Source organism: bacterium, assembly GCA_039961635.1.
Lineage (GTDB): Bacteria > 4484-113 > 4484-113 > JAGGVC01 > JAGGVC01 > JABRWB01.
The window spans coordinates 1-57,671 of sequence record JABRWB010000063.1; the positions used below are offsets into that span (position 1 = coordinate 1).

At 57.0% G+C, this 57,671-nt stretch carries 48 protein-coding genes (1 of these 48 running past the window's edge); 15 read left to right on the forward strand and 33 right to left on the reverse strand.

Features of this window, described 5'->3' with window-relative positions:
- Nucleotides 1-101: 101 nt before the first annotated feature.
- Complete coding sequence (gene der, locus HRF49_09850) at nt 102-1,736, reverse strand: ribosome biogenesis GTPase Der (protein MEP0814952.1); 1,635 nt, start codon at nt 1,734-1,736, stop codon at nt 102-104.
- 91 nt (nt 1,737-1,827) lie between these two features.
- Between der and HRF49_09855 the strand changes: the two genes are divergently transcribed.
- Nucleotides 1,828-3,906, forward strand: coding sequence for a DUF2012 domain-containing protein (locus HRF49_09855; protein MEP0814953.1), 2,079 nt, complete (start codon nt 1,828-1,830; stop codon nt 3,904-3,906).
- Between the two features lie 35 nt (nt 3,907-3,941).
- On the opposite strand, the gene HRF49_09860 is transcribed toward HRF49_09855, so the two are convergent.
- The 7 genes from HRF49_09860 to HRF49_09890 all read right to left on the reverse strand — a co-directional run bounded on the left by HRF49_09860 (nt 3,942) and on the right by HRF49_09890 (nt 10,664).
- Entirely contained in the window at nt 3,942-4,733 is a 792-nt protein-coding gene (locus HRF49_09860; protein MEP0814954.1) for a thiazole synthase, read from the reverse strand.
- 101 nt (nt 4,734-4,834) lie between these two features.
- Nucleotides 4,835-5,854 (reverse strand): hypothetical protein, encoded by a 1,020-nt coding sequence (locus tag HRF49_09865; protein ID MEP0814955.1) that lies wholly within the window; start codon nt 5,852-5,854, stop codon nt 4,835-4,837.
- Complete coding sequence (gene rbfA / locus HRF49_09870; GenBank protein ID MEP0814956.1) at nt 5,838-6,206, reverse strand: 30S ribosome-binding factor RbfA; 369 nt, start codon at nt 6,204-6,206, stop codon at nt 5,838-5,840. Before rbfA ends, HRF49_09865 begins: the two co-directional genes overlap by 17 nt.
- A gap of 1 nt (nt 6,207) precedes the next feature.
- Nucleotides 6,208-8,733: a translation initiation factor IF-2 gene (gene infB, locus HRF49_09875; protein MEP0814957.1), complete on the reverse strand. Its 2,526-nt coding sequence runs from the start codon at nt 8,731-8,733 to the stop codon at nt 6,208-6,210.
- Nucleotides 8,734-8,756: 23 nt separating this feature from the next.
- The gene (locus tag HRF49_09880) at nt 8,757-9,086 is read right to left on the reverse strand and encodes a YlxR family protein (protein MEP0814958.1); all 330 of its coding nucleotides are present in this window, start codon (nt 9,084-9,086) and stop codon (nt 8,757-8,759) included.
- A gap of 1 nt (nt 9,087) precedes the next feature.
- A complete protein-coding gene (gene nusA, locus HRF49_09885; GenBank protein ID MEP0814959.1) occupies nt 9,088-10,206 on the reverse strand; it encodes a transcription termination/antitermination protein NusA in 1,119 nt (372 codons plus the stop codon).
- Nucleotides 10,203-10,664 carry a ribosome maturation factor RimP gene (locus HRF49_09890; GenBank protein MEP0814960.1) on the reverse strand — a complete coding sequence of 154 codons (462 nt, stop codon included), beginning with the start codon at nt 10,662-10,664 and terminating at the stop codon, nt 10,203-10,205. The genes nusA and HRF49_09890 overlap by 4 nt, the downstream gene beginning before the upstream one ends.
- A gap of 398 nt (nt 10,665-11,062) precedes the next feature.
- Here HRF49_09890 and HRF49_09895 point away from each other — a divergent pair, with 398 nt between their 5' ends.
- The gene (locus tag HRF49_09895) at nt 11,063-11,650 is read left to right on the forward strand and encodes a YbjN domain-containing protein (protein MEP0814961.1); all 588 of its coding nucleotides are present in this window, start codon (nt 11,063-11,065) and stop codon (nt 11,648-11,650) included.
- 42 nt (nt 11,651-11,692) lie between these two features.
- On the opposite strand, the gene rpsT is transcribed toward HRF49_09895, so the two are convergent.
- Nucleotides 11,693-12,136 (reverse strand): 30S ribosomal protein S20, encoded by a 444-nt coding sequence (rpsT, locus tag HRF49_09900; protein MEP0814962.1) that lies wholly within the window; start codon nt 12,134-12,136, stop codon nt 11,693-11,695.
- A 265-nt stretch (nt 12,137-12,401) separates the two neighbouring features.
- Here rpsT and mce point away from each other — a divergent pair, with 265 nt between their 5' ends.
- The 8 genes from mce to HRF49_09940 all read left to right on the forward strand — a co-directional run bounded on the left by mce (nt 12,402) and on the right by HRF49_09940 (nt 23,676).
- On the forward strand, nt 12,402-12,800 hold the full coding sequence (gene mce, locus HRF49_09905) for a methylmalonyl-CoA epimerase (protein MEP0814963.1): 399 nt from the start codon (nt 12,402-12,404) through the stop codon (nt 12,798-12,800).
- Nucleotides 12,801-14,342 (forward strand): acyl-CoA carboxylase subunit beta, encoded by a 1,542-nt coding sequence (locus HRF49_09910; GenBank protein ID MEP0814964.1) that lies wholly within the window; start codon nt 12,801-12,803, stop codon nt 14,340-14,342.
- A 4-nt stretch (nt 14,343-14,346) separates the two neighbouring features.
- A complete protein-coding gene (locus tag HRF49_09915) occupies nt 14,347-15,024 on the forward strand; it encodes a hypothetical protein (GenBank protein MEP0814965.1) in 678 nt (225 codons plus the stop codon).
- Between the two features lie 2 nt (nt 15,025-15,026).
- Complete coding sequence (gene accC / locus HRF49_09920; GenBank protein MEP0814966.1) at nt 15,027-16,565, forward strand: acetyl-CoA carboxylase biotin carboxylase subunit; 1,539 nt, start codon at nt 15,027-15,029, stop codon at nt 16,563-16,565.
- A 147-nt stretch (nt 16,566-16,712) separates the two neighbouring features.
- The gene (locus tag HRF49_09925; protein MEP0814967.1) at nt 16,713-17,096 is read left to right on the forward strand and encodes an acetyl-CoA carboxylase biotin carboxyl carrier protein subunit; all 384 of its coding nucleotides are present in this window, start codon (nt 16,713-16,715) and stop codon (nt 17,094-17,096) included.
- Nucleotides 17,097-17,783: 687 nt separating this feature from the next.
- Nucleotides 17,784-19,916 (forward strand): PKD domain-containing protein, encoded by a 2,133-nt coding sequence (locus HRF49_09930; GenBank protein ID MEP0814968.1) that lies wholly within the window; start codon nt 17,784-17,786, stop codon nt 19,914-19,916.
- A 114-nt stretch (nt 19,917-20,030) separates the two neighbouring features.
- Entirely contained in the window at nt 20,031-22,703 is a 2,673-nt protein-coding gene (locus HRF49_09935; GenBank protein ID MEP0814969.1) for a hypothetical protein, read from the forward strand.
- The gene (locus tag HRF49_09940) at nt 22,696-23,676 is read left to right on the forward strand and encodes a ketopantoate reductase family protein (protein ID MEP0814970.1); all 981 of its coding nucleotides are present in this window, start codon (nt 22,696-22,698) and stop codon (nt 23,674-23,676) included. The genes HRF49_09935 and HRF49_09940 overlap by 8 nt, the downstream gene beginning before the upstream one ends.
- Nucleotides 23,677-23,682: 6 nt before the next feature.
- Here HRF49_09940 and HRF49_09945 read toward each other — a convergent pair whose 3' ends face one another.
- The 12 genes from HRF49_09945 to HRF49_10000 form a co-directional block, all read right to left on the reverse strand.
- Nucleotides 23,683-25,632 carry a hypothetical protein gene (locus tag HRF49_09945; protein MEP0814971.1) on the reverse strand — a complete coding sequence of 650 codons (1,950 nt, stop codon included), beginning with the start codon at nt 25,630-25,632 and terminating at the stop codon, nt 23,683-23,685.
- A gap of 107 nt (nt 25,633-25,739) precedes the next feature.
- Nucleotides 25,740-27,362, reverse strand: coding sequence for an adenine deaminase (gene ade, locus HRF49_09950; protein MEP0814972.1), 1,623 nt, complete (start codon nt 27,360-27,362; stop codon nt 25,740-25,742).
- An 84-nt stretch (nt 27,363-27,446) separates the two neighbouring features.
- On the reverse strand, nt 27,447-28,283 hold the full coding sequence (locus HRF49_09955; protein ID MEP0814973.1) for a purine-nucleoside phosphorylase: 837 nt from the start codon (nt 28,281-28,283) through the stop codon (nt 27,447-27,449).
- 81 nt (nt 28,284-28,364) lie between these two features.
- Nucleotides 28,365-29,588, reverse strand: a complete 1,224-nt coding sequence (locus tag HRF49_09960) for a methionine adenosyltransferase (GenBank protein ID MEP0814974.1) — start codon at nt 29,586-29,588, stop codon at nt 28,365-28,367.
- 38 nt (nt 29,589-29,626) lie between these two features.
- The gene (gene rpe / locus HRF49_09965) at nt 29,627-30,280 is read right to left on the reverse strand and encodes a ribulose-phosphate 3-epimerase (protein ID MEP0814975.1); all 654 of its coding nucleotides are present in this window, start codon (nt 30,278-30,280) and stop codon (nt 29,627-29,629) included.
- 21 nt (nt 30,281-30,301) lie between these two features.
- The gene (locus HRF49_09970; GenBank protein ID MEP0814976.1) at nt 30,302-31,291 is read right to left on the reverse strand and encodes a PASTA domain-containing protein; all 990 of its coding nucleotides are present in this window, start codon (nt 31,289-31,291) and stop codon (nt 30,302-30,304) included.
- 46 nt (nt 31,292-31,337) lie between these two features.
- Entirely contained in the window at nt 31,338-32,666 is a 1,329-nt protein-coding gene (locus tag HRF49_09975) for an RsmB/NOP family class I SAM-dependent RNA methyltransferase (protein MEP0814977.1), read from the reverse strand.
- Nucleotides 32,663-33,754 carry a hypothetical protein gene (locus tag HRF49_09980; GenBank protein MEP0814978.1) on the reverse strand — a complete coding sequence of 364 codons (1,092 nt, stop codon included), beginning with the start codon at nt 33,752-33,754 and terminating at the stop codon, nt 32,663-32,665. Before HRF49_09980 ends, HRF49_09975 begins: the two co-directional genes overlap by 4 nt.
- A gap of 71 nt (nt 33,755-33,825) precedes the next feature.
- Nucleotides 33,826-34,377: a DUF1232 domain-containing protein gene (locus HRF49_09985; protein ID MEP0814979.1), complete on the reverse strand. Its 552-nt coding sequence runs from the start codon at nt 34,375-34,377 to the stop codon at nt 33,826-33,828.
- A 53-nt stretch (nt 34,378-34,430) separates the two neighbouring features.
- Entirely contained in the window at nt 34,431-36,011 is a 1,581-nt protein-coding gene (gene purH, locus HRF49_09990) for a bifunctional phosphoribosylaminoimidazolecarboxamide formyltransferase/IMP cyclohydrolase (GenBank protein ID MEP0814980.1), read from the reverse strand.
- Between the two features lie 66 nt (nt 36,012-36,077).
- On the reverse strand, nt 36,078-36,326 hold the full coding sequence (locus HRF49_09995; protein ID MEP0814981.1) for a hypothetical protein: 249 nt from the start codon (nt 36,324-36,326) through the stop codon (nt 36,078-36,080).
- Nucleotides 36,323-37,420 (reverse strand): hypothetical protein, encoded by a 1,098-nt coding sequence (locus HRF49_10000; protein ID MEP0814982.1) that lies wholly within the window; start codon nt 37,418-37,420, stop codon nt 36,323-36,325. The genes HRF49_09995 and HRF49_10000 overlap by 4 nt, the downstream gene beginning before the upstream one ends.
- A 293-nt stretch (nt 37,421-37,713) precedes the next feature.
- Here HRF49_10000 and HRF49_10005 point away from each other — a divergent pair, with 293 nt between their 5' ends.
- A complete protein-coding gene (locus tag HRF49_10005) occupies nt 37,714-38,922 on the forward strand; it encodes a hypothetical protein (protein MEP0814983.1) in 1,209 nt (402 codons plus the stop codon).
- Nucleotides 38,919-39,221 carry an EscU/YscU/HrcU family type III secretion system export apparatus switch protein gene (locus HRF49_10010; GenBank protein MEP0814984.1) on the forward strand — a complete coding sequence of 101 codons (303 nt, stop codon included), beginning with the start codon at nt 38,919-38,921 and terminating at the stop codon, nt 39,219-39,221. Before HRF49_10005 ends, HRF49_10010 begins: the two co-directional genes overlap by 4 nt.
- Nucleotides 39,222-39,223: 2 nt before the next feature.
- Here HRF49_10010 and HRF49_10015 read toward each other — a convergent pair whose 3' ends face one another.
- From HRF49_10015 to HRF49_10030, 4 genes are all read right to left on the reverse strand, one after another.
- The gene (locus tag HRF49_10015; protein ID MEP0814985.1) at nt 39,224-40,852 is read right to left on the reverse strand and encodes a hypothetical protein; all 1,629 of its coding nucleotides are present in this window, start codon (nt 40,850-40,852) and stop codon (nt 39,224-39,226) included.
- 62 nt (nt 40,853-40,914) lie between these two features.
- Entirely contained in the window at nt 40,915-42,012 is a 1,098-nt protein-coding gene (locus tag HRF49_10020) for a DUF3187 family protein (protein MEP0814986.1), read from the reverse strand.
- 43 nt (nt 42,013-42,055) lie between these two features.
- Entirely contained in the window at nt 42,056-42,934 is an 879-nt protein-coding gene (locus tag HRF49_10025; GenBank protein MEP0814987.1) for a hypothetical protein, read from the reverse strand.
- Nucleotides 42,935-43,420: 486 nt separating this feature from the next.
- A complete protein-coding gene (locus HRF49_10030; protein MEP0814988.1) occupies nt 43,421-45,748 on the reverse strand; it encodes a DEAD/DEAH box helicase in 2,328 nt (775 codons plus the stop codon).
- A gap of 113 nt (nt 45,749-45,861) precedes the next feature.
- Between HRF49_10030 and HRF49_10035 the strand changes: the two genes are divergently transcribed.
- Complete coding sequence (locus HRF49_10035; GenBank protein ID MEP0814989.1) at nt 45,862-46,899, forward strand: hypothetical protein; 1,038 nt, start codon at nt 45,862-45,864, stop codon at nt 46,897-46,899.
- Here HRF49_10035 and carA read toward each other — a convergent pair.
- From carA to HRF49_10055, 4 genes are all read right to left on the reverse strand, one after another.
- Nucleotides 46,896-47,993, reverse strand: a complete 1,098-nt coding sequence (carA, locus tag HRF49_10040) for a glutamine-hydrolyzing carbamoyl-phosphate synthase small subunit (protein ID MEP0814990.1) — start codon at nt 47,991-47,993, stop codon at nt 46,896-46,898. The two genes, HRF49_10035 and carA, sit on opposite strands and share 4 nt — an antisense overlap.
- Nucleotides 47,994-47,997: 4 nt before the next feature.
- Nucleotides 47,998-48,315, reverse strand: a complete 318-nt coding sequence (locus HRF49_10045) for a hypothetical protein (protein MEP0814991.1) — start codon at nt 48,313-48,315, stop codon at nt 47,998-48,000.
- A 73-nt stretch (nt 48,316-48,388) separates the two neighbouring features.
- Nucleotides 48,389-49,114 (reverse strand): hypothetical protein, encoded by a 726-nt coding sequence (locus tag HRF49_10050; protein MEP0814992.1) that lies wholly within the window; start codon nt 49,112-49,114, stop codon nt 48,389-48,391.
- A 37-nt stretch (nt 49,115-49,151) separates the two neighbouring features.
- The gene (locus tag HRF49_10055; protein MEP0814993.1) at nt 49,152-51,854 is read right to left on the reverse strand and encodes a TIGR03790 family protein; all 2,703 of its coding nucleotides are present in this window, start codon (nt 51,852-51,854) and stop codon (nt 49,152-49,154) included.
- 121 nt (nt 51,855-51,975) lie between these two features.
- Here HRF49_10055 and HRF49_10060 point away from each other — a divergent pair, with 121 nt between their 5' ends.
- Nucleotides 51,976-52,344, forward strand: coding sequence for a BON domain-containing protein (locus HRF49_10060; protein ID MEP0814994.1), 369 nt, complete (start codon nt 51,976-51,978; stop codon nt 52,342-52,344).
- A gap of 58 nt (nt 52,345-52,402) precedes the next feature.
- Here HRF49_10060 and HRF49_10065 read toward each other — a convergent pair whose 3' ends face one another.
- Complete coding sequence (locus HRF49_10065) at nt 52,403-53,248, reverse strand: hypothetical protein (GenBank protein MEP0814995.1); 846 nt, start codon at nt 53,246-53,248, stop codon at nt 52,403-52,405.
- 261 nt (nt 53,249-53,509) lie between these two features.
- A complete protein-coding gene (locus HRF49_10070; GenBank protein ID MEP0814996.1) occupies nt 53,510-55,561 on the reverse strand; it encodes a hypothetical protein in 2,052 nt (683 codons plus the stop codon).
- A gap of 157 nt (nt 55,562-55,718) precedes the next feature.
- On the opposite strand from HRF49_10070, the gene HRF49_10075 reads away from it, so the two are divergent.
- Nucleotides 55,719-56,762 (forward strand): polysaccharide biosynthesis protein, encoded by a 1,044-nt coding sequence (locus HRF49_10075; GenBank protein ID MEP0814997.1) that lies wholly within the window; start codon nt 55,719-55,721, stop codon nt 56,760-56,762.
- 3 nt (nt 56,763-56,765) lie between these two features.
- Here the strand turns inward: HRF49_10075 and HRF49_10080 are convergent, their stop codons facing one another.
- Nucleotides 56,766-57,383 carry a hypothetical protein gene (locus HRF49_10080; GenBank protein ID MEP0814998.1) on the reverse strand — a complete coding sequence of 206 codons (618 nt, stop codon included), beginning with the start codon at nt 57,381-57,383 and terminating at the stop codon, nt 56,766-56,768.
- Nucleotides 57,384-57,392: 9 nt separating this feature from the next.
- Nucleotides 57,393-57,671, reverse strand: partial view of a hypothetical protein gene (locus tag HRF49_10085; GenBank protein MEP0814999.1) — the 3' portion only. Its footprint extends 1,044 nt past the window's final position; only the last 279 of its 1,323 coding nucleotides appear in the window; the start codon falls outside the window, past its right edge; the stop codon is at nt 57,393-57,395.

Genomic DNA, 57,671 nt, shown 5'->3' on the forward strand with positions numbered 1-57,671 from the left:
AAGCTGCTCCGCTGGAACTCCCCGGCAGAGGCCATTTACGAGGAACTGCTACACTTCCCTAACCCCGAAAGTGTTGCACTTCATTTTTGAATCCGGGCGCCTTATCTGCGCATGGCGCGCTTCTTTTTTTCCTGGAAAATCAGTTTGATAAAAGTCCCGCGCAGGCCAAAATGCTCGCGAATGGCGTTCTCCAGAAATCCGCGGTAGCTGAAATGAACGCTCTTCTTCAAATTCACCCAGAATTTGAATGTCGGAGGGCAAATGGCGACCTGCCGCACATCGTAAATTCGGAGCGGATTGTTCTTCATCACCGGCGCGGGATGGAGTGTGATTTCCTCTGTCAGCACTTCCAGCAGAGTGGCATTGTCCACTTTCCGGTGATACTCGTCCCAGGCCGAAACAATCGCGTTCATCAACTCGTCGAGTCCGAAGCGTTTCAAGGCGGACATAAATACGATTTCAGCCCATGTAATCTTTTTCAAATGCGTGTTGACGTATTTCATATACTCCGCCCGGACTTCGGGATGATCTTCGGCGAGATCCCATTTGTTCACCGCAACCACGACGGCCTTTCCTTCTTCGCCTATTTTCTTGGCCACCAACTTGTCCATCTCGTAGATGCCTTCGACCGCGTCGATGACAAGCACAGTCACATCCACCTGCGGGAGCTTCTTTTCCGTGCGGACCATGGAATAAAAATCCACCGATTCCTTTATGCGGGAGTGCTTTTTAAGTCCCGCGGTATCGAGCAGCGAAAACCGCCTGCCGTTCCATTCGAGTTCGACTTCGATAGGATCGCGCGTCGTACCGGGAAGGTCGCTCACTATAATCCTATTCTCGTCAATGAGCGCGTTGGCAATGCTGGACTTGCCCACATTCTGGCGCCCCAGAAACGCGACGCGGATCGTTTCCTTCGACCAGTCCCGGCCGTCGAAGAAACCATCGTCGCCAGCCCCGTCCTCGTCGTTTTCGGAATCCTCCTCGTCTTCGCCGGAATCGTCCGATTCGGGCGGTTCGACTTCTTCAAGATCCAACAGGCTGAATTTCGACTTTTCCGCTTTCATATGCTCGAAAATGCTCACATCGCCGTCGAGCGCGACATCGGAAGATTCTTCTTCGTCCTGCGCCTCTTCCTTCGATTCGAGCGGCCCGCCCTGCCCCGCCAGTTCTTTTCGAAGCTTGCGCTCGGCCCTCGAAAGCTTCTCTTTCGCGGGCGGCTCATAGCCCAGCTTGTCGTTGATCAAATCCAGCAGCATGTGGAAATACCGCCCGCTTATCGCGCTGACTGCAACCATGTCCTCGAATCCGAGAGAGTAAACCTCGGCCGAGTCCGCCTCGTCCTTTTTCGAGTCGACCTTGTTGGCGACCGCGATTACCGGCTTTCCGGCTTTCCAGATTTCATGTCGCACCATTTCGTCCGCGGCGGTAATTCCAAGCTTCGCGTCCACCACGAACAGCACCAGGTCGGCCTCTCGCAGCGCTGCAAGCGCGTTTTCGCTGACGATTTCATGGAGCGGGTCAGCGCTTTCGCGCGCGATTCCCCCGCAGTCCACGACGCGGAAGCGGTTGCCTTCCCACTCGCTTTCGCCGTAGATGCGGTCGCGGGTCACGCCCTCCATCTCGTCCACTATCGCAACCCTTCCGCCTACAAGCCTGTTGAAAATGGTTGACTTGCCGACGTTCGGCCGCCCGATAATCGCGACTAAGGGGAGTTCGGATGTCTTTTTGCCTGCCACCGGGGCGATTATACAATGGGGCTTGTCAGCGCGGTCACAAGCGGCGATGGATGCGGCCTGGTATAGGCGCCTTCGTATAATTAAATTGCCTATGAAACTAATTTCATTGTATTTGGTCGTTGCGATTTTGGTCGTCACGGCATCTGCACTGGCCGGTTGCAGGGGCAATCCCCCGCGGGGCGATTATGCAAATCCCGTGCTTGACGCGGCGCTTTTGGATTTGCGCGCGATGGATGCCCCTGCAGGGGCAGATCCCGTAATATTCGCCCGGCTCAAGGCTGCGCTGGAGATCGCGCTGCTCGAAAACACGATGGCGGGGTTCAAGCAATCAAGCGGCGTTCCGGCAGGACAATCCGGCAAGGTGATGAACCTTGCTTACAATGAATCTACTGGCATGCTGACCTGGACATACCGCAACAATGGGGATTACGACGTTTCCGGCGAAGTCGGAGTATCCGACATCACGCCGATTGCGTTGTCTTACCTTGCAATCACAAATGACGGCCTGGGGGACGACGCCAAAGAGGCCTGGATCGACGGCGACGGAAGCGGCGAAGTAGCCGTGTCCGACATCACGGCGATAGCAATCAACTTCCTTTCGCAAGTGTCCGCTTACAAAGTTATAACCGCGGAAAGCGATGCGGGGCCTTTCGCAGAAATCGCGCGAGTCCCATTTTCATCCGTAACCAAGACTTTTCCGCCCCGGTTCTCGGTCGCACTTCCCGAAGGGATACAGCGATTTATTTGGGTTGCCCCGGTCGATTCGAACGATGTTCAAGGCCAGCTTAGCAATCCGCTCGATTTCGCGTTTCCGGAAATTGAATCAATCTCACCCGCGGGAGGTGTGGAGGAAGAGCAGGTTACGTTTACAGCCGTGGTTTCCGGAGAGCCTCCCTTCACTTACGAGTGGGATTTCGGAGGCGGCGCAACACCGAACACATCCTTCGAGGAATCTCCGACGGTCGCACTCTCCGCGAAAGGGAATTATGTCGGCAGCCTGACCGTCACGAATTCCGCGGGCAGCGACACGCAGTCCTTCGCGATTTCGATTGCGGGGCGCAAATTTCCCGTTTCCGGCACCGTCCTTCATTTGGGAACCGGACTGGAGGGCGCGACGCTAACGCTCGACAGCTCGCAATCCGTTCAATCCGCGGCGGACGGAACTTATTCTTTTTCCGAAGTCGAAAACGGCGACCACGCCATCGTCGCCACTCTTGAGGGCTACACATTTCAGCCGGCTACGGCGCTGATAACGGTTTCCGGCGCTCCGCTTACAGGAATCGATTTCACGGCCACATCAGATTACTTCGATGTTTCCGGAACGGTGGCATCCGATGCAGGCTCGCCATTCCCCGATGTGAATCTCACATTGACCGGCGGCGCGGTTCCGTTCCAGACGACATCGCTGCAGGACGGCACATTTGCGTTTTCAAATATCCCCAACGGCATATACACGTTGACCGCCGAAAAAATCGACATTACATTCGACCCGGCAAGCCTGGAAGTAACTGGTTCGGGAGAGCCGGTCGGCGGGCTGGATTTCGTCGGCCACTTTGCCTGCGATTTGCAGCATTATCCTTATTGGTCAAACGGACTCGTCGTGCATCCTCAAATCGGCACGAATATAGACATTTTCGTGCAGTCGGGAGAAGGGGTGCCGGGCTGGACGCCGGAACTCGAAACCGCGGCGCGCGCCGGGGTTGTCAAGTGGAACTATATCGGCAACCTGTGGGGATTGTTCAATGTGCGGTTCACCGACGACCTGCAAAAGGCCGAAATATTGCTTTCGTGGGTTTCGTCGCTCGGGGGCGACACCGCGGGACTCGCAACTTGGAGCGGCTCCGGCGGCCAGATCGAGCTGCCGATGACTATAGACCTGGCGGTGTACGTGCAAGGCAATCCGGTTGACGCCGCCCTCGAAGAAATGGTCGCGGCGCATGAATGCGGCCACACGCTTGGGATATGGGATCACTCATCCTATATGGAAGACGTAATGTATCCATACGCGATGACGGGAAATCCTTCCCGGCGCGACAACTGGACGATGTTTACATGCTGGCACGATCCGCCGCAATATACAACCGGCGGCAGAGGCCCGTCGGCCGCGGGCAAGGAGCGGGTGACCTTCAGCATAGCGTGCGGATTGGATGATATTCACAACAACAACTAAGGCGGCAAACGCAAGTTTGCATGCGATGCAACCAACTACTCCGTAACGCGCCCTTCCGTAGGCGACGATGCCGTCGCATATTCCTTTTTCGGAATTCTGCCGGCAAGATAGCCCAGCCTGCCCGCTTCGCAAGCCAATCTGAATCCTTCCGCCATTCTGACCGGATCTTCGGCTTTCGCGATTGCGGTGTTGACTAGAACCGCGTCCGCGCCGATTTCAAACGCCTGTGCTGCGTCGCTCGGCACTCCAAGCCCAGCGTCCACGACTACCGGCACGTTGATCGCGGGATCTTCGAGGATGAACTTGAGCCGGGTGAAATCCACGAAGCCCTGGCCGCTGCCTATAGGTGAAGCCAGCGGCATAACCGTGTCCGCGCCCGCCTCGACAAGCCTTCGCGCCGCAATGTGGTCGTCCGTCGTGTATGGCAGCACGACGAAGCCTTCCTTTTTCAGGATTTTCGTCGCCTCAATGGTCGCGCCGACATCGGGGAGCAGCGTTTTTTCGTCGCCGATGACTTCGAGTTTTATCCAATTGGTGATGCCCAAGCCGCGCGCGAGCCGCGCAACGCGCAGCGCGTCCTCCATCGTGTAGCAGCCCGCGGTGTTGGGTAAAAGCTGTATCCTAGACAAGTCGAGGTAGTCGATAATGTTCTTGTCCTTGCGATCAGGGGAAATGTCGATGCGGCGGATCGCCACCGTCACGATTTCGGTTCCGGATGCTTCAATCGCGTCCCGCATTATTTCCGGAGAGTCGTACTTGCCCGTGCCCAGCATCAACCGGGACGAGAACTGCCGCCCGCCGATAACAAGTGGCCTGTCTTCCCGCATAGATTTCCTCGCTTGCGCCATGCCGGCGATGTTTCTATACCAGGCAAGCCTGCAATCTTGGCCGATTTGGGCCAAACGATATCAATTTCCCAACCTGCGAATCAAGCCAGTCGCTCGCCCAGCCTTTGCAAAACCTGCCCGATTGCATCCTCAAGATTCCCCTCCACTTTAAAGCCAGCGGCCGCGGGATGCCCGCCGCCGCCGAAACTCACCGCGAACGAGGCGAGGTCGAAACCGTTCTTGCTTCGCATGCTTACCTTTATGCCGGTACCGTTTTCCTTGAAGAAGATGGACAACGGATATTCGCCGATCGTCCTGATCAGGTCAACCATGCCTTCGGTATCCGACTGGGAAGTGCCGGTCTCCTTGAGCATTTGCTGGGTCTGCCAGGCGTAAAGCGCTCCCAGCTCGGGCACCGCAGTCAGAGTGGAGAGTATCCGACCGAAGAGCTGCATCTGGTTGACGGTTCGCGTGTAATAAACATCTTCAATCACTTTGGATGGATTCGCGCCAAGCTCAACAAGCTCGCCCGCCACTTCCAGCGCGCGGCGGTTCGTGTTGCTGAAACTGAACCGTCCCGTATCGGTGATCAACGCAACATAAAGGTTAACAGCGATTTCCTTTGAATATTTGCATCCAAGCGCTTTCACGATGTCGTGGACCAGCACGCCCGCCGCGGCGCAATCCGGACATACCAGATTTACATCGCCGTAAAAAGTATTGCTGATATGGTGATCGATGTTTACGATTCGGCAAGCTCCGCCGCCGCCGGGTTTCACGCCGAGAGCAATCAATTTGCTCGCATACTGCTCGCCTAGCCTGCCAAAATCTCCGTTGTCGAGTATCGCAATCGTATCCGGAAGCTCATCAGGCAGCGTATCCGGGTGTTCAAGTTCGGAAACGCCAGGCAGCTTCGAGTACATCCGCTGCAAGGGATCGCGCGAAAACGCGCGTGCGTGTTTGTCAAGCGAGCGCAATGCATGAAGCAAACCCAGCGTGGAACCGTACGCATCGCCGTCCGGTTCTTCATGTGTCAAAACCCAGACGCTATTCGCCCTCAACAACTCGGCCGCGACTTCCGCGACTTTGGACGGGTAATCTTTATCAGTTGTTTTGTTCATCTTTCCTTGGGTATCCAAGTTCGCTTAGAAGTTTGTCAATCCGCATTCCGTGCTCAATCGAGTTGTCAAGAATAAATCTCAGCTCCGGCACTTTGCGGATATCGTGAAGCCCCGCAAGCTCGGTGCGAAAGTACCCGCTTGCAGCCTTGAGAACGGCCATGGCCTGTTTCTTGGCTTCATCGTCTCCGATTATCGAGACGTATACTTTCGCGTACTCCAAATCCTTTGAAACCTCGACGCCAAGCACGGTAACATCTTTAATCCGCGGGTCGCGTGCCTTTTCAAGCACGAGCACCCCAAGGTCGCGTTTGAATTGCTCCTCAAGCCGCGTAATTCGAAGCGATTTTTCCATTCTAAAACCTCGGCACTTCCTTCACGTCGTAAAGGTGAAGGATGTCCCCCGGCTCCACATCGGAAGTCCCCTCGATTACGAACCCGCACTCGTAGCCGCTTGCGACCTCTCGCACGTCGTCTTTGAATCGCCTAAGTGAGCGAAGCGAACCTTCGAACAAAACGTCCGTTCCGCGGCGCAGCCTGAACTTCTTGCCGCGTTCGGCCTTGCCGTCAAGTACGTATCCTCCGCAGATGACGTTGTCTTTTGTCGTGCGGAATATCTCGCGAATCTCCACCTTGCCGAATTCAAATTCCTCGAAAATCGGCTCAAGCAGGCCAAGCATCGCCTTTTGAATGTCCTCGGACATCTGGTAGATGATGTCGTACATCCTGACGTCCACTTTTTCCTGCTCGACGAGCCGCTTCGCACCTGACGTGAGCGTAGTCCTGAAGCCGAGCACGATCGCCTCCGATGCGGATGCGAGCATTATGTCGTTTTCGTTTATCTGGCCCACTCCATGCGACAGGACATGCACCTTCGTGCCTTCAACATTTATGCGGCCAAGCTCCGACAAAATCGCTTCTTCGCTTCCGCCGACATCGCATTTCAGCACGACATTGAGATCCTTGACTTCGCCTTTTTCAAGGCGGGAGTAAAAATCCTCCAAACTCGCCTTGATCATGGGAGTGCGCTGCAGCTCCAAACGCTCGCGATCCTTGCGCGTTTCGATTATCTCTCCGGCCTGGCGCTTGTTGATGAAAGCGAAAATTTTGTCGCCGTTCGACGGCAGGAAATCGAGCCCGATTAGCCTGACAGGGCGGGAAGGGAGCGCCTCGTCGACCGATTTCGCCCACTCGTCCTCCATGCGTTTGATCCGCCCGCCGGACGTGCCGCATACAAGGTACTGCCCACGCCGGAAAGTACCCTGCATCACCAGGACCGTGGCGATTACGCCTTGGCCGGTGGTAATCTGGGATTCGATTACTACCCCATACGCTGGAGCCTTGGGATCCGCTTTTAGATCAAGAAGCTCCGCTTGGAGCAAAATCATGTCCAAAAGCTCTTCAATGTTTTCACCGGTGAGCGCGGAAATCTTGACGAAAATCGTGTCGCCGCCCCATTCTTCGGGCACCAATCCAAGCTCTGCGACCTGCGACATCGTTCGCTCGGCGTTGGCGGACGGAAGATCGTTTTTGTTAAGGGCGACGATAATCGGGACATTGGCGGCCTTGGCATGTTCGACAGCTTCCTTGGTTTGCGGCTTGACGCCGTCGTCGCAAGCCACCACCAACACCACGACATCCGTCACTTGAGAACCGCGCGCGCGCATTTGAGTGAACGCGGCATGGCCGGGCGTATCCAGGAATGTGATTTGCTTGTTCTTATAAACGATTTGATAAGCGCCGATGTGCTGCGTTATTCCGCCGCTTTCCTGCGCGACGACGTTAGTGTGCCTGATGCGATCGAGCAGTTTCGTCTTTCCATGGTCGACGTGGCCCATCACCGTAACAACCGGCGGGCGCGGGACCAGATTGCCCGCGGAAACGCGGTCGAACATTTCAAGAACATCTTCCGGAGCTTCTTCGTGCTTCACTTCATAAGGTATTCCGAAATGGTCGGCGACCAGCTGAACCTCGTCTTCGCTTACGACGTGGTTGATGTTGGCAAGAACGTTCAAGTCCTTCAACAGGAAGCTGATAATGTCGCCGACCTTTACTCCGGTTTTCATACTGATGTCCCGCACCGACATATCACCTGTGATTTTCAGCGTCGGAATCGTTTTCGCCGCGGCGGGAAGGTGCTGCTGAAGCCCGCCTTTGATTTTGAAAACCCGCTTTCGGCTTCTGACGGGCTCCGCCTCATCCGGCAGCTTGACGATCTCCTTGATTTTCTTTTTTACCGGAACCGGCGCCTTGGGCGGCGGGCCTGCCACGACCGCGCCGCGCTTTTTCTTTAGAGCCTTGGATTCCTCTTCCGCCTTTTCCTTTTCATCGGCTTGAACGGCCGGCTTTTCGGCCGCGGGTTTTTTGGCTGCGGGTGTAACAGGCTGGGGCTGCTTCAACTTCGGCTTCTTCTCCGGAGCAGCTTCAGGGGCTTCCGCGGGCGCAACCGGCAGAGCGGGAGCGGCTTCCGCCGCTTCGGCTGCTTTTTTCGCCAGTTTTTTGACTTCCAAATCTTCCTTTTTAAAAAAGGTTTTGGGAGCGGCCCTTCTTTGCGGCGCGGCTTTTTCTTTGGGAAGTGCGCCAAGATCCTGAACGCCGGCGTCAGCCCTCACTCTCGCCGGACCGATTCTCCGGGTTTTCGGCGCTTGCTCGGCGGACGGGACTTTGGCTGCCTCTTGGATTTCGGCGCGCTCAGGCAATCCGCCTCCCTGAACCCTGGCGAGCAGCTTCTCGTAAGTGGCCTGGTCAATTACAGCCAACAGGCCGCGGTTGTCCTTGTCCTCCCATCCGATTTCCTCCAGCAGCTTTTTTACGCGGGAAACGGTGAAGCCCGGGCCAAGCTTCTTGGGCAAGGACGCTATCTTGTATGTATCAGCCGCCATAAACCTCCAGTAGGTGGAAACTTTTAGTCACAGGCATTCAGCCGCCTTTTGACCGCAACCAAAAACCGTCTTTTAAGGATGAACCATTCTGTTTCGTCCAAATGAATGTGAACGCGGTCGTGCTTGCTTCGTTTGAAATCCACTCGCCCGCGCCCGACAAGCAAATCGAAACATCCTTCTCTCGGGCAAAGGTAGATGCTCCGACCGAAGGACTGTCGCGCAGCACTCAACAGAACAATCTTGCCATTTCTCAGATTAAATCTTAGCAAGTAATTCTGTGGATGGCGTTCCCCGCATCCAAGACAAGTGCGGATCGGCTCACGACGATCGACTGAAGGAATCGGAATACTCAAGCTATTCGTCAGCCCCCTCATAGCCTTGCGCTTCCCCCGCTCCCTCTTCCGCGGCGGAATCCGTGCCTTCCACTTCCTCGATTTCTTTCACGCTTTTTACATCGAGGTAGTACTTTGTGAGCTTGGATGCAAGCCTTACATTACGCCAGCCCTTGCCGATCGCAAGGCTAATCTGGTCATTCGGAACGATCACGATCGCCCTCTTTTCATCTTCGAATATCTCCACGCTGGCGACCTTCGCAGGCGAAAGCGCTTCGGCAATATATTCGAAGGGATCTTCGCAGTACGGAATAAGGTCTATTTTTTCGTCGTGAAGCTCGTGGCTTATTGCGAGGATTCGGATTCCCTTGCTGCCAATGCAGGTTCCAACCGCGTCGAGTTCGGGCATCAAGCTTTTAACGGCGACCTTTGCTCGATAACCGGGTTCGCGCGCAATTCCAACGATTTCAATCGCACCTTCGCGGACTTCCGGAATTTCGTTTTCCATAAGCTTCCTGATTAGGTCGGGATGGCTACGGGAAAGCACCAGCATCGGAGTCTTACGAGAGGTGCGCACATCAATCAGCAACGCCTTGATTCGCTGTCCGGCGTGGTAACGCTCGGTGGGTATCTGCTCCCGATAAGGAAGAATGGCCTCCACATCGCCTTCCACGTCAACGAAAACGTCCTGCCGGTCCACATAACGGACGCTGCCATTGATAATTTCAAACATTCGGTGCTTAAATTGATTCAGGACGCGATCCTTCCTGGCATCCTTGATTGCGGTAACGATTTTCTGCCGTGCGTAGTGAATAGCCAGAAGTCCTAGATTGTCCAGCGATACCTCGGACAAAATGATATCGCCTTCCTCTGCATCCTCGCTGATCGCGCGCGCTTCTTCCAGTGACATCTGGTAAACCGGATCCTCGACCTTGGCGACAACCGTTTTCCTTAGGTAGGCTTCTATTTCGTTCTTCTCGCCCAATTCGACGTCTACAACAAGGTTTTCCACCGGACCGTTGCTTTTGTAGTAGGCTGTGCGGATCGCTTCGCGAAGCGATTCGAAAATCACTTCGCGGCCAACACCTTGGGAAGACTCTATCTCCTGTAAGGCCGAAACGATTTCGGCATTAAGTTTCATACATCGGCCACCAGCCTTACTTCGATTACATCCGATCTCGCAATTCCAATCGCGGAAATTCCTGTCCCGCCGTCAAACGCCAGGTTGATGCGCTCCGCATCGAATGAATCGAGCTTGCCCACGACGGTTTTCTTTTTTCCGTTGTCCTTGAAGCTGACTCGAATGTTGGAGCCCGTGAATCTGGAAAGATCCTTGTCACGCTTCAAAACACGATCCAATCCGGGACTTGACACTTCCAATTTGGAATTGTCGTCGAACACTCCGAGCGAAGCAAGAAACATCTTCAGCGGCAAAGACACGGACACGCAATCGTCAATAGTTATTTTCGTGGTGTCAAGCTTGTCCAAAAAAACGCGGTATGACCTCCCTCGCGGGCTAACCGAGCTGACCTGGAAGTCCACAAGGTCAAATCCATACCTTGATACGAACTTCCCGATCTCATCTTCCAGTTTAGGCAAAGACAGGTACAACCAAACCACCTTTACTCAACAAAGCAGAAAAGCCACAAACGTGGCCTTTCTTTGGACCATGCGGCCCATTAAAAACACGCTTGTTTAGGTCGGAAAAATTATAGCGTATTCGCGCGGCTTTCACAAGACAAAAACGCAACATAACTGCGATTGGACTTTCGGACATCGCGGACTCACGAACAGCACAAACAACAGCTCAAGCTGCCACCGCGGTTTCCCGGGTCAAAACACGCAAAACCCTTAACCAATTTGTAACAAGTTGTTAAAAGCTGATTTGCAATGGGCTAGTTTGCACTGCTAAGGGTAGAAATAAATGAGGATTGAAACAAGTAAGCGCTTTCTGCGTCTTACTGGATGTTACTCCTTGTAATCTGGGGGTTACCGCCATGACGGAGGAAAGAAAAGCTGGACTTCTCTCGAAGGAAAGGGACGAGCGCATCCACCGGATGATCGAATCCTTCTTCGAAGAGAAGAAATGGCGCTACGAAATGCTCGAGAATTGCGTTTGGCGAACCTCTCTCGGAACAAATCTGAAGCGCTTCGATATTCTTGTGTATAAGGCCAGCGATAATGTTCTTTTCATTAACCTGCTTTTCCTGAAATTGCCCGAGAGGTGTCCTTCGGTCGTTTTCAGGGAGCTGCTGGAAGCGAACAACAGAAACTTGCAGGCCTTTTTTTCGGTGGATCCCGAGGACGATTTTGTTTATGTGCTAGCCTCGGTTTTCATCGACGGTCTCACTTACGAGCAGTTCAACTTTGCGCTGGACGATGTTTGCGTCGTAGCCGACCGCGAGTTTCCGCGGATAGTAAAGCTGTTGTACGAGCTTGGTGATTCCGGACCGAAGCCCGGCGGCGGTGAAGGCGGAGGACTGCTTGACGAGGACATCGCGGAAATCCTGATCGAAGAGGGCGGCGGCGCGCTTGCAGTTCCTCGCAAGCTTTCCAACTTCAGAAACGACGCGGGCTTCGCTTGAGCAATACCGAAACCGAGAAAATCAACTTGTAGTGTTCGCAGTTTAAGCTTGTTCCGGTTCGGTAACCGATGCCGACGAGTCGCTGCCGGCACCGGCGGTGTCCGCAGCAGGAGCCTCGGCGCCGGCGTCAACCGGCCGGTCCAACGTCTCCGGAGCTATTGCAGCCGCTTCAACCGGACCGGGCTTCGCCGCTTCGACGAGTTGCTCGGTTTTTTCCACGCGAGCGCGACGGAACAATTGAACAAGGCGCGAAATCTTTCGGGAGGCGGTGTTCTTGTGGATAACGCCTCTAGATGCTGTCGAAAGCAGCGTGCTTTGCGCGCTGCGCAGGGCTGACTTCGCATCGTCGTCGCTTACTTCCGCATTTACAATAGCGGCGCGCGCGCTTTTGAGGACGTTTTTCATCCTCGTTTTGTAGTGCTGATTCCTCAACCGGTTGCGCCGGTTGATTTCAATATGCTTTTTTGCCGATTTTGTGTTTGCCACTCGGTGCTCCTGAAAAAACCCGCGTCCGAAGGAACGAGTCCGGCGGAAGCGGAAGAGGGATTATAGTCCACTGGCGCTTTTTGTCAATCTCGCCGGCTTCGGGCGCTTGAAACACCCCTGCCGACTGGCTGCAAGCGCGCTCTCCAAGCGCTTTAACAAGGCAATGTAGACTAAATAATCACTAAGGAATTACCTTGTCACGCGTGTGTCCTGTCTGTGCTACCATTTATGCCCGCCGGGATTTTGGGCGGCGGAAGAGGCCTAATTGCTTACAATCGACCATATCGGCATTGCTGTGACCGATTTGGATGCCGCGCTGGAACGCTGGCTCGCGTTGCTCGGTTTGAACGCGGATCAAGTGGAGCGGCACGACGTTGCTCACGCGAGGATGACTATGGCTGTTTTGCCGGCGGGCGGCGCAAAGATTGAGCTGATGGCTCCCTGGGACGCTGAAAGCGTAATTTACAATTTCATCGAAAAGCGCGGGCCGGGAATCCATCATATCTGCTTTGCAACGTCGGACATCGGAACAGCTTGGACCAAAGTTAAGGCCTCGGGACTCAAGGTTTTGGACGAAGAGCCCCGCGAGTCGCTTGGAGAACTCATCGCGTTTTTGCATCCAAAATCAATGGAAGGCGTTCTAATCGAATTCAAGGAGAGCTAGATGGCCAAAAAGCTCACTACCGAAAGCAGAATCAAGGATCTCGAAATCCGGCGGCAAAAGGCGCTTCACATATCTACCGCCGAAGCGATCGAAAAACAGCACGCCAAGGGAAAGCTGACTGCTCGCGAACGTCTTGACATTCTGCTCGATGAAAACACATTTCAGGAATTCGATCTTTTCACACAAAGCCCTTCAGCCAAGATTCCGGGCGACGGAGTAATCACCGGTTTCGGAGCAATCAACGGCAGGCGAGTGTGCGTGTTTGCGCAGGACTTCACAGTAATGGGAGGCTCCTTGGGCGAGCGCCACGCCGCCAAAATCTGCAAGGTGCTTGATTTCGGAACCAAAGTCGGCTGTCCGATTATCGGGCTCAACGACAGCGGCGGAGCGAGAATCCAAGAGGGAGTTCTTTCACTCGGCGGCTACGCGGACATCTTCCTTCGCAACACTATGGCGTCGGGAGTGGTTCCACAAATTGCGGCGATAATGGGGCCTTGCGCCGGCGGCGCCGTTTACAGCCCTGCCCTGATGGACTTTGTGTTCATGGTTCGCGATACAAGTTTCATGTTTCTGACCGGCCCGGACGTAATCAAGGCGGTATTGAATGAGGAAGTCACGTTCGAGGAGCTCGGCGGCGCGCTGACTCACAATCAAACAAGCGGAAACGCCCATTTCGCGGCGAAGAACGAGATGGATTGCCTCAATCAAATTCGCAAGCTTATCACTTATATTCCCGCGAACAATATGGAGAATCCGCCCAGGATTGCGGTTGAAGACCAGGTAAATCGTAAAGAAGACGATCTGGCGACCATCATTCCCGACGATCCTAACCGCCCGTACGACATGAAGCGGCTCATCAACTTGATTGTCGACCGAGGATCGTTTTTCGAAGTCGCCGCGCTGTACTCGCCAAACCTGATTATCGGCTTTGCAAGGCTGAACGGGATGACGGTAGGAGTCGTCGCGAACCAGCCGAAGGAGCTTGCGGGTTGCTTGGACATAAACTCGAGCGTGAAGGGCGCGCGTTTCGTGAGATTCTGCGACGCATTTAATATACCCATTGTAACTTTCGAGGACGTACCAGGATTTTTGCCCGGAACGCATCAGGAATGGAACGGCGTCATTCGTCACGGCGCAAAGTTGTTGTACGCATACTGCGAAGCCACGGTTCCAAAGCTTTTGGTGATTACACGCAAGAGCTACGGAGGAGCGTACTGCGTTATGTCGTCCAAACATATTCGCAGCGATTACAACCTTGCTTGGCCGACCGCGGAAATCGCGGTGATGGGTGCGCAGGGCGCGGTCAATATCATTTATCGCAAGGAGCTTCAGACGTCGAAGAACGTCGAAAAAACTCGCCAAGAGCTGATCGACAAGTACACCGAGGAATTGATGAATCCGTATCTCGCGGCGGAACGCGGATTCATCGACGAAGTGATCGACCCGCGTGAAACGCGGCCCAAACTAATCGCGGCGCTGGAAATGCTTCAAGGCAAAGTGGATCTCCGCCCCAAGCGCAAGCATGGCAACATCCCGCTTTAACCTTATGAAGAACGAAGCGATTTTGACCAAGGACGACTTTGCGTTGCTTTCGGGCAGCAGGCTCGGTGCAAACACGGTTTACCAGCGCCTACTCGTCCTTAGAGCGGCGATCAACGCCAAGCTCAAGAAAAAGGAAGTCGAATTTTCAGCGGTCGTTGCGTTCCCCTCCATTTCCCAGAACAAAGATGTAAGACGCGCCGGCTGGCTCGGATATCTTCCTCCCGCAGACAGACTCATTGATGCAAACACCAATCCGCTCGTTTTCCAGCCAAGCGTGAGCGTGCTACTAATGGGCGAGGGAAACTGGCGCGGCGAGGAGCCGGGATTGCAGGTTGTACTTGAATTCGGAGACGACCGCAAATGCCACCCTGCGCGCAACCAATTCAGGAAATTCATCAACGCCTCCGATTTCCTCTCCTTGAGGTTCTTGGGCCACGATATGGCGCTAAGGCTCAGGGGATTTGCGGATACAACTACTGTTCTTGATTCAGCGTCCGCGCTTGATTCCTTTAGAAACGGAGGCGCGCGGCGATACGATGTGGAAAGGCATTATATTGTGCTCGGCAGATTTTACTCAATCGACGAAGCGGCAAGCCTTGGAGCGCATGCCGTCGAAGAGATTTCCGAGCGAATCCGCCGTTTGATGATGCTTTTAATTAATTTTGGCTCAAGTTTGGTTTAGCGATGTCTAACAAGAAAATCAAGAGGATTTTAATCGCCAACCGCGGCGAGATAGCGCTGCGCGTGATCCGGACGTGCCGGGAGATGGGCATCGAAAGCGTGAGCATTTACAGCTCCGCCGACCGGAACGCGCTGCATATAGTGCATTCGAACCATTCGGTGCACATCCCGGGACGCCTTCCCGCGGAAACCTATTTGAACATAAACCGGATTGTCGGTATCGCCAAGGATACGGGCTGCGACGCCGTGCATCCCGGCTACGGATTCCTCGCTGAAAACGCGGAATTCGCAAAGGCCTGCGCGGCGGCGGGAATCAAGTTCATCGGCCCTTCTCCGGACGCGATCGAAAAAATGGGCAACAAAATTGTGGCAAAGGAAATTATGTCCATCCGTGAGATACCTGTAATTCCAGGTTCAGCCGGAGCAATATCCGATCCCGCCGGTGCGATGGACATCGCCAAATTAATCGGCTTCCCCCTGATTCTGAAGGCCGCGGCGGGCGGCGGCGGGCGAGGAATGCGCGTGGTGCGCAATTTCGAAGAGTTCGACCGCGCTTTCCGCGCCTGCCAGAGCGAAGCAATGGGCGCATTCGGCTCGGACGAAGTATTTATCGAAAAGCTGATCGAGAATCCGAAGCACATCGAGTTTCAGGTAATGGGGGACGAGCATGGAAACGTAATCCACTTCGGAGAACGCGACTGCAGCGTGCAGCGCCGCCATCAGAAGCTGATAGAAGAAGCGCCGAGTCCGGCGCTTACTCCGAAGCTTCGCGAAGAAATGGGCAGAGTGGCCTGCGAAGCCGCCAGGGCGGCAAACTACAGCAACGCGGGAACCGTGGAGTTCCTTCTTGACGGTACCGGCAAGTTTTACTTCATGGAGATGAACACGCGGCTGCAAGTCGAACACCCCGTAACGGAGGAAATCACCGGTACTGACTTGGTGCGAGAGCAAATCCTGGTTGCATCCGGCGAAAAGCTGACCTACAGGCAGGACGATATCGAAATCCGGGGGCACAGTTTCGAAGCACGGATCAACGCTGAAGACCCTTATCGCCAGTTTCTCCCCGCGATGGGCAAAATCAGGCGATATATTCCACCGCTCGGCCGCGGTGTGCGGCTGGACGCGGGAACGTACGAGGGCTACACGATTCCCATGGAGTACGACTCCATGGTGGCAAAGCTCATTGCCACAGGCTCAAGCAGGGCGCACGCGATTGAACGGATGAAGAGGGCGCTCGGTGAATTCATTATCACGGGCATCAAAACCACGATCCCGTTCCACCAGTTTGTATTCAGCCACCCCGAATTCGTGGAAGGAAGGCACAACACGGCATTCGTGGAGAAGCATTTTGCAGGAGATGGAATTTCCGGAGGGCTCCCCTCGAATTCGGACGATTCACTGAAAAAAGACGCAGCCATAGCCGCGGCATTGGACTTTTACCTGGCAAGGCAAAGAGTGGAAGTGGTGCAAGGTAAAGATTCAGGAACCGACTACTGGGAACTGGCAAGCAGACTTAAATTTTCCGATTACCGAGGAGTCTAGATTATGAAGATTGTCAGCAAAATAGGCGACGCCGCGTTCAACTTGGAGCTTGAGCCGGTTCCCGGAACGGAAAGCGCATTTCTGGTGGCGCACGAAGGGAAGGCGCACAAGATCGAAATAATCGAGCTTAAATTAGATAGCGTCACTATGGCGATAGACAACCGCGTTTGCTTTTTCGAAGTTTATCGCGAGAAAGGCGAAATCAAGGAAATCGCGGGCGCGGCAAGGATCTTCCCTGTTACCGTAAAAACTCCGCAGCAGGATGAACTCGAAAGAGTGCTTGCATCTTACGCGTCGTCCGAAGCCCACTGCATCAAAAACACGATCAACTCGCCGATGCCCGGCAAGATTCTGGAAATTTTGATTGAGCCCGGGCAAAAGGTCGAGATGGGCCAAGTCGTGGCAATCCTGGAAGCGATGAAAATGGAAAACGAAATTTCTTCGAACATCGAGGGAACCGTACGGGCAATCAAGGTTAGTAAGGGAGAAAGCGTGGCCATCGATCAGGTGCTTTTCGAATTCGACGTTTAGCCCTCCTTGATATCGCCTTCAATCATCAATCGCATCAGCATTGAAAATGAAATTTGGTATAATGAACCCGTCTCCGGCACGTATGCCGGAATCGGTTTTGAGGAGAAATGGAATGAGACTTGTTTGGGCGCTCGCTTTCATCATTTGCGTTTTCTTTTCGGTCGGCTTTGCTGGCTGCGCCGATTCAATCTCGGATACCCGTCCCCAGCCTGCCCATGATTCCGGCGACATAGGCGTGAACTAGCGGGCTGGAATCCCCAACTTTTCCATGTCACGTTCCGCTAAGCGCACAAGGCGGCGCGTCCGGATTTTGGCCGCCTTTATACGCGCGAGCCGCGCAATCAAATCAGCGTGCTACAATTTTCACAAACTGACGGGCGTGCCTTGTGAAGATTGCGCAATCTACTTTTTATGACTGCCTGGTCAGGCGGCCATAACCGGAATTCCGGAAATGAAATGCCGTTTATATAGTATTTAAGCGCCTTCCGCCCGCAGGCTTAATTGCGCTTCACCAGTGTCAATCTGGAAGCATTAGCTCGATTGCCCCAAAACGATTCGAAGACTTAAAGCCTTTCGATAAATTATTCCTCCAAAACTCATTTGAAATGTTGACACAGCCATATTTAGTGAATAACATTACAAGTATCTCAAAGGCGGGCGTTAGACCTGCCAGACGAGGAGGCTAAGATGAAGCTAAGGTTTTTGGTTTTAATCTTGGTTTTGGTTCTTGCGGAGGCGCTTTTCGGCTGCCGCGGTTCCATTTCCGGGCAGAGGGCGTACCCGCCTTTTGGCAATGACGATATCGTCGTCCCCCCCCCGCCGGTAACGGACACGACTCCGCCTGTTATTAGCCCAGCCGGAATAGTCCCCAGCGTTACCGATCCAGTGACGGGCCAGTCCGTCACTTTCAGCGTGACCGCGACGGACGACAGCGGCGGGGCACTCGTTTATGCGTGGGACGACGGTGGCGCCGGAGGAACATTCACCGGTTCCGGCTCAAGCGTGAGCTGGACAATAGATACCGCCGGAACATACACGATAACCGTCACGGTCACCGACGCGGCCGGTAACGTTTCAACAGCCACTTTCGACATAACCGTGGAAGAAGGAACGCCACCCCCGCCGCCGCCCGAAAACCAGGATCCCGTTTTCGAGTCGGATATGACCAAAGATGTATCCGCGCCGGTCGCCACCCAGCGCATCAGATTCATATCGGAACCTGCCACCGATCCGGACGGAGACACTATTGTCTACACCTGGTCGGCCAGCGGAGCGGGAACGTTTACCGACGAGGCGGAAGGCGAAGAAGGTCTTGAAGCCTATTGGGCCGCTGATGCCCCCGGCAATTATACGGTCACTTTGACCGCCGACGACGGCAAAGGCGGAACCGCAACGCAGGAAGTGACTTTCGACGTTGCCGAGCTTCCCACCGAATTCACGGTTGTCGGATATGAAACCTGCGGTCTCTGCCACACCAGCCTTGTGACGGAATGGCAAACGACAGCTCATTCGATGGCGTTTGAAACCAACATCAATCCGAATCCGCACGGCTTTCGCAATGAAGCCTGTTACAACTGTCATGCCGCCGGCCAGTTTCCCGCAGGCGACGGCGGATTCATCGACCAGGAGCTTACCCCGCAGTTCGCCAACATTCAATGCGAGTCCTGCCACGGCCCAGGAAATCCTCCGGGCATGGGCGCCGGACACAAACCCATTCCCTGGGATCCCGGTATGGGCTACCAGCGTGACGCGGAAGGCAATTACGTGATGGACGGCGAAACATACCTGTACGATGAAGCGTACGATGGCTCGCAAGGATACGGCTGCGGCCTTTGCCACGAAGGTGCCCGCCACGGCGCATTCGAAGAGTGGGCCAAGTCCGTCCATGCAACGTTTGCACTTACAGAAGACGATGGCGGCACTCCAGTAGTCGGCCCAGCGGGAGAGGCAAATTGCGTTAGTTGCCACAACGGCGAATGGTATGTGAGAATCCAAATCGACGGTGAGGATCCCCCTGCGGAAGACTTCCTCCCCGAAGATGCAAACGAAAGCTGGCATATCACTTGCGCCACTTGTCACGATCCCCACAATAATCAATATGAAGCTCAGCTTCGCGTTGATTCAGAAGCGGATATTACGCTTCCGTTTGACGACACGGTAGTCAACGGCGGAAGGGGAAACATCTGCTTGACATGCCACAACGGACGCCGCACACGCGCAAACATGGAGGCCACAATAACGGCGACAGGCTCGTCTGCAAGAGGAATCCACGGCAACGCGCAGGGCGCAATGCTTTATGGCATTTCCGGATTCCAATTTGACGGATACACTTACGAAACCGAGCATCCGCATCAGACTTGGAACGACAACTCGTGCGTGACCTGCCACATGTTCCGGGAGCCTTATCAGGATTCCGCGAATCCGGCGAAATGGGGCCACGAATTCGAGCCCAGAATGGAAACCTGCCTCGAGTGCCATGTCGGTGATGAAGCCAGTATGGAAACGTACCTTGACGATTTCCAGGCGGAAATCCAAGCGCTGGTCACCCAGTTCGAAACCAAATGGCCCGCCGCTTGGAAGACCGTCGATCCTGATACCGGCGCTGTCAGCATCACAAACAGAGACACCGACCCGCCGACCGGTGTCGGTCCTCCCAGGGACGATCCCGATTACGGCAACATTTACAGGCAGTGCTGGTGGAACTACTACTACGTAACGCACGACCTCTCGATGGGAGCGCACAATCCCGCTTACGCAAGGGATCTTATGGAAAGCTCGCTTGAACAGCTTGCTATCCTGAATGCGATGCCTGCACCGTAGTACGGGATAAATCCGAGTCATTTGCTATCGCAAAAAGGCCGCGGGAAACCGCGGCTTTTTTTTATTGCTCGAATCCAAACGCGCATTGCCGCGTTTGCGTTGTAAAATCTTGCGATGGCGGAGCCAATTTCAATCCGCATTGCTTCCGGCCCCACCGAGCGGTTTCTCGCACTCGGCGCGGGCGGCTGGATGGAAACGGACGAACGCTTTTGCCGATACAGGCTCGAATGGAAGGCAAAGGGGGCAAGAAAGCACTCCGGAACCGAAGAAATTCTCGAACTTGCGCCGATTTGCGCTCTCCGGTTTCCGGAATGGCCCGGAATTGAAAGCGCAAGACCGGAGGAAGTGCTTGAAAAGCTGGCGAAAAAAGCGATTCCGAGGAACCGCGCGGACGCGCTTGCGTTTCTGTTCAAGGAAATTTGGAACTGGCTGCTCGAAACGGACGGCGATTTGCATAAGTGGGCAATAGGAATTACAGAGCGGCACGGAATCGACAGCCTGGCTCTCTTGAGTTTGGCGGGACAGCACAGATTCGACGCATTATCCGGTATAGTTCCGAAAGGATACGTCCCGCTTCCACCGAAGAGGCGGGAAAACGATGTTGAACGATTTCCGGCGGACGTCAAGCCCGACGCCATAATTTCCACGGCGTTCAAGCGCGCGGACAGGCTTGAGCGCGCGATGAACGATTTTGAGTATCGCGAAGAACAGGCGGAATTGGCGCGCCATGTATGGAAATCTCTATCGTGCAATTCCCACCTGATAATCGAGGCGGGGACCGGCATCGGCAAATCGCTTGCTTATTTGATTCCCGCGGTCCTTTACGCGGACTGCAACCGTACCGGTGTGGTCGTCAGTACGAACACGATCAACCTGCAGGAACAGCTTCTGGAAAAGGACATACAAGTCGCTCGCAAGGCGCTGCCGGAAATTCCGTTTTCGGTGGCGTTGCTCAAAGGACGCAGTCATTACTTCTGCAGACTGCGCGCGCGCGAAGCGCTGTTCGGCCGCGGCGACCCCGCCGCGCGCGTCGCGGAAATCGCGGCCTTCGGCGGGCCGGACGCATGGGAATACGTGGTGCGCCTCGGATTCTGGCAAGCCGCGACGGAAGATGGCGATATGGATCGCGTCGGGGCGCCTCCCGGACTGCCGCGCGACATGCAAGCACGTATTCAGTCTCTTGTCGATTGCGGAACGCGGAGCTGCCTTCGCAACAAATGCCAGTACCGTGAAGGATGCTGGTTTTACGCCGCGCGCGACCGTGCGGAGAAGTGCCACATCCTGGTGATGAACCACGCCCTGCTATTCCGGCTGCTGTCGGCGGAATCATCCGATACCGACACGGTATTATCCAAATACAGCAGGTTCGTGCTGGACGAGGCGCACAATATAGAAGACGCGTTGACCGACCAGTACACGGGAGAGGTTTCCGGGCTGGCGATGATGGAGCTTTCAAACCGGATTCTGCGGTTTATGGACGATCCTCTGCTGAATGCCGCGCTCGGACAATCCTGGGGATTCGACAAACTGCACGACGCGAAGGAAGAAGTGCGATCGGCGCTTTCGAAATGGATGGATGCAAAGCGCGAGATTGACGGATGGGCGGCAAAGGTTCTCGCGCGCGCTAACGCAGTGGACATTTCTCTTTCGACACCTGATCCTGCGGACGCGAAACACGCCGCGGAGCTGAACATGATCCTCCAAAAAACCGCTGCATCCTTCGCGCGCGTCCGTGACGCTTTCGAGCGGTTGAGGTCTCCCGTAATGAGCGACGAGTCGGATGCGCGCGTGGAGGACGACGCGTTTCAGTCCGAAGCGATGCTGGTCATGTCCGAGGTTATGGATATGGAAAACGTTCTCGGCGGATTGACCGCGCCCGGCGGGGAAACAATCCGCTGGGCAAAGATGCAGCTAACGCGCGAGGGCGTCGGCTTCCGGTGCTACGTCTGCCCGCTCGAAGTTGGCGGAATATTCCGCGAATTCGTTGAAAGCCGCTCCAGCGTGATTTTGACCAGCGCGACGCTGACGGTCGCGCGCGGTTTCGATTTCATGAAATCCAGGCTTGGGCTCGATTCGCTGCCCGAGGAAATGCTGCCTTGCGTGAGGCTTGAAACGCCGTTCGATATCGCCGAGCAGGCGCGCCTCTGCATCCCCACGGACTTGATCGAACCCGATTTCGGCAATATGCAGCCATACATAGAACGAACCGCGGCGATAGTCTGCGAAATCGCGCAGGGCATGCGCGGCGGAACGCTGGTATTGTTCAACAGCAACGCCGATATGACGCGCGTTTATGAAATCGCCGCGGGGCAAATGGGCAACGGACTCAAGGTTCTTTGCCAGGGAGTGGACGGCTCCCGTACTGAAATCGGCAACAGACTGAAGAAAAACGACGGTGTGGTTTTGTTTGGCACCAAGAGCTTCTGGGAAGGATTCGACATCCCCGGCGAAGCGTTGCGATGCGTGGTGCTGACCCGTTTGCCGTTTGCGAATTTCAAGGAGCCGGTGCGGGCCGCGCGCGCGGCGGCGATCCGCGAACGCGGCGGAAGCGAATTCATGGAGTACGCCGTGCCGCAGGCCGCAATGCGATTGGCGCAGGGATTCGGCAGACTCATCCGCACGAAGACCGACCGCGGCTGCATATTCGTACTGGACACGCGCATTGTGAAAAAGCGTTACGGACAATATTTTTTGAAGAGCCTGCCCGATCATATCGCGCTTACCGGCAAAGCCGAAGAAGTCGTGCCAGCCGCGGTCGAATGGTACTGGGAGGGAGCGCGTGGCTGAACGCACCGTGCTGTTGATCGGCGCCGGCCCGGTTGGAAGGCTTGTCGCGTTGGACTTCGCCGCGCGGGCTAATCCCGAAATCAGGATTTGCTGGCTGATTCGCGACCGGAAACCAAGAAACGAGCTCGCGACAAATGGATTGAGAGCTGTCGCCGCCGGAGATTCAAACTATGGTGAGCGACTCATCCGTCCCGCCGACGTCGGAATCGAGATAGATTCTCCCGAAACTGCGTGGAGCAAAGACCCTGGAATTGAACCGGATGCGGTTATTACGTGCGTCAAGGCATTCGCACTTGGTGAGCTTGCGAGCCGCGTTTCCAGTCGCTGGCCCAGCGCGCCCCTGTTGGCGATTTCCAACGGACTGATAGAAACCGACAGGCATTGTCTTGGAGTGCTTTACGGCGGCGGGAGAATACAGGATGGTGTTTTAATTTACACGCCATCCCCGAAGCTGAATATCGGCGTTCCGTACCCAATGATTGCGCATCATTCGATTTTGGACATTTGGCGCGATTTGTTTGGCAAAGCCGGAGTCATTGATATTCACCTGTCTGAATCCAACCACCGGGCGATGCTTGAAAAAGTTCTCGTAAATTCAGTTATCAATCCGCTCACCGCCCTCTTCGCCTCGCCAAACGAAATTATATTGACCGAAAAGCTGTCAAATCTCGTTTCTGGTTTGGTTGCCGAAATCTGCGCGACATTTAATGCAAGCTATGAAGGCTACGATTTCAAACCGGAAATCGAGGTTTCAAGAGTGCGCGAAATCGCGTCGACCACCGCTCTTAATTTCAGCTCTATGCTGGAAGACGTCCGCTCCGGAAGGCGGACTGAAATCGCTTGGCTGAACGGAAAAATAGCGGAGCTCGCGGACGCGGCCGGAATTCCCGCTCCGATAAACAAGCTTGTGTGCGACCTCGTGCCGATGGCCGCATACGCTGCGGCGGCTCAAGCTCACTCCATCGGCGTCTGACGGGGCCTATCCTTCCTCTTCGAAAACTATCGCCGGATGCGATTCCGTTTCCACGGTAACCGAAAGGGAAAGCGCTTCAAACGAGAATGTTGCATCGTCACTGCTGGACAATTGGCCGTCCGCACCGTAGAATTCGCTGTGAATATTGTAATCGTAATAAGCCTTAAGCGACAGAAGGTAAAATCCCGCTCCGCAGGACACGAGGTTATCCTCCGTCAAATGCAGTGTGAATTTTCCGCTTTGCGACTCGACCCTCTCGTTTACGAACATGTCGCTTGTGTTTTTGTTTATCACCCAGCGAATCGGCGAAAGAGTTTTGACATCCACGCTCTCACCGTATGGCGTCGAACTTGTCATCGGCCCCGACACATCCAGCGAAATTTCCAAATCCAACGGCAACGCTCCCGATATTCTTGCGTCTACGCAGTGACCGAGCGTTTCGTCAACGGTGTCCGATTTGATTTCCAGACCCGGCGCCGAAATCGAGCCGCTGCACATGAATCCATCAGGGATCGCGAAGCTGTTGGGATGGAACGCGGATAGTTGGTAGGTTGCTTCGTCCGCGCTTTCAATTTTTATCGGATTGCTCTTGAAAATCCTTCCGCCAGCCTCGACCTGCACGAATAACTCGTCCCCCGGGAGGGGAGCGACTTCAATCGTCTCGATTTCGCCTTTGATGATGTTCCCGCCCATTATCGTGGTTTCCTTTCCATCCCGCCGCGCAACAAGAAGGCAGGGGCCGCTGTATTTGATTTCGTGCTTCCAGGCGCGGTCGGCGGACACCTCGTGCTTAATCTGCCCTGTAATCAAGTAGGTCCCTTGCTTCCCCATTTCCTCTTCGCTTTTAATGTTTATGAAAATTGTCGGGAAGAATTGCTCTATCGCTTCGGCGCCGCCGCGCACCGCGATTGGGATAAGCACGCTTGCATACGCATCCGCAAATTCCGGAACGACATGCCACTCCGGCCTTTCCTCGTAGCCGATCGCGCCGTTGTCGTCGGTTACCGCATGTGTTTCCATCACAAGCTTTACCATCGGCACTGCGCCGATTCCGGCGAAATCCTTTTCGTACCACTGGTTTTCCTTGTTCCACCGGAAGTCGCTGAATTGGGGTCTGTCATAAAACGGCTCGCCGTTCCGCGGCATAATGGTCGGCGCACCCTGGCTGTAAATGGTTTCGTCGGAGTAAAAATTGGAGTTGGTAAAATACGCGATGTTGTGGATTAGATTTTCAATCTTAAGTCCGCTGATTTGAACCAGGGATTCCACCGAGCCGTTGCGCGCGTGATTGCGAACAATCGCGTCGTCTACGGAGTTTTCCATCGGGTCATAAAAGCCGTGCGCGTCGTTTCGAACGTGGCAGGGCTGGGTCATATCGGCGATGCAGTGCATCGTTTCGCCGAGGCAACGGAATGCCTTGGCTGTGTTTTCCTCGCGTTCCTCTTCGGGCCCCTCGAAAGCGAGCGCGTAATATTCCAGCCCTTTATCCCATGAAAACAGGTTGTCCGGATGGTGAAGCGCCCAGGTCAGGGCGTCTATTTGCGGATTGACGATGTACCTGTCGGGCACGCCGTCGGTAAGATAGATTTCGGGATTGGCTTTCGGATCGTAGAAATGGCAAAGAGCCATCCAAATCTCAGGCTCGTCCGCGGAGTAACCTGCGCTCGCAAGCCAATCCTCGAAGCTCTTTCTGGATTTGCCGGTTCCGGTAGTCCAAGACAAGTAGCCGGGGTTTGAAGTCAGCACTTCCGGCCCTTCCCATTGCCCGCCTGTATCCACTAGCGATGTGGCCCCGTTAGAATTTACATAATGCGCTCCCTGCCCGTATATTTCAACCCACAAACTGAACGCCTGGCGGTTGATTTCGGGATGTGCAAGGACATTGCCCCATGCGAGCGCTTTTATGGGAGATGACAAAAGCACCAAAAACGCAAGAAGAATGCTAATCGAACGCATCCAGGAAACCTCCACCTGAAGCATAAAGGCCGATTTTAGCCCTGGCTGCCGTGCGATCGTATGGCAAACGAGGCTTGTTTAAGACGTATCAATCGGCAAAAAGCCGGTTATACGAACAGCGGCGCGAAATCAAATTTATCGCCGTCGAAAAGACCCTTGTCGGAAAGCTTCAGCGAAGGAATCACAAGGAGCGCCATAAACGAAAGCGTCATGAACGGCGAAGCTAGCCTCAAACCCAGCGACTTCGCCTTCTTTTCAAGATTGTCGTATTCGCGCGCGACAGTTCCTCCGTCCGCATTCGTCATCAATCCCGCGACCGGCAGGGACAATATATCCACGGATGATTCGGTTACGACCGTCATTCCGCCCTGATAGCGGATAACTTCATTCACCGCGCGTGCGAGCGATACATCGTCGGCTCCGACGGCGATGATGTTGTGCGAATCGTGAGCGACGCTCGACGCCATCGCGCCCTTTTTCAGTCCGAATCCCCGGACAAACGCAACTGCCGGAGGAGCGTCGTTGTACCTGTTTACAACCGTCAGCTTCAATATGTCGCGCGAAGTATCTGGAACCGCAAATCCAGCTTCCGCCTTAACTTGTTCAACCGCCCTGCCCGTCACTATCTGGCCGTCAACAGCCTCGATTATCTGAATACTGGCGCCGCCCGCCCTGACCTGGAAATTTTCCGGGATTTTTTTCGTGCACTTAAAACGGTTGACCGCGTCACATGACATAGTTGGCGCATTCGTATTTCCGTCCACCGCAACAAGCTCGCCTGCGATATATGTTTCGCGGACTTTCAACTTACTCAAATCGTCCACGATCACAAAATCCGCGCTGTCACCGATGCGAAGCCGGCCGACGGGCAGACCGTAATGTTCGATTGGATTGATGCACGCGCACTTCAACACCTTTCTCCAGTTAATTCCTGCCCCGACGGCGCGCATTACAAGTTCGTTTATATGCCCTTTGATTAACTCATTCGGATGTTTGTCGTCACTTCCGAACATCACGCTGTCCGGATGGCTGTCGACAAGCGGAAGCAATTCGTCGAAATTGCGCGCGGCGGAACCTTCGCGGATTATTATTTTCATGCCGAGCTCGATTTTTTCCTTCGCTTCTTCGATTTCGAAACACTCGTGATCGGTCGAAATTCCTGCAGAAATATACTTTTTCAGCGCATCGCCGCGCAATCCCGGCGCGTGGCCGTCAATCGGCTTTCCCAGTTTTTTCGCTGCGGCGATTTTGGCGAGGCAATCCGGATCGCCGCTGATCACGCCCGGAAAATTCATCATTTCGGAAAGATAAAGTATGTCGTCCTGCTGCAGAAGCCTCTGCACGTCAGGCACTCCAAGCTTCGCGCCGGAAGTCTCGAATGCGGTTGCGGGCACGCAGCTTGGCGCGCCGAAGAAAAACTTGAAAGGGACGTTTTTGCCGTTCTCAATCATGAATCGCACGCCGGTGTCCCCCAGCACGTTCGCGATTTCATGAGGATCGCTGACGCTCGCGACCGTGCCGTGACGCACGGCCTGGCGCGCGAATTCGCTAGGCACAAGCATCGAGCTTTCGACGTGCACGTGGGCATCTATGAAGCCGGGGATGACAAAACGCTCGTAATCGCGTTTCGGCTCATCGCGGATGTTGATTATCCGCCCGTCCTTGAACTCGATCGTTCCGGGAAAATAAGTCCCGTCCGCGACCTTGACGATGTTCCCCGATACCTTCATTGCGGCTCCTGCGGACGATTGCTTCCGCGGTTCAATTATAGCGCGCCGGGCAATCAGCTGAAACCGGACGAATCATGGCCGGAACTAAGTTTCAGCCAGTATGCAAGCGAGAATATCCTTCAGCTTTGGAAGCGCGCCGCGCGCAATTGACAGCACTTCTTTGTGCGACAGGTGCTGGCCTTCGACGCCGAAAGTCAAATTCGTAATCACGGATATCGCGACGTTGCGCATTCCAAGCGAGCGCGCCACAATCGCTTCCGGAACCGTGCTCATCCCAACGGCAGCGCCGCCGATAACATGGAAAAAATAAAGTTCGGCGTCCGTTTCGTAACTTGGCCCATGCACCGCGATGTAAGTGCCGCGATGCACTCTAAGCCCGCCGCGAAGAGCACCTCTGAACGCGGCTTCGGATAACCTTTCATCGAACGGCCTGTTCATGGGCACAAACTTTGCAGACGGTGGTTCGGTCATTATCCCGCGAAGCGGCGAATCGCCCATCATATTTACATAATCATCCACAACCAGTAAATCGCCTACCTGCAAATCGCGCTTTATCCCTCCCGCCGCGTTGAATTGCACGAGCACTTCCGCTCCAAGCGCACGTGCAACCCGCACCGGATACGCCACCTCGTGCATCCGTAGGCCTTCGTAATAATGAAACCGGCCCGCGAATACCGACACCTGCCTGCCGGAAAACTCCCCCATTACGAGAACACCCGGATGGCCTTCCACGGTTGTCGAGGCGAAATGTGGAATAACCTGGTAAGGAATTTCAACGGCATTCTTAATTTCAGCCGTAAAATCGCCTGTGCCGGTTCCCAAAATCACCGCCGCCGACGGCTCGATTGTGCTGTACTCGCGGATGCTTGCGACGCTTTCCTCGACGCGGCGGTCCAACTCGGCTTGGCTTACGATATCCATTTTTCTCTCCTGAACAGCCGGTGCGGGCATATTCGCGGCGACATCGGGAATACCTGCAGGGCCGCAAATGGCCCGATGTTCCTAAAGGCGTGACCGAATCAACTCCACTCTGTCCAACCGCTCCCAGGACAAATCCAGATCCTTCCTGCCGAAATGACCGTAGGTGCTCACCTGGCCGTAAATCGGCCTGCGCAAATCGAGGTTGGCAATAATCGCGGCCGGCCTGAAATCGAAAATTTCAGGGTCGTTCAGGATTGCTTGAATTTTCTCCCTGCCGACCTTTGCGCTGCCGAAATCCTCGAACGAAAGCGACAGCGGATATGCACGGCCTATGGCGTAGGCGACCTGAATCTCCAGCCGGTCAGCAACGCCCGCTGCGACCAGATTTTTCGCCGCGTAACGTGCGTAGTAGCAGCCGCTTCGATCCACCTTGGTGGGATCCTTGCCGCTGAACGCACCGCCCCCGTGGCGAGCGTAACCGCCATACGTATCCGCGATTATCTTTCGCCCCGTCAGCCCGGTGTCCGCGTACGGCCCGCCCTTTTCAAATCGCCCGCTTGGATTCACCAGCAACTTTACCGCACACCAGCCGCCCGCGGGCAACACGGAATCGGGCACCACTTTGGGCAACACCAGCCCCCGAACGATTTCCTCGACTTCGGACGCGCCGATGCCCGGATCGTGCTGCGCGCTCACAAGAATGGTATGGACCACAGGCGGCCCGCCGTCATCTGGATATTCGATGGTAACCTGCGTTTTCCCATCTGGCCTCAGCCCAGCGGCTTCGCGTTTTCTGCGCACTTCCGACAACCTCTCGGCCAGCCTGTGCGCAAGGTAGACTGGAAGCGGCATCAGCACTGACCGATGTTCTTCCCCTAGAGCGTCCGTGTCCCTGCAGGCGTATCCGAACATCAAACCCTGGTCGCCGGCGCCGATCTGGTCGTAGACGTCTTCCGATCCAGAACGCGCCTCCTGGGGCTTGTAAACCGCTTCCGAGATGTCGGACGATTGCGCGTGAATTGACACCGCGACTCCGCAGGAACGCCCGTCTATACCGACTTCACTTGAATCGTATCCTACATCCAACAGCACGTCCCGGACGAGCTGGTTAATTTCGCAATAACCGTTCGTAGTAATCTCGCCGCCCACGATGACCATGCCGGTCGTGCAGAACGTTTCAACCGCGACGCGCGAGTTCTCGTCCTGGCGGATCAAATCGTCCAAGACGCCGTCGCTGATCCTGTCGCACAGTTTGTCAGGATGACCTTCCGTCACGGATTCGGATGTGAAAAGCCGGTACTTCATCTAACCTCCAAGGAAAGCGCGGGGATTATAGCGCGACGCTAATGCTTTAAAAGCGAGTGAATATCATCAACGAATCGGCGCCTGTCATCGGCCTCGAAAAACGCTTTGCCTGCGACAATCCAGTCGGCTCCCGCGTTTGCCAGAAGCTCCGCGTTCGACGCGCTTACCCCGCCGTCCACTTCGATCGCGTAATCCAGAGCATGCGATTCGCGGAATTGAGCAAGCCAGGATATTTTGGGCAGGCAAGCATCGATGAACGACTGGCCTGCGAATCCCGGGCTGACAGTCATCACAAGAACGAAATCGCATTCTTGGAGCAGATATTCGGCCGATTGCGGCGGAGTTTGCGGATTGAGCGTAATACCTGCAAGAACGCCGGCATTTCTGATTCTGTCCAAGAGCCGGTTCGCGTGTATCTCCGCTTCAATGTGAAAGCTGATCATCGAAACGCCCGCGGCGCCCAGCCGATCCACGAAGTCCGACGGATTGGTAACCATCAGGTGCACGTCGAACGGCAGCTTTGTGTGGCGGCGCGCGTCCGTAATCACTTGGGGGCCGAAGGTAAGATTTGGCACGAAATGCCCGTCCATCACGTCCCAATGAATGAAATCAGCGCCCGCGGCTTCGCATTCCGCGATTGCACTTTTGATATCGGAGGTATCCGCCGCAAGAAGTGATGGAGCGATTTTCATGGCTCGTCCTTTCCGCCTTGGCTAAGGCAAAAGCGGGATGTCGTCTTCACGTACAAGTTGCCCGTCAAAATACGTCTTGATGAACGCCTGACCTTCAACCTTAACCTGCGTCTCGATGATTTCGCCGATTCTGTGAACTTGGTTATATACTTCGTTCTCGCCAAGCCTGTCGGAAACGACTATTTTTACCTGCTGCTTCTCCCTGCCGACGGGTACCACGCATCGCACGTTTAAAATTCTTACGAGGGCGCGAGCCGTTTCGTTGTCTATGGCGACCTCCAAAGTAACCTTTGTTCCGAGCGGCACTTCCATGCCGGCTGGCGGGTCTTGGCTGACGACCTGTCCGAACGCGGTACCCGGGTGCGGCCGGTACTTAACTTTTGAAAGAAGCAAGTTCTTGGCGACAAGCACGCCTTCGGCGTTGGTCAACGCGTTGCCCGTCAAATCCGGCATAGGCGTAAGCACGTTCGCCTTTTTTACACTGATTTTCAGGTCCACTTTCGTCGCAAAGGGCATTTTCTTTCCTGCTTCCGGATTCTGGGAGACGACCTGCCCTTCCGGGATCGTCGCGTTCAAGATTTTTTCGATCCTTCCAAGTCCCAGGTTCGTTTCCCTCAATCTGGCTTGCGCGTCAGCAAGCGACATACCGATTAAATTTGGCACGGAATATGCATTCGGCCCCTTGGACAAAAAAACCGTTACCGTATGGCCCTCTTTTACAAGTCTATTTGCGACGGGATCCTGACTTACGATGAGACCGATCGCAACATCTTCGCTGAATAAGTCGTCGCCGCGGCGCAGCCTCAACCCGCGTTCATCGCAGCGCTTTTGGGCTTCCTCGATGGTAAGCGACGCTACATCGGGAACCAAAGCATTTTTGGGCGCAGGACCAAACAAGCCGCCGGATGCGATAACGTAAACAATCCCCACTACCAATGCGCAGAGCACCAGGATCGCGAGCGCGCCGATGCACCCTTCGCGATCGGAACTGGCTTTGGTTTTTTTGCGCATCCTAGCCATCTTCGATGGAGGTTTTCAAGAAGACTGAAGCCCGATTTTACTCCAATCGCCTTATTTTTTCAACGAAAAAGCCGATGTGCCGTCCGCAGGGCGGGAACAAAACCCGATCAACACTTGTAAAACGCCCAACCGGCGTCTCAAGCGCTGTTTCGGTTACATCCTCGTCTTCCTCCTTGAAAACCGAACATGTCGCGTAAACGAGGCTGCCTCCCGGTGCAAGCAACCGGAGAAGATTTTCCAGCATCTTGCGCTGGCGATCCGCAAATGCATCAAGCAAGCCGAGATCGATCGTGTATCGTTTCTCCGGCATGTGATGGATAAGGCCGCTGCCCGTGCACGGCGCGTCCAACAGAATCGCATCGAATTTTTCGCCGACGAATTCGTTCGAAACCGCTTCATTGTCCGAAAGATCCAATATTCGATAATCCGGCTCGGGTACCCCCAACCTTTTGAAATTGGCGATGCACTTGTCGCGCTGCGATTTCGATACATCCGCCAATACCAGCTCGCCCCATCCGGCCATCAACGCGAGAAGATGATGCGCCTTCGTCCCCACTCCGCTTGCGGCATCCAGCACCTTGTCTCCGGGAAGGGGATCAAGCAAAAACGACGCGTACTGGCTCGGAAGCGCTTGAACCACAATCCTCCCTTCGGCGTTCGCCTTTCTGAGTGAGGGCGAGAGCGAATCGGCTTCCCAATAATCTTTGCCCTCATACGTGCGCTTTTTCGCACCGATAGAAGCCGGAAATTCTTCATTCGGTTCGATAAACGGATTGACTCGAAGCTGGCTTTGAAATCTGTCCGCCGTGGCCCGCGCCGCGGCGATTGCCCACTCCCTCCCGCGCGTTTCCCCCAGATGAACGAGCAATGCCGGTTGAATCGAATAATGTGCGGCAAAATCAGCCAAAGGCGCGTCATCGCGCGGAGGCGCCGACGATACGGCAGACGCGAGCTTCCTGCAAACCGCGTTCGCAAGCGCGCCGTATTTCCCTCCCTTGTATCCCTTTGCGATATCCACTACTGCGCTCACCAAGCCCGCGGGCTCGTCCGCTCGCCTAATCAAAAGCTCGTATGCGGCCGCCCGAAGCAGGTTCCTCAATTGCGATGGCGCTTCAAGCTTTCCTCGTCTTGAAGCACCGTTTAACGCGGCATCAAGCCGGTAGCGCCAGCGCAATACACCGTGAACAACGTCAAATGCGCGTGCGGCTTGACCGCCGGTAAGTTCCGCCGCGGCAATTTCGTTACCGATAATCTCCGAAGAACTTGCACTGGGAATTTTATTTTCAATGCCATCACAAATCCGAACAAGCGCGCGCGAAGCACATTCCAACGGATGAATTTCGGGTTTGGAACCGGCCTCGCTCATATATTTTCCCGAATCCAAGCTGGCTGATTCGACACGAATGGCGGGCGGGCATCCAGTATTTCCATCGGAGTTTCGAACTTTTCACCCGGTTTCGGCGCGAATCCGTTCACGAATGCCTCAACCGGCATTTTCGGCCTGCTTTCCGGCTGCACGGCATCGAACGTGACGGAACCATCTCCGCATGCGACGTCCATCAATCCGGAGCGGCGATGCACAGCCAAAATTTCCCCCGGCTCGCCCTTTTGCTCCTCGGCGAAATCCACTGGAATCCCAAATTTGATTTGACGGCCGCGAAAGAAGGTCGCTATGCCAAGGTCGGGCGAAAACGCGCGCGCGAAATCGCGCAATTCACGGGGCTTCATTCTCCAATCAACAAACGAATCGCTTTTGCGAATCAATCTGCAATACGTCGCATCAGCGTGATTCTGCGGCTTGGGCGTTATTTCGCCTGCGGCAAGCCCCAAAATAGTATCCCGAAGCAGCATTGGTATTTCCTCAGCAAATTTCGCGCAGAGCGTCGCGAAGTCGCTGTCCTGCTCGATAGCGATATTCTTACGCAGCAGAACGTCCCCGTCGTCCATCCGCGGAGTCATAAGAAATGTGCAAGCTTGAGTCTCTTTCATTCCAAGAATCAGTGCCGTACGTACGGGGCTTGGCCCACGCAGCAGCGGAAGCTCCGACGCGTGAACGCACACCGCTTTAGGCGCAATATTTAGCACGAGATTTGTCAATAGCTGCCCGAAACTGATGACAACCAGAAAATCAGGCTCAAGCATTCGCAAAATTTTTCTTAGCGGCTTGTTTCCACGCACTTTATCCGGAGCGCAAAGCAGCAGTTTTTCCTCTGAACGCGCAACCTCTTCATGCAGTTCGTCGCAGTCAACATTCGTCGGTACAACTCGATGCGCATATTCCTGTCTGATAAGCCGCTCTATCGCAGTGCAGCAAAGTTCCATTTTGCGTCCCGCGGGTTTTGCGGGTTGCGTCACTACGGCGGCGACATCGAAGGCAGGCTCGTCCAGGAGCATTTTAAGCGCGGGAATTCCCGTTGCGCCGGAGCCGAAAAAGACGATTTTTTGACCTCCCACGACCTAATTCTATCACCGGGGAATGAAATTTTTCCGCATTAAAGCGCTATTCGGCTCGCAACTAACGGTCGTTATTTTAATCCTAAATCCGCGCTTTCGGTTGCGTCTGCGTTATTCGGCTCGGCGGAATCCTCCACTTCCGAAGCGGTTTCTGTCTCCACAGTGCCGGCCGCGCCCTTCAGCAGCACCCCTGCTCCCAAATCGCCAATCGTCAACTTGACATCGTCCTTTCGCGAAAAATACTCCACCAGCTTTTCGGATGCCGCGCTGATCGCGTACCACAGCACACGGGCGGCGACGGAAAGGTCTTTCACCGCCGCCTCCACGTCAAATTTCATCTCGTCCCGGTTTGTACCCACCTTTTCGAATATCGGGTCAGCTACTTTGGATGGAACCGCCGCCAGAAAGCTCTGCATTATAAGTAGCGCAAAAATGAGGTCGTCAAGCAGACCGATTCCGGTGAAGAAATCAGGAACCAAATCGAGCGGGGTAAAGAAATAAGAAATCCCCGCGGCGGCGGCCACTTTCAAAAAGGTTCCGACCTCGGGGCTTCCCATAGCATACGCGAAGCTTACCACCAGCTTGGGCACAAGAACGACGTACTTGACCGCTTTCTCCAACATTCGACGATTCCTCCGCCTGTGATTCTAGCATGCCTTAATCCGCGCGAGTTTTGCTAATGCCAGAAATGACGATACGGAGTGTGCGCGAACCTGACCCCCAGCTCCTGCGCACGCTCAATTACCTTTCTGTCGTTTTTGCTCCCGCCAGGGGCCACGACTATGCCCACGCCGGCCATCGCCGCGAACTCGATCGAATCGTGAAACGGAAAGAACGCGTCCGAAACAAGAACCGCGCCGCGAGCTTTTTCAGCCGCTTTGCGCAGGCATTGCGAAACCGCGCCGACTCTGTCGGTCTGGCCCGCGCCGAACGCAATCATTACGCCGTCCTTGACAAGAAGCACGGCGTTGCTTCGCAGGAAACGGATAATCTTCAGCCCAAAGTTTATGTCTTCTACAAGGCCGTCCGGTATGTTCTCCCCGCTTTGCAGGATCAAATCCGAGGCCTGGGCGACCATCCTATCGTTTTCCTGCAGCAGGTAGCCGAAATCGGTCTCGTAAGTAAGCGTTTGGCTGTCCGGCAAAACGCGCGGTCTGCCTCTGCCCGGCCTGTCAGGAAACGCCGCGCGGTCAACTTCCAGAACCCGGACATTTGGTTTTTTGGCCAGCAGCCTAAGAGCCTCCGGCGTATATTCCGGCGCCAACACGACTTCCAAATAAGTATTTATCAACTCCATCGCGACGCTGTCGTCCACCGTGAAGTTCAATCCGACAACCCCGCCGAACGCGCTTTGCGGATCCGCCTCCCTCGCCTTTACGTAAGCATCCAGGCCGTTTTCCGCCCAGGCTATCCCGCATGGCGTCTGGTGCTTGACAATGCAGGCGACCCTGCGGCCCTCATAGGGAAAGCTCGCGATCTTGAACGCGGCGGAAGCATCCCGGATGTTGTTGAATGAAAGCTCTTTGCCTTGGTGCGTTAAAAATGAAACCGGCGGATTAAGCAAATCCTCGTAAAGCGCGGCCTCCTGGTGCGGATTCTCGCCATAGCGCAGGTGCGACTTGCGTTCGAGGACGTAAAACTTCCGGCGCGCGAACTGCCGCTGCCTGGGTAATTTGTTGAACAGGAAATTCTGTATTCTCGCATCGTACTCGCAGGTAAGCGCAAACGCTTTTTGCGCAAGTATCACGCGGAACTCCTCGGATACTTCGAGATTCTCCTTTTTCAAATGTTCAAGCAAACGCGGGTAATCGCGCGGATCCACGACCACCGCGACATGCGCCAAATTCTTGGCCGCGGCTCTGATCATCGCCGGTCCGCCGATGTCTATCCATTCCACCGCGTCGGATATCGGGAAATCCGGGCGCTTCACTTTGCGCTCGAATGGATACAGCGTGCAAACCACAAGATCGATCGGCGGCATTCCGAGTGACTCAAGATCGGCCATGTCCTGCGGATTGTCCCGGCGGGCCAGAATCCCCGCGTGCACCGCCGGATGCAGCGTTTTCACGCGACCACCCAGGATGTTCGAGAATCCCGTAATCGTTTCGAGCTTCTTAACCTTGATCTTTTCGTCTTCCAGCGCCTTGGCGGTGCCGCCGCTCGCGATTATTTCAATCCCCATCTCGGAAAGCCCTTTGACGAACGCGAGCATACTGCGCTTGTGAAAAACGGATACCAGGCAATGACTAACCTTCATCGCGCACTCCCCCGGTCGCAAGGTTGCGGCCGGCAGCAAACCGCACCCCGGTATTTTTGAAATCGCTCATACCCAAAACTCCCCGGCAAGATTCAGCTCCTCTACCAGCCGCTCCTCGATCTTTTCGCGCGCGGCGCGGTAAATCGCGCGCCTCACGCCGGGATCCAACGCGGCGTAAACTTCCACATCCTTCCTGCAGAACGGGCATCCCAAATGCGTGTTGCCGTCCAGCGCCCGAAGCTCGACCGAAAACGACTTCCGGCAGTTGCCGCAGGTCATCCTGATCCTGGAAGGAAGAAAAAGCCTGCCCCTCATTCCCCGTCCTCCATCAGCCGGATGCTCCTGCGCACGTCTTCGCCGAGTTCCTGCGCAAGCGGGGCGAAATGAACCTTCAGCCTGTATTTAAGCTGGCTTATGCTTTCGTACTCGACCACCGCGTGTTCGAGAATCGCCAGCAGCGGAGGACGCGGGAATCCGCTTCTCAAAAGCAGCACGGGCTGCTTTCCCATCCCGTACGCCATCCCGATTAGCATCAGCGCGGAGCCGGACCACTCTTCGAGATTGTAAACAACGTAATCGCTTTCCTGCTGGTTTTCGCACGCCTGGCACATGAACTCAACGTCGGAAAACGGCTCCTTGAACCGGTAAGCAAACAGCCCCAGCTCTTTCAGCGCCGGTCTGATCGCCGAGCTGTAAAGCTCGTTGTTACGCGCGTTTTCCGGCAGCACGCATGTGACCTTCCCTTTGATGTATTCGGGAAACTTGCGGCAATAGCCTTCCTCAAACCTAAAGCAGCGCACAAAATCGCTTGGCCTGTAATCGTCGCGCTCCTTCAGCGTCCTCCGCCGGAGTTCGGTTTTGATATCGCCCGCGATGGATTTGGCCACATCCTCGGTCAAAGCGATGCTCACATCCGCGCGGCTTCGCTCCGCGATCATTTCCGAAGCCACACTCGGCACTTCGCTGTAAAGCGGGCACTTCGCACAGGTGTCGAAATTGTAGAGCCGGATGTTCAGCTCCTTGCAGGCCATCGAAACGACCAGCTGTCCCTCGCCGCGGTAACTTCGCACTTCTGTTCCAAGCGACAGGAACCGGCAGCGCGGAATGCTTATGGTTTTGGGAACCGAACAGTTGAAACAGGTAAGCGGATCGACCTCGCTCACGTATGGATCGGTCGAGATCGCGCAGTGCGTGGCGCCGAAGGACGTGCGGCGGAACGGGCACGGAGGACAGTCGAGAAAAGTTTCCACGCCGCGTTGCTTGGTTCCCGCGGAGGGAACCGGTTTCTGCGCCGTTTCACCGGAACCGTACTTCTCCGGCGCGTCGCCAGTGCTTCCGGGCGATTCCATCGCGCCGGAGCTGCGAGCCGCGTCGGCTATTCCGTTTTCCGGAGCGTTCCTTTCCTCCACACGGACCACCCCTGGACCAGCTTCATACCCCGGATGCATTGTACGCTATTACATACGCAAATGCAATATATTTACCCCCTCTTTTGAAAACATGTTCCGGACGCCTTGCTGGAACTTGGATGTCCGGTTGCCCACAATGCAAGCAAAAACCCAATTCAGTCTAAGTGTTTCACCGCTTCAAGCCCGCTAATTATCTCTCCAAATCGCACTTCTAAAGCAATGGTAAATGAGAATGATTAGCCATCTTACTGCAATTTCGCGGCGCACGGCCCGCCCGATGATAAAATCGCGCCGTGCCAGAGATCCACGGCATACCGGCGCAAGTTCCGCCTGCCGCGGGAGCATCCGCGCCCGAACTTTCCGCAGGTTCGACTTACCGTGCGGTAGTGACCGGCGAATTGGGAGGCAAAACCGAAGTCCTTATCGCCAACCGCTATTACCTCGCGCAAACTTCGCTGCGGTTCGAGCCTGGCGCCGTTCTCACGCTGTTGTTGTCGGAAGCGCGCCCCGACCTGTACGTGTTCCGCGTGCTCGGCCAATCGGACGCATCGGCCTCCTTAAGCCTTGCATTCTCCGATGCGGATGCGGCGCTGGCGAGGCTTGGAATCGCGCCGGACACGGACACGCTCGCCGCGGCCCGCGCCCTTTTGGCAGCCGGTGCTCCGCTGACCTCGGATTCCGTCGCGCTTTTCGCCAGGCTCGCGCAGGCGTCCGGCCCAGCCAAAATCCCGATGCTGGCGACGATTTACGCCGCGCTTGTTTCGGAAGGCGCGTCGCCCGACCTCGCGCTGATGGGCCAGGTCGCGTCCTACCTTGCGGGAGGTGCGGCGCTCGGATCGCTTCTCGCCCGGTTGGAACGCGCGCAGCGCCGCATGGGTCTCCGAAGCGCGGATTTCTTCAAGGCGCTTTTCATCGAGGAAGATTTCCGGGACGCGGACGGCATCCGGCTGCTGGCGGACTTGCTTCACACACCCGTCGAAGCCTCGATCGCCCGCTCGCTGAAAAGCGAAGCGCCCTCGGCCGCGGCGACCGGCTCGCATGCGATTTCCGCCGCGGCGGACATTCCGGCGGAGTTTTCCGAAGGGGACGAGATTGAATTGCTCGCGGTCACCGTCGCCGCGCAGCTCGAAGCGCTTGCGGTTGTCAATTCCGTATCCGAAGATTCGATATTGCTGGAGCTTCCCGTTCGAATCGGAGGAAACAGCGTCTCTCTGCTGCTCGATTACCGCCGCGAGCCGCCGGACGGATACGACGAGCGCTACACCGCACTTTTGGGATTGGACGCTCCCTCGCTCGGACGCATCGAGGCGATAGTCCGCAAGCGCGGCGCGCGGATGGAAGTCGAAATCATGGCGTCGGATGAAAACACGCTCGCGCTTTTGTCCGATATCGCAAACGAAACCTGCGCCGCGAAGTCGCTGGCCTCCGCAACCGGCTCGGCATCCGTCGATATCGAATTCTCGCGGCTCGCACGGCCCGCGATCATCGAGGAGGGCGAATGACCGGCGCCGACGAAAGAAGACGAATCCTAGACCGGCTGGCCGTGGCGCTCAAGTACGAGCCGGAGCGGGGGGACTCCGCGCCCAAAGTGGTCGCATCGGGACGCGGCTACACGGCGGAGCGCATCATCGAAATCGCAAAGGCCAGCGGCGTGAAAATCCACGAGGACCCGAATCTCGTGCGGCTGCTCGCATCGGTCGAAATCGAGCGGGAAATTCCCGTCGCTTTGTTCGCGGCCGTGGCCGAAATCCTGGCGCTCGTGTACCGGGCCGACGAGGAGAAGCGAAGGATGGCGGGCTGAAACTAAACCTCCGTCTTCCCTGCTCCCGGGCCGACTTCCACCATCAGCCGCACGCCTTCCTCGTTCGTAAGAAAATAAACGCCGATGGGGAGCAGCACCTCGTCGCCGACGGCCACCGTTCCGTGCGATTCGTTCCGTGCGTCCGTAAGCTCCCCCCCCGTGGTCACGAATTTGGCCCAGCCCGCCTCGAGCGCGTGCGTCACCGTTTTGGCCTTGCCCGATTCGAGCGATACATCGCCCGCCCATTCCTCGAACGATTTCGGCTTGCCGGTGTACTCAACCTTGATTTTGTATCGGCCTTCGGAAAGCGTCGCGGGGACGCCCCCGATCGTGGAAGTGATGTAGCGCGACGTATCCGCCGCCGGGTAATAGTAAACCTGGATCAGATTGCCGGGCACTTCCTTGCCTCCGACCGTCGCGATGACGGTGATGGACGTGCTCTGGAAGTCCGCCCGCAGCGTCTGGTGTTTGCCCTCCGCGACCGCGACGCCGCTAATCCATACGGACGGCTTGTCCTGGCTGTTCGTGTATTCGACGCGCAGGTCGTAATTCGCGGGTTCGAGGGCTATCGTCCACTCCCCGCTGGATTTGACGATGGAATTGGCGGATTCGCCCTGGTTGTACACGTAAACGTAAAAGTCGTGGCCAGGAATCTGCCCCCCCCCAGTGGTGAACGCGTTGACCTTGATCGTGCCCACCGGCAGCGATATGTTGACCCGGTTTACCTTGCCCGCCTCGACCGCGACGCCTTTCTCCCAGTGCTCGTATTCGCCCTCCCCCTCCCCCACCGATACTTTCACGTCGTAAGTGCCGGGATCTATCGGGAACTCGTCGCCCGGCTCGCCCTGCGCGATCGGAGATGATGTGTCGCCCGATTCGTGCACAGCGACCTTCGCGCCCGGCAACGCCTTGCCGCCCTGAAGGATCACCACAAGCGACCCGCCGCTGAAGTTGGCCTCCAGCGTCGCGGTTTTGCCTTCCTCCACCTTTACGTCCCGGCGCCATAGCGGCTCGCTGTTTTTGCCCGTGCCGAGCACGAGGCGCACGTCGTAGGTTCCTTCAAGCACCTTCACCGGCTTGTCCGCTTTGCCGGACGCAAGCACGCTTGTCTCGTCGCCGGGCGGAAACACCGCGACCTCGACGTCCTTCGCGGTGTACGCGGTGCCCGCCCCGCCCAGGTCAACCGCGATGTATCCGAAATCGAACTTGATTTCCTCGCGCAAAAGCTTGCCGTCCTCCACCGTGAGGCCGGTTTTCCATTTCTTGCGCTCGACGCCGAACTTGTCCTTGTAGACCGCGAGCACGTCGTAGTCGCCCGCCTTGAGCGTCTCCGCGATTCCGTCCTCCGGCTCGGCGACGGGATGCTCGTGGTCGTCCGGCGCGCATACGTACAGCTCGCTCGAATCCCCCACGCGGTCCTCGCCCGCGTAAACGCGGATTTCAAGCTGCCCCGCGCCCTCCACGTCGAACTTGCCCGGCTCGCCCGGACCGGACGGCGGCGGTATGAAATTGCCGGCCGCATCCATCCCCGCGCCGCCGCCAGCCGGACGCTTGCGGGGGATCGTCGCAATCACGGCCACGACGATCACAACCAGCACAACCGCGACAATCGCTACAGTCCGCTTATCCATAGAGGCCACTTCCTATGCGCAAAGCATAATCAGTTTACCCAAACCGCGCCCGGCGCGCCCGATCAGAAATGATAGGTGAACTGCGAGAAAATGGCGAAATCAGGCGCGGTGTCAACCGCGATGTCTTCGCTGAATCCGCCTTCCCAGATCACATTGCGCCACAGGTAGCGTTTGAAGCCGAGCGCCATTTCCAGCGTGTCCTGGTCCACGTCGTTGATGCCGTACTTGTACGGATTCGTCTGGTGATGGAACTGGATCAGCCACGAGTGCTTGCGGTTCGCCTGGTATTCGCCGGCTAGCGACCATTTCCAGATGTCGTTGCCTTCGAGGTCCAAATCGTTGCCGCCGGTGAACACGTATCCTGTCTGGCCGTACAGGATCATCCGCCCGAACGTCTTCTGCGCCAGCAGGTCGAATCCCGCGTCGAATCCGCCGCTACCGAGAATGTCTCCCGGCTCGCCCGTCGGAATCTTTATTGCCGCGCGCGCGGAAATCGCGGGCCACCCGCCGCCTTCCGGCCGGATGAAGTATTTCCCGGAAAACGAAACATCGCCGAATCCGAAGCTGTCGCTTTCGCCTAGCACCCGGAATTCGTTGCCGTTCGCCACGACGAACGTGTACTCGTTCTCGTTGTAGAGAGGCCTGTCGCCCGTGGGCAGGCCGAAAAATCCGTGCCAGCTTTCGATCCACCCGTCGAAAATCCCGCGCGACGAAAAATGCACGGGTACGAACACGCCAAGCTCGACGCGCTCGCTCATCCCGCGCCGGTACGAAATCGTCTGCCGGTAACTCTCCAGGTCGATGTCGAACAGCGCGTCGCCTTCCTGGTACTTGACGAAGTTGTTGGCGATGTCCAGCCGGTACGCCAGAAGCGCCCTGCCCTCCGGCAGCGTGTAGGCGCTCTCGGCCGGCATCTGCAGCACGGTAAGCGCAAGCGGATGCTGCGAAATCCAGTCGAACGGTCCCTTGGGAAGCCAGCGCCAGGGCGCGCCCTCCGGCGCAAGCCCGACCTTCGGAAGCTCTTCGGAAGGCGGTTCCTCGCCCGGCTCGAACTCGGTGACGGCCACGTCAACCTTGACGCCGTCGCCCCCGTCGTCGTCGGCCAGGCACGGAACGCACGATATCGCAAGCAAAACAAGCACCAGCGCGGCAATCTTCAACGCAAAACCTCTTTACGGAACCGGATAAAGACCGCCCATTCTATCACGGGCGCCGCGCCCAGGCGAACGCCAGGTACGCGCACAGCGGCGCCGCGAACAGCACCAGCGCGAGTATCCGCCGCACTTGCAGCACCGTGTCGGCGCCGACCAGCCGCTTTCCCAAAAGCACTCCGCCCACGGGCTCCCAGTATTCAGACGCGGCCTCGTCGCCCGCGGTCACGACGGATTTGTCCAAATAACGCCCGCCCCGGTCGAATTTGAGCAGCGTGCCCCGCGAGCCGAGCACCGCGATCGCGCAGTCCGCTCCCTTCGCTATCGCGAGCGGGACTTCACCGCCCGTCAGCTTGCCCCGCAAATCCTTTATTAGATCTGGTCGCTGACCTTTTTTGAGCGGCTCCTTGAACGTCACCTGCGCCGGATTGAGTTCCACTTGCGGCGCGTACAGGTTCAGCGCCTTGCCCGGTACGTCTATCTCGGCGATCCAGCCGTCGTCCAGTTTCAGGATGCGCCGCGCCAGCACGCCGACAAGCGCGGGATCGTCCGCCGCCTTGCCCTGCATCACCGCCGCCCGGTCGGGGCGCAGGCTTTCCAGGCTTGCCGCCATCGTCATCGGCGGCACGCCCAGCTGCGGCGCGTCCTCGCGGTAAACCGGTTCGTCCAGCTGCGAAAGGTAGTTCATCCGCGTCCAGGTGTAATTGGGAGCGGACTTCCCCGCGCCGCCGCCAGTCCGCGATTGAGACGCCGAAAATTCCAGAACGATCGGCGGGTACGGCCATGCCGCGCTGTACTTGTACGGGAACGCGGACAGGTCGGGCATCCTCGGCGTGCGCCCGTACAGCTCGCCCGCGTCCGACGGCGCGCCGTGGAACCAGAACAGCGCGATTCCGGCCGCGTCCAGCAGGAACACGGCGCAGAAAAACACACCAGCGAAAACTCCGAATGGCGAATGCCCGCGTTTCAAACTGGAACATGATAGCGCAGTTGCAGCGATGCACTGCGCGCGCCTTTTATTGGGAGTGCACCGGCTTGCCGGTGCAATTTCGGATTGCGGAGATTCAACACCGACCTTTTCTCCGGCGATTAGTCGCCGGACAAAAAGCACCGATGAATCGGCGCACTCCAAATATGCCCAGACGACGCTTGCCGAGATTCCCGGCTCTGGAGAGCCGGGCTATATCAGCCACCGCAACCCGACTTACTCCGAGAACACGATTGCGCTTCCGAGCGATAGGGGCGCGCTGGTAATAAGCGGATTGAGACATGGCCCCGGCGGGCAAGCGAAGCGCCGCCCGTTGGGGGGTCGAAGATGTACGAAGGGACACGGCCAAAGACGCAGATCGCGGGAAGGGACGATCTTTCGCCGGTCTGGAGACTGACGGCATATTCCTGAAGGAAACAGCCGGCCGCGCTACCCGCCCGCGGCCTGAAGCGGCGGAACCCTGCGTCCCAGCAGCTCCATAAGAAACTCGCGGCTGCGGCGGGCGCCCGAGCCCGCGGTACCGTCGCCGACCTCGCTGAAAACGTCCTCGAACAGCTCGCGGCGTTTCTTCAATATTTTCACCAGGTTTTCCTCGATCGTGTTGCGGCATACGAAATGCCACGCGTTCACGCTCGATTTCTGGCCTATTCTGTGCGCGCGGGCGACGCGCTGGTCGACAATCGCCGGATTGAACGGCAGGTCGAAATTGACGACTATCGTCGCCGCCTGCAGGTTAAGTCCCGCGCTTCCCGCATCCGTGGACAAAAATATCTGCGCCTCCCCCCGCGCGAATTCCTGGATTATCTTCGCCCTGTCTCTGGGGCCGACGCCCCCGTGCAGGTAGCGAAACGTGACGCCCCATTTTTCGAGCTCGCGGGCCAGTATGTCCGCCATCCGCGTCCACTGGGTGAAAATAATCGCGCGGCGCCCCATCCCTTTCACCTGCTCTGATACGAGCACCGAAAGCTCCCGCAGCTTGGCGCTTTCCCTATGCTCCGGAAAAAGCATCTCCGGCGTGTCGCACACCTCGCGCAGCCGCTGCACCGTCGTCAGCATCGAATCGTATGCGACGCGATCCCACTCCTCGACCGAAAGGAACGCCGCGGCGCGTTCCTCAACGTCGCGGTAAATCTTGGCCTGGACATCGTCCATCTCCAGCCACCAGTAGCTTTCCACAAGCTCCGGCAGCTCCGGCAGCGTCTCCTCGCGCGTGCGCCGCAGGCTGACGCCGCTTATTCGCCGCGACGCCTCGCGCAGATTCCGGTAGCCCTGGATTCCGCCGAATTTGTCGGGCACGATGTAGCGTTCGCGCACAGCGATCGGGTTTTGCCCCAGCACCTCCGGATCTACGAAAAGCAGCACGTCGAAAAGCTCCATCAGCTCGTTTTCAAGAGGCGTGCCCGTGAGGACGAAGCGGTATTTCGCGGGCATCGAAACCACGGCCTTGTGGGTCTTGCTCTGCCAGTTCTTTATCCGCTGCGCCTCGTCGAGGATTATCGCGTCTGGGGCGAGCGACAAGAGCCCCCTGTGGTCGCGGAAAGACAGCTCGTAATTGACGATGAAGATTTCCGGGTAGCGGCCGACCGGCGCGCCTTGGCCGCGGCGTCTGCGCGCGTCGGCCATCGCGTAAATCTCGTCGCGGCGCTCCCTGTTACCCTCGATCACGACCGGAGAAAGCGGCGTAAACCTTTCGATTTCCATCTTCCATTGGTGCTTGATGGACGCGGGGCAGATAATGAGCGCGCGCGAAAGCCCTTCTTTTTTGGCCAGGACGCGCAGCGCGGCCAGCGCCTGCAAGCTTTTGCCGAGGCCCATGTCGTCGGCCAGCATCGCCCTGCCCGTATGCACGAGGTGGCGGACTCCGGTACGCTGGTAGGGATAGAGCATCGCCGAAACCGCTTCGTTAAGTTCCGCGTCGGAAACCGGAGTCGTAAGCATGGAGGGGGAGTGCGCACTTGAATGCATCACCGGATCAAACAGCTCTACCGGGGGGGAGGGAGCACGCCCGCCCGAAACCAGAATCGCCCGCAGCGCGCAGTCCCACGCGCCGCGCTGGATATGCACCGCGCAACCCTTGCTCGCCAGAACGCGCGCGGCCTCGGGCAACTGCCCCGGATTGGCCAGCAGCCAGCGCGCGGCTGGCAGCCCGTTGCGCTCGATGTAATCCCATTTTTCCAGATACTGCGCCAGCAAATCCGCGAACAGCTTTTTGAGCGTTTTCGGATGAAATCCAACTTCCACCTGATACTTGAAAAATTTGCTAGGAAGAAATGCGACAGTGCCCGACGCCATCGCCGCAAACGGCGCGCCGAAGCTCTTGTCGAACTCGATCAGCGCATCCGCTTCCTTCAGCCGCTCGCTGAATTCCCAAATCCGATCGGGCCGGAGGAGCACGCCGCCCTCGCCCGTGAACGCGGAAATCACGGCTGCTATGCGCGGCGTGGTGCGCGTGGACTTTTTCCTGGCGGCCATTTTGGTATTGCCGGCTGTTGAAATTCCGAAAAACACGACGGTGTGGACTTCGAGATAAGTGTTGTATCGCTCCACGGCCGCGGGATCGACCGAAATCGCGGGGCTCATCCCCTTCAGCTCGGACAGCAAATCCGGGAAGCGGATCGGGTCGTTCAGCGCCCGCCAGCGGTTGAAGTGTTTTCGGATGACGGATTGCGCGTGGCGCGGAAGCGCCTTCAGGTTGCCGGTGACGACAATCGATGTGCCGTACTTTCCTCCGACGGTGATTCGCGGCCAGTGGCTCACGGCCGGAGTATAACAGCTGCGCGCGGTGCTATTGGCGCGGCCGCGGGGCGCATTCGCTTCGGTTTCGCCTGCCGGAATTGAACATTTCGGGCCGGGGTATAATCAAAGCCTGTATGGGGAGATTCGTTGTTCCGGCGATTTGCGCGGCCATTTTGGCCGCCGGCTTCGCGTGCTCCGGCGGGATTATCAGACCGTTTTTCGAAAACGAAACCGACGCGGCGGTTTTCCAGATCGAGCAATTCAACATTCCCGTTTTGCCCAAGGACGCGGGGGTGTACCAGTTTTGGCTGGCCGCGGGCGAGACGCGCATTCCTCTGTACCAGTTCGTCGTCGCGGGAACGACGCTTTGGCCGCCGGAATACCTTGATTTGGAAGATCCCGCCAATCCGCCTCCGGGAATGACGAACCTCGGTACGCTGACGCGCACCGAATCCACAATCGATCTTCCCGAAGGCGTGGTCAAATCGGCGATAGACACCGTATTTCTTACGCTTGAACCCAAGGCGGAAGACGACGGCGAAATGGGGCAGGTGCTTTTGGCCGGGCGCGTAAATATCCGCGGCCGCTCGAATTTGACGCTCGACACCCAGAATGCTTACGGCGGTCTGCCGGATGTTTTCTCCGGCTCCGGAACCGCGATGCTGGCCGCGCCGACATACGTTCCGACCGGCGAGCCGGATGAGGTAATCCCGTTTTTCCGGGGGTTCTGGTTTGTCAAGACGCCGGAGGAAGGCGGCGCGCCGATTCCGGGGCTGGTTCTGCCCGACCTGACGCCGTTCGAAAGCTGGACTTACCAAGGATGGGCGTACAAGGCGAATCCAGAGGACGAAACGCAATCCATTTTGCTCGACCTCGGCCGGTTCGACAATCCCGCGGCGCCGGATCTTGACGGCGCGGGCAGCTCCGCGGGCGAAGGAACGCCATACGCGGCGCCTGGAAGCGATTTTATTAATTTCCTTCCCGAAGTGGACTTCCGCGAGGCAGGCTGGCAGTTTTACATCACCGTGGAGCCGGAGCCGGACAACGACGAATCCGGATTCGCATGGCAAATTCTTGAAGCTACGGTTCCTGCCAACGCGACGGCGGAAACGCTGATTACAATGGACAAGTTCACGGGGAATCAGCCGTTCGGAATCGCTCGAATCCTCTAGCGCGATTTCGCCTGTTCCATCAGCCGGACGAACTCGTCGAACAGGTAAAGATTGTCGCGCGGCCCGGGGCAGCCTTCGGGATGGTATTGCACCGAAAACAGCGGCAGCGAGCGGTGCTTGAATCCTTCCACCGAATCGTCGTTTACGTTCAGTTTCGTGAGAATCAAGTCGTGGCCTTCCGGCGGACGCGCGGTCGCGTAGCCGTGGTTCTGGCTCGTGATGTGCACCCTGCCCGTCTCCAAGTCCTTGACCGGATGGTTCGCGCCGCGATGCCCGAATTTCAGTTTGTACGTATCAACGCCGAAGGAAAGGCCGATTAGCTGGTGGCCCAGGCATATTCCGAACAGCGGATATTTGCCGGACAATTCCAGAATCGTATCTTTCAGATAATGCAGACACGCCTTCGGATCGCCGGGGCCGTTGGACAGAAACACTCCGTCGGGCGAAAACTTTTCGATTTCTGATGCCGGCGTATCCGCAGGAAATACGCGGGACGCGATGCCCCTGTCGCGCATCGCGCGCAGGATTCCGCGCTTTATCCCGCAGTCGAACGCGGCGACTTTGAACCGAGGCTCCTCGGGCGCTTCCCAATCGTACGGGGCATCCGGTGTCACTTCGCCGACCAGATCCTGCACGGATAAGTCGGGCCAATCCCTCGCCGATTTAACCGCCTCGGCCTCCGAAAGCTCGGATGTGATGATGCAGTTCATCGCGCCCGCGTCGCGCAGCCGCTTGGTGATTTCGCGCGTATCCACGCCTTCTATCCCGCGCTTGCCTTCTTCCGAGAGCCGGTCGGACAACTTCTTGATTGCGCGGAAATTGTCGATGCCGCCGTGCATCGTCGAGACGACGACGCCGTTTGCCCAAATCCGCCCGCTCTGGTCGTCCTCCGCCGTCCAGCCGTAGCAGCCTATTAGCGGGAACGTGAACGTGATTATTTCGCCGTGGTAGGACGGGTCGGTGAGTATCTCCTGATAGCCCGTCATGGAAGTGTTGAATACAAGCTCTCCGCCGATGGTTCCGGGAGAACCTATCAGGCGCCCGCGAAAAACATGCCCGTCTGCAAGGGCTAGGATGGCGGAATTGCTTGACACTGCGTTACTCCGGGCGCTCCGGCTTGGAGGGAACTTCCCGAGGCGCGGAATGAAGCTTGCTTACCGGCTCCAGGCTGTTTGCGGGAATGTGCAGCGGCAATCCAACAAGCTTCCTCAACGAGGATATCCTCTTTTCGATGCGCTCGCTGGTTTTGGCCAATGGATTGACCGGGTAAAGGTAGCTGAACGCTTTAAGCGCATAACGTTTTCGCGATAGAGATGCGGATTCGGCTCGCTCCTCGGGAGAGAACCCGTTGGAAAAAACGGGATAGTCGAACCGCGTAATTTTGCGCAGATTATCCGAACCTGGCTGCTGCTTCATAAGTTGCTCACCGGCGATGAGATGGCGCATTATAGCGCGTCGCCGCGTTCGCGGCAATAGTCCCGCCGCGTTTTCAGGATTCCGTCACGAACAGCCTGCGGATATCCTTCACCCGCGACTCATCATCCGACACGATTTCAATGACAAGCGTCCCAAACCGAAGCGTGCTTCCGGGAATGGATTTCCTTGCCGCGACCGTTGCGTAGACCATCTGCGCGTGCTCGGCCGAATCGCACAGCAGGTAATTCACGACCACGCGCTTTGTCACCCCGGGCAGAAATACCTGGTTCAGCGCCTGGACGATGCCGGGGCCGACCTTCTCCTCCAGCAGCTTCAATTCTTTCGAATCCGAATAGTGCTCGCCCGTCAGCATCCATTCGCCGGGCAGCTGTGGCGGGATGATCTTTGCCTGCTCGAGCTTCGAGACGTCCGGCAGAGCAAGAATCACGCGGCGCGCGAGGCCGGCTTCGGGAGTTATCACCTCGTAGATGCCGGAGCTGCTTTTGACAAGCGTAGCCCTCTGGTCGGTCAGCCGGACGGCCTCCATCAAAGCGTCCACATCCGAAGGTTTGCACTTGAGGAAGTTGAGCTGGTACTGGAACTCGCCTGCCCGGTAGACGTTGTAGAAGCCCGCAGTGATGCCCGTGCCGAATTTGTCGGAGAGCGCAGTCAACTCCTCGGCGGTGAGCGTGTATTCGGATACGACGGTCACCGGCTCGGTGAACCCGGCTCGGTGCAGCACTATCACGATCACCCCGATCGCGAAGACAATCAGCAAATACAAACGCCTGCGTTTCATCAGCCCCGACCTCCGTGCGAAGCGAGCGCCGCCCCGCCTAGTCCGTTATTGTACACAACGGGTCGCCCACGACGACTTCCACCCAGGAGACGTAACGCATGCTTCGATACAGCGCTTCAACCGAGGTGTCCCCCTGCAAATATCTGACAAAAGCGACGCTTTCATCGCCCACCGCGTCCGAAAGAGGCTCCCAGACGTTGCCGATTCCGCAAGTGCCGCCCATCCGGATGAAATCGGCAATGAGCGATTGACCGTTTCTGCCGCCTTCGGTGAAACTCCAGCCGTTGAAACTTTCGTACGTAATGAACATCGCGCCGGGGCGGTAAGCGAAATCCACGCCGGTCAAAATCCACTCGACTCCGGGATCGTTTGCTGCATGGACGCCATGCGAGCACAGGCCGATCAAATTCTGGCTTATTGTGTCGTCGTCAATGAAAGTGCGATTGACGAACGCGGGTGTGTCGTCTTCGAAAAGGTTTGCGCCGAAATTATTAAGAACCGTCGTTGCGCTTGGCCGCCCGTCGGCCGTTGGAGAATGCATCATGTCGTAATTCTTGTCGGACTGGTCATCAAGCACAATCCAGCCGTCGGTATTTCCCGGAGCCGCCTTCGAGCGATCCACTATCAACTTTGCTTCGTCTATCGTATATGCGTCGAGCCGGGAAACAAGGTATGCGAGCGTCAAATCTTCGTATGTGTACGCGAACGGTAGAAATGCGGCCGTTGGAACGAGTTCCGCGCGGAACGGATTAATATTGCGACCAGCGATGTTGTAATCGGCGTCGAAAATACAGCAAAGCTCGGCATCCACGCTTGCCTCGTCGTAATCGTTGTAGCTGCTTCCGCTGGCGCGCTTGATTTTAAGCGGAACGCCTTTGCAAAGCACAATAAATTTGATTTCATCCTTCAGACCGGTATCGGTCAGGTGCGCTTCTATTTCGGGGCGTATCGTGGAATCGTAGTAACCGCGCCGTACTATCTCCAGATTCGATTCGTCGGGATCGTCCCACGCCACTCCGTACAAATTCCCCGGGTCTATTCCGCGGCCCGTCGTGATATCCGCGTAATATTCCGCAAGTTCCTGGCTGCCCGGAAACACCGTACTGTAAACGACCAAAACATCCTCGCGCCCCGCAACAACCGTGACGTCATGCGTGACCGGCGCGCTTACCGCGCCGTCGTTGTCCACCACCGTAAGCGTAACCGTGAAAAGCCCGGCATTCGTCCAGGTGTGGTCGGCCTGCGGAACCGTCGTCACGTCGGGAGCAGTCGCGTCGCCCCAATCCCAGTGGTATTCCACCACCGTTCCGTCGGAGTCAGTCGAGCCGCTCGCGTCGAACCGCGGCGCGGAAGGAACGAGATTACGCATCGTTTGATCCGGGCCTGTCAGAACCGCGACGGGCGCGACCGCGGTGTACGCCTGCACCGGGGAGGGAACCGCGCTGGGGATTTGTTCCGCGCTGCGCGTGGTTATCACAAAGTAGTAATCAGTTAGCGGAGTTAATCCAGCGAAAGTGTGAGATGTTTCCGTCGGTGCCAGCGTCGCGTCCAGCGTGTAGTCTGCAAGGTCGCTTCCGCCTGTTGTGCTTTTCCAGCATAGGATTTCGGCCGCGACGGGATCGGTCAATGCATCCCATTCAATCGTCACGTTTTCGCGATCCACGAAAGTAGCGCGCTGGTTGGCCGGTGCCGCGGGAACCGGCGGCCGGAAGCTGTACGGCCTGTTTCCCCATGTTTCCTGCCCCGCTTCCACGCTTTCGGGGCCGAGCGGGACGACGCGCACTTCGTAATCGCCGTACGCTCCCAAATCGAGATAAAGCGAATGCCTCACCACCTGGTCGGCGGCCGGCGGCGCGGCCAGACCGACGGACGCAGCGAGCGTGTATTCGAACGGCTGCGCCGACTCGGCCTTGTATCCCAGATACACGTTGTATCCGGTCAGCGTCGAAAGGTAGTTGATCGCGATTGGAGTGATGTCGGAAACGCCCACTTCGCCGTTTTGGTCTCCGTCGGCCACCGCGAGCACGGTTCCCGACGTCGCGCCGTAAAACAGCGCAATCGGCGTGATATCGGCGACGCCCACCTCGCCGTTCTGGTCGTAGTCGCCCGTATTGCGCTGGTTCCATTGAACCAAAAGCCTTGGCGGTAGGTCGGCAAAAGAAACGGAAAGAAGCCCCGGTTTGTTGGCGACGCCCGAAGGCGGATGAGGCCCGGCCTGGCTTGGGGAACGCGCGGGGCCGGGTGCGACGACGAACCTGGCGAGCACTTCACCGCGCTCGATCTGAACCGGCGCAAGTCCGGCGAACGCCGCGCCCGCGGCAATCCTTCCGGGCAGCGATGCTTCGACCAAAGTCACCTGCGCGTCGGCAAGCGCGCCCGCAAATTCCGCGGAAACGCCGTGCCAGCCCGATTTATCGAAATGCAGCTCGGAGATTAACTCCGCAAGCTGCTGAGCACGTTCGGAGGATACGGTTACAACGGTGTTGCCGGATTCGGTTTCGGCGTACGCAGTCACGGCGGGGCCGCTTGCATAGCGCAGCGACAGTCCGCCGCCGAGTTCAATCGTGTCCCAGGCTCTGTCCGCAAGCGCGGGATAGGCAGGTGCCTTGACGCCGAATTCGCCGCCCGAGGGCGAGTTGGTGCGAACCGCGCCGCCGGTGCAGGACGCGGCGGCGAATGCGATCGAGAAAACGAGAACGAAGCGGACGGCCGTCCGGGAAAAGGTGAAACCGAAATTCATAATCCATCCTCCCGCGGCGGGGCGCGCGCCCGCCGCATTCCGGATTATACTTTATTCATCGCAAAAAATGGCAATGCAAAGCCCTGCCAAGGGTATAATTCCGCGTCGCCGGAGGTGGCGTATGAGGATATTGGCCGGATTGCTTTTTTTCGTTTTCATAATTTCGGTGGCGTCGTGCGACCAGCTGAAGAACGCGGTGATGGGCGACGACGGCACGAAAAACGACCTCGCAAAGGCGGTGCAGGCAAAACTTGACTCGGACGAGCTGCTTGCCGCCGCGGGAGTTGTCGCTAGCGCCGACCCGAAAACCGGCGAGGTGACGCTGCGGGGCGAGGTTTCGCTTCCCGAGCTGATTCAAAAAGCGGAAGAACTTGCCAAATCGGTTCCGGGCGTCAAGTCGGTCGTGAACCGGGTCATCATGCAGGAGCAGGACAGCGGGATGCTGCAGGAACCGGTAAACACGCCTGCCGGACAGGCGCTGGGATTCTAGCCGCGCAACCGCGTGCGGCGCGCGCGAAGGTAAAGAGATTATCAACCGGCGACCGGCGCTATTTCGAGCAACAACTGGAGCACTCGCCGTCCGCGGGCGGCGGAACCTCGAATGCGGGCGGATTCGGATCCGTTTCGACTGCCGACGCGGAATACGTTCCATCGCCGATAGTGACCGTCCATATCTGGCCGGGAACCGTCGCGAGACCGTAAAACGCGCCTAGCTCGTCGGGAATCGGCACCTTCACCCAGACGTGGCCGGCGAACTCCGGCGGCGCGCATTCCGGATAGCTGCCGGGAGGCATGAACGCGATGTGGTAAACGCCGTTTATCCCCATAAGCGCCCATCCGCCGACGCCGACCTGGACTTCGCCGGAGCCGAGGTAGCGGCTGCCGTCGAGCAGCGTGGACGTCCACGAAAACGACGAGACCGCGTTGGGGTCAACCGGTCTGTCCGCGAGCACTTCGAAGTCGTCGGACTTGATAAGCCAGGACTCGTTCTCCGCCGTCTGCTTTATATACAGCGTTCCGACGCCCGGCCGGAAAACCGTGAACCACTTTTCGCCGGGCGGGAAGGTTGGAGTTTCTTCGCTTTTGCGGATCGGCGTCGGGACGAAGTACATTTCCAAATGAAAATTCAACGAATATCCAACCACGTTGCCCGGATGCGAATGGGACACGACTTCCTGCAAAAAAACTGTTTCCATCTGAAAGGCAAGTTTGTCGCCGATGAATCTCGTTAAATTCCAAATCGGCCCCGGCTTCGGCGCGGGCGGCGTCCCCTCGACGTGCGCCGAATACAATTCCTCCCCCTGCGCGGCGGCGGGAGTTGCCGCGAGCGGGAAAGCCGCGGCGGCGGCAATGCACAGCGCCGTCAATGACGCAAACACCGAAATCCGTTTCATTCGATCCTCCGTGTTCAAGCCCTGCCCCAATGAAACCGGGGGAATTGTAGCATTTCCCTGGGAGTGCGGCATTTTATTGCCGCCTTCTACCGGCAAATTCAATTGCCGGAAAAACGACATCTCATTGCGATTGCCGCGGCGCGAAAACCATCCCCGGCGATGAATCACCGGATTAAAAGCGGAATTGAAATCCCGCACTCCGAAAAAAAACGGGCCGGGGACTAGCCCGGCCCGAGGAAATACAAGGTTTATCGCGGAATTTTACGGTCCCGGCGGCGGAGGTGTAGATGAGTCGTACCAAGCTCCGGTTCGCACCCAATGGACCGGCAGAAACTTGAATGGACTGATCGGCAGACTATCGTGCGTTGGGAACGGCTGGCGTTCCACAATGACATTGGACAAAATGCTGTCCGGATGTCCGGGTCTAACCCTGTAGTAGCCTGGATTTGTCTGGCTTTCAACCCATACCAAGCTATCGTAGATGGCCTGGGGATCTCCGGTCAAATTCAATCCACCCGGAGGACTTCCGCCTTGATGGCAACTTGTGCAATTCAAAGACGGCATCGCCAAAACGGTAGGAATTGTTGGCACATCCGCCGCGTCATTGAAATGCTTGCGATTGCCGCCATCAACGGTATATGTCACCGAAATCGTATCCTTGACGTTGCCGCCGATTTTTGCCGTGCACGTGATTTCATATGCTTGAAGTTCGCTCGCTACGTAAGAAATCGAACTTGTGGTTGCTCCGTCAATTTGATCGAACGCCCAGCCGTAATCGGGATCGTCATCGCTCCACTCAAAAACGACAGGACCCGCTCCGGTCAGATTGCCACTGGCGTCAATCGTTACGACCTCACCCATATCACCGCTGAAATCCGCGGTTATGTTCGAAAACTGAAAATCATCGCCGCCGGAGCCGGGGTCGTCAACGACTACGCCGTTCGCGGTGTTCTGGTTGGTCGTGTAGTTGGGCGGAACCGCGCTGTCGCGTGCGAGCACCAGGAACGTGTAATCCGTGCTCCAGTTGAGGCCGGTGACGCGCTTGGTGAACGGGCCGGCGCCCGCGTCGTTGTAAACCGCGGCGGGGGCGCCCGGATTGGCGGGGTTGAAGACGCCCGTCAGTCCGTAATACAGAACGTAACTCACCGGCGGCGAATTCGGCTCCGGATCGTTCGCGATGTCGGTAGCCGAGCCGAAAGTCACGTCAAGCGCCTGGGTATCGGGGACCTGTGCAACCGAAATGACGCCGACATCACTGTCCCAAGATGGCGGGGTGAGGTCGCTTGGAGGCGGCGGTGTGCCGCCGGTCGGCTGCTTGCTTACGCCGAACTGACCGAGCGCGGCGCCGTCATGCGGCACTGCGCGGAGTCGAAGCTGGTCGTTGTCGGGATTAAAACCGGTTATCCCTCCGGTGAACGACGCCGGAAGAACTGTCGAAAAGTACGGCCATGGGTCGAAAACCGTGACATCGCCGTACGCAAGATTAAGCTCCGCGGGCGCGCCGGCAACGGTGTCCGGCAGGAATGTGGTGCCGCCGTTCGTGGAATACTGGAGCAGGTAACCCGCAAGAACGGCCTGGTAGTTGAGCGCAATCGGAGTGATGTCGGACACGCCTATTTCGCCGCTCGAATCCCCATCAATCGGAGCCAGCGGATCGTCCGGCGAAGTGTACGATTCGTTGAAATTGATGGCAATGGGAGTGATGTCGGGGATACTGACCTCACCATCCAACGTATAGTCGCCGATGTTGCGCGCGTGAAAGTCCACCGTCAGGTCTCCCGATTCCTCCCAGTTGCAAGTCGTCAGAATGACGCGGTTTGCAGTTCCCGTCGGCGGCAATGAAGCGGTCCTTGTCGAGTCCGCGCCGGGCGAAAAAACGAGCGAAATGGCGTAAGCCTGCCCGTGTATGCCGAATGACTCATCGGCATTGGTAAAAATCACGCCGGCGTCAACCCCGTATTTGTTGGGAACCGCGATGAAAACGTTTTCCGTTCCGGCGAAGGATGCACCGGGCGCGCTGTCGCGGAGGTGCCACGCGGATGCATCGTACTTGACGCGGGCGAAAACGCCGCGTATGTCCAAACCGGTGGCGACGACGTTCACGCGCACATCGCCGGAATCCAGAGTTTCGGTTTCAAGCGAAGTGCCCGAAACCTTGCCGTAGGGAACCGTCCAGCCGGACGGGGTGTCGAGAACGAACGAAGGCGTACGCGACTCCGGGCCGCCGCCGCCCGTCCCGCACGCGAAGAGCGCCAGAACTGCAGCCGCAAGCACGAGCGACGCCGCATTTGAGAATTTATGATTCCTAATCACTAAATCTCCTCCCTTGAGGGAAAATGTAAGACGGAATATTATACCTTATCCCGTTGCGAATTGCATGTCTTTGCGGCCGGCAAACGGAGCACGCGCTGGTCAAGGCCGGGCCGGGCGGGACGATAATCATTTTGGTTTGAAAAACACGGCAGGCGGTATGGGCGAGGCGTCGGTTCGCAGTGCAATCGAAGGAAAAAGCGTGCTCGTCACGGGCGGAACGGGCAGCATCGGGCGCGAAATCGTGCGCCGGGTGCTTGAATACGGCCCGAAAGTTGTGCGCGTCTTCAGCCGCAACGAGTTCAACCAGTTCAAAATGGCCGAGGAATTCGGCTCACACAAGAACGTGCGATACCTGCTCGGCGACGTGCGCGACTACGACCGCGTGATGCGGGCTTGCGAGGGAGTGGACGCCATTTTCCATGCGGCGGCGCTCAAGCACGTCCCGACCTGCGAATACAACCCGTTCGAGGCCGTGAAAACGAACGTCGTCGGGACGCAGAACCTGATCGAGGCAGCGATACTGCACAACGTCGAGCGGCTCGTCGCGATCAGCACGGACAAAGCCGTCAGCCCCACGAACACGATGGGGGCGACGAAGCTTTTGGCGGAGCGGCTGGTGCTTGCAGCGAACCAGTACAAAGGCCAAAGGCGCAGCGCGTTTTCGGTGGTGCGGTTCGGCAATGTCCTTGCAAGCAGGGGAAGCGTGATTCCGTTTTTCATCCGGCAAATACGCTCCGGCGGGCCTGTGACGCTGACGCATCCCAAAATGCGCCGGTTCTTTATGAGCATTCCCGATGCGGTGAACCTCGTATTGACTTCCGCCGCGGAAACAAAAGGCAATGAAATATTCATCCTGAAAATGCCGGTCGTGATTATCGAGGATTTGATAGCCGTTTTGATCGACGTTTTCGCACCGAAGTTCGGACGCAAGGTTTCGTCCATAAAAGTCGAAACAATCGGGATACGCGCCGGCGAGCGCATCCAAGAAGAGCTGATGACCGCGGAGGAAGTGGCCGCGGCAAGTGAATCCGACAAGTTTTACGTCATCCCCGCGCAGTTCACGCCGCCGGTGCAGAACGGCGGGCCGGAACGCCTGGGTTATTCGACGCTATCGCAGGGCGCGCTGTCGCGCGACGAAATACGCGCGATGATCGAAGAAAAGGACTTAATCGAGCAATTCCTGCAGCTGATCGAGGATTGACGGTCACCTGCCGGACGTTGCGGATTTCCCGGATGAACCGGCTTCGGATTCATCATCTTCCGCCGACTTGACCAGATTGTCCTTTGGATCGCTTATCGTCTCGAAATAGCTCTTGACAAGCTCGCGATATTCCGGAGGGATGTTTTCGTTTTCCATCGCCTGCTCTGCCGCGTTGCCGTAAGCCGCCACGATGTCGTAGTACTCCGAAAGACTGTCAGCTTTGCTCGGAAGCGAAATCATTTCCTGCGCCAGAGTCTCGCCGCCCGAGCCCACCTTGCCGCGCACGCGCGTATTGTACGCGTCGCTCGGAATCTGCTCGGGATCGTAGGAGGGTACAAAGTCAATCGCGGTGCGCTCGTTTCCCTTGTCGGCGACATCCCGCCGGCTGCGCTCGCCCGCGTTCGTGCCGGGAGTTGGATTTGCGCGTGTCAGCGTCGAGCCTATTCCCCAGTCGCTCATCGCGTTGCCGCCCTGGGTGCGACCCTGGCCGCGGCTTCGCATACCCTGCAGAAGCGCGTCAAGCTCCTTGGAAAGACCGGCGAGCAATTCCGCGTCGGACACGCTTGAGCCGTCCATTCCCTGCCCCATCGCGTCGCTCAACTGGCCCAGCCCCTGGGCCATTCCGCCCCTTCAACCTCCGCTGTCGCATTGGTTCTTGTCGGCTTCGCCGAGCATCTTCAGGATTTCCTCGGCCTGCCGGCCGGCTTGCTCTTTTAGCTGCTGAGAGGCGCCGCCTTGTTGGGTTTTCGAGTCGGCGGACTTCACGCTTTCCTTCAATTCGGCGATTTTGGATAGCGATATCGAGCCGTCGGATTCGAACTGGCTTTTCATTTCGGACAGCGCGGCTTGCATCGCCTCGCCTTCCTTGCCCTGCCCCGCCTTCTGGAGCGACTGGCAGTATTCGCCAAG

What these genes read in the sequence shown, in the direction of transcription:
- HRF49_09910 (MEP0814964.1), top strand. Translation starts at nt 12,801, where the DNA reads ATGGCCAAAAAGCTCACTACCGAAAGCAGAATCAAGGATCTCGAAATC.
- HRF49_10015 (MEP0814985.1), bottom strand. Translation starts at nt 40,852, where the DNA reads ATGGATAAGCGGACTGTAGCGATTGTCGCGGTTGTGCTGGTTGTGATC.
- nusA (MEP0814959.1), bottom strand. Translation starts at nt 10,206, where the DNA reads ATGAAACTTAATGCCGAAATCGTTTCGGCCTTACAGGAGATAGAGTCT.
- HRF49_09960 (MEP0814974.1), bottom strand. Translation starts at nt 29,588, where the DNA reads ATGAAGTACCGGCTTTTCACATCCGAATCCGTGACGGAAGGTCATCCT.
- HRF49_09865 (MEP0814955.1), bottom strand. Translation starts at nt 5,854, where the DNA reads ATGAACAAAACAACTGATAAAGATTACCCGTCCAAAGTCGCGGAAGTC.
- infB (MEP0814957.1), bottom strand. Translation starts at nt 8,733, where the DNA reads ATGGCGGCTGATACATACAAGATAGCGTCCTTGCCCAAGAAGCTTGGC.
- HRF49_10035 (MEP0814989.1), top strand. Translation starts at nt 45,862, where the DNA reads ATGGGGAGATTCGTTGTTCCGGCGATTTGCGCGGCCATTTTGGCCGCC.
- purH (MEP0814980.1), bottom strand. Translation starts at nt 36,011, where the DNA reads ATGAAGGTTAGTCATTGCCTGGTATCCGTTTTTCACAAGCGCAGTATG.
- ade (MEP0814972.1), bottom strand. Translation starts at nt 27,362, where the DNA reads ATGAAGGTATCGGGGAACATCGTCAAGGTCGCGGACGGGACTTATTTT.
- HRF49_10045 (MEP0814991.1), bottom strand. Translation starts at nt 48,315, where the DNA reads ATGAAGCAGCAGCCAGGTTCGGATAATCTGCGCAAAATTACGCGGTTC.
- rpe (MEP0814975.1), bottom strand. Translation starts at nt 30,280, where the DNA reads ATGAAAATCGCTCCATCACTTCTTGCGGCGGATACCTCCGATATCAAA.
- HRF49_09860 (MEP0814954.1), bottom strand. Translation starts at nt 4,733, where the DNA reads ATGCGGGAAGACAGGCCACTTGTTATCGGCGGGCGGCAGTTCTCGTCC.
- accC (MEP0814966.1), top strand. Translation starts at nt 15,027, where the DNA reads ATGTCTAACAAGAAAATCAAGAGGATTTTAATCGCCAACCGCGGCGAG.
- HRF49_10075 (MEP0814997.1), top strand. Translation starts at nt 55,719, where the DNA reads ATGGGCGAGGCGTCGGTTCGCAGTGCAATCGAAGGAAAAAGCGTGCTC.
- HRF49_09970 (MEP0814976.1), bottom strand. Translation starts at nt 31,291, where the DNA reads ATGCGCAAAAAAACCAAAGCCAGTTCCGATCGCGAAGGGTGCATCGGC.
- HRF49_09995 (MEP0814981.1), bottom strand. Translation starts at nt 36,326, where the DNA reads ATGAGGGGCAGGCTTTTTCTTCCTTCCAGGATCAGGATGACCTGCGGC.
- HRF49_09915 (MEP0814965.1), top strand. Translation starts at nt 14,347, where the DNA reads ATGAAGAACGAAGCGATTTTGACCAAGGACGACTTTGCGTTGCTTTCG.
- HRF49_10080 (MEP0814998.1), bottom strand. Translation starts at nt 57,383, where the DNA reads ATGGCCCAGGGGCTGGGCCAGTTGAGCGACGCGATGGGGCAGGGAATG.
- HRF49_10065 (MEP0814995.1), bottom strand. Translation starts at nt 53,248, where the DNA reads ATGAAACGGATTTCGGTGTTTGCGTCATTGACGGCGCTGTGCATTGCC.
- HRF49_10010 (MEP0814984.1), top strand. Translation starts at nt 38,919, where the DNA reads ATGACCGGCGCCGACGAAAGAAGACGAATCCTAGACCGGCTGGCCGTG.
- HRF49_09935 (MEP0814969.1), top strand. Translation starts at nt 20,031, where the DNA reads ATGGCGGAGCCAATTTCAATCCGCATTGCTTCCGGCCCCACCGAGCGG.
- HRF49_10060 (MEP0814994.1), top strand. Translation starts at nt 51,976, where the DNA reads ATGAGGATATTGGCCGGATTGCTTTTTTTCGTTTTCATAATTTCGGTG.
- rbfA (MEP0814956.1), bottom strand. Translation starts at nt 6,206, where the DNA reads ATGGAAAAATCGCTTCGAATTACGCGGCTTGAGGAGCAATTCAAACGC.
- HRF49_09895 (MEP0814961.1), top strand. Translation starts at nt 11,063, where the DNA reads ATGACGGAGGAAAGAAAAGCTGGACTTCTCTCGAAGGAAAGGGACGAG.
- HRF49_10050 (MEP0814992.1), bottom strand. Translation starts at nt 49,114, where the DNA reads ATGAAACGCAGGCGTTTGTATTTGCTGATTGTCTTCGCGATCGGGGTG.
- HRF49_09925 (MEP0814967.1), top strand. Translation starts at nt 16,713, where the DNA reads ATGGCGATAGACAACCGCGTTTGCTTTTTCGAAGTTTATCGCGAGAAA.
- HRF49_09930 (MEP0814968.1), top strand. Translation starts at nt 17,784, where the DNA reads ATGAAGCTAAGGTTTTTGGTTTTAATCTTGGTTTTGGTTCTTGCGGAG.
- HRF49_09855 (MEP0814953.1), top strand. Translation starts at nt 1,828, where the DNA reads ATGAAACTAATTTCATTGTATTTGGTCGTTGCGATTTTGGTCGTCACG.
- HRF49_10055 (MEP0814993.1), bottom strand. Translation starts at nt 51,854, where the DNA reads ATGAATTTCGGTTTCACCTTTTCCCGGACGGCCGTCCGCTTCGTTCTC.
- HRF49_09985 (MEP0814979.1), bottom strand. Translation starts at nt 34,377, where the DNA reads ATGTTGGAGAAAGCGGTCAAGTACGTCGTTCTTGTGCCCAAGCTGGTG.
- HRF49_09955 (MEP0814973.1), bottom strand. Translation starts at nt 28,283, where the DNA reads ATGGATATCGTAAGCCAAGCCGAGTTGGACCGCCGCGTCGAGGAAAGC.
- HRF49_09945 (MEP0814971.1), bottom strand. Translation starts at nt 25,632, where the DNA reads ATGCGTTCGATTAGCATTCTTCTTGCGTTTTTGGTGCTTTTGTCATCT.
- HRF49_09975 (MEP0814977.1), bottom strand. Translation starts at nt 32,666, where the DNA reads ATGAGCGAGGCCGGTTCCAAACCCGAAATTCATCCGTTGGAATGTGCT.